The 57,671-nt window shown below is 51.7% G+C and carries 51 protein-coding genes and 3 pseudogenes (2 of these 54 running past the window's edge); 24 read left to right on the forward strand and 30 right to left on the reverse strand.

The features are described from left to right. The 5 genes in view from PAGR_RS12450 to PAGR_RS12470 are tightly spaced (at most 54 nt apart) and all read right to left on the reverse strand, a layout consistent with a single transcriptional unit that may run on beyond the window. Positions 1-97, reverse strand: the beginning of a protein-coding gene (locus PAGR_RS12450) for an ABC transporter permease (protein ID WP_014593577.1). The gene continues 971 nt to the left of window position 1, outside the view; only the first 97 of its 1,068 coding nucleotides appear in the window; it begins with the start codon at positions 95-97; its stop codon lies off the left edge, out of view. Positions 98-114: 17 nt separating this feature from the next. Then, on the reverse strand, positions 115-1,641 hold the full coding sequence (locus PAGR_RS12455) for a sugar ABC transporter ATP-binding protein (protein ID WP_014605982.1): 1,527 nt from the start codon (positions 1,639-1,641) through the stop codon (positions 115-117). A 10-nt stretch (positions 1,642-1,651) separates the two neighbouring features. Then, complete coding sequence (locus PAGR_RS12460; protein ID WP_014605983.1) at positions 1,652-2,263, reverse strand: DUF2291 family protein; 612 nt, start codon at positions 2,261-2,263, stop codon at positions 1,652-1,654. 45 nt (positions 2,264-2,308) lie between these two features. Next, positions 2,309-3,244: a D-ribose ABC transporter substrate-binding protein gene (locus PAGR_RS12465; RefSeq protein ID WP_014593574.1), complete on the reverse strand. Its 936-nt coding sequence runs from the start codon at positions 3,242-3,244 to the stop codon at positions 2,309-2,311. Between the two features lie 54 nt (positions 3,245-3,298). Then, positions 3,299-4,093: a GolD/DthD family dehydrogenase gene (locus PAGR_RS12470; protein WP_013025548.1), complete on the reverse strand. Its 795-nt coding sequence runs from the start codon at positions 4,091-4,093 to the stop codon at positions 3,299-3,301. Between the two features lie 342 nt (positions 4,094-4,435). Between PAGR_RS12470 and PAGR_RS12475 the strand changes: the two genes are divergently transcribed. Further along, complete coding sequence (locus PAGR_RS12475) at positions 4,436-5,248, forward strand: DeoR/GlpR family DNA-binding transcription regulator (RefSeq protein WP_013025547.1); 813 nt, start codon at positions 4,436-4,438, stop codon at positions 5,246-5,248. A 30-nt stretch (positions 5,249-5,278) separates the two neighbouring features. On the opposite strand, the gene cobA is transcribed toward PAGR_RS12475, so the two are convergent. The 7 genes from cobA to PAGR_RS12510 form a co-directional block, all read right to left on the reverse strand. Continuing rightward, the gene (gene cobA / locus PAGR_RS12480; protein WP_014605984.1) at positions 5,279-6,100 is read right to left on the reverse strand and encodes a uroporphyrinogen-III C-methyltransferase; all 822 of its coding nucleotides are present in this window, start codon (positions 6,098-6,100) and stop codon (positions 5,279-5,281) included. Continuing rightward, entirely contained in the window at positions 6,097-8,718 is a 2,622-nt protein-coding gene (locus PAGR_RS12485) for a nitrate reductase (RefSeq protein ID WP_014605985.1), read from the reverse strand. The genes cobA and PAGR_RS12485 overlap by 4 nt, the downstream gene beginning before the upstream one ends. Further along, positions 8,715-12,788, reverse strand: a complete 4,074-nt coding sequence (nirB, locus tag PAGR_RS12490; RefSeq protein WP_014605986.1) for a nitrite reductase large subunit NirB — start codon at positions 12,786-12,788, stop codon at positions 8,715-8,717. Before nirB ends, PAGR_RS12485 begins: the two co-directional genes overlap by 4 nt. 10 nt (positions 12,789-12,798) lie before the next feature. Then, positions 12,799-13,587 carry an ABC transporter ATP-binding protein gene (locus PAGR_RS12495; protein WP_014605987.1) on the reverse strand — a complete coding sequence of 263 codons (789 nt, stop codon included), beginning with the start codon at positions 13,585-13,587 and terminating at the stop codon, positions 12,799-12,801. 10 nt (positions 13,588-13,597) lie between these two features. After that, positions 13,598-14,470, reverse strand: a complete 873-nt coding sequence (gene ntrB, locus PAGR_RS12500; RefSeq protein ID WP_014605988.1) for a nitrate ABC transporter permease — start codon at positions 14,468-14,470, stop codon at positions 13,598-13,600. An 11-nt stretch (positions 14,471-14,481) separates the two neighbouring features. Beyond that, a complete protein-coding gene (locus PAGR_RS12505) occupies positions 14,482-15,732 on the reverse strand; it encodes a CmpA/NrtA family ABC transporter substrate-binding protein (protein ID WP_014593567.1) in 1,251 nt (416 codons plus the stop codon). A 257-nt stretch (positions 15,733-15,989) separates the two neighbouring features. After that, positions 15,990-17,213, reverse strand: a complete 1,224-nt coding sequence (locus tag PAGR_RS12510; protein WP_014605989.1) for a nitrate regulatory protein — start codon at positions 17,211-17,213, stop codon at positions 15,990-15,992. Positions 17,214-17,700: 487 nt separating this feature from the next. Here PAGR_RS12510 and PAGR_RS12515 point away from each other — a divergent pair, with 487 nt between their 5' ends. The 8 genes from PAGR_RS12515 to PAGR_RS12550 all read left to right on the forward strand — a co-directional run bounded on the left by PAGR_RS12515 (position 17,701) and on the right by PAGR_RS12550 (position 26,650). Further along, positions 17,701-18,189, forward strand: coding sequence for an SH3 domain-containing protein (locus tag PAGR_RS12515; RefSeq protein ID WP_014605990.1), 489 nt, complete (start codon positions 17,701-17,703; stop codon positions 18,187-18,189). 70 nt (positions 18,190-18,259) lie between these two features. Further along, complete coding sequence (gene icmH, locus PAGR_RS12520; protein ID WP_014593565.1) at positions 18,260-19,477, forward strand: type IVB secretion system protein IcmH/DotU; 1,218 nt, start codon at positions 18,260-18,262, stop codon at positions 19,475-19,477. Further along, positions 19,477-21,585: a type VI secretion system membrane subunit TssM gene (gene tssM, locus PAGR_RS12525; protein WP_014605991.1), complete on the forward strand. Its 2,109-nt coding sequence runs from the start codon at positions 19,477-19,479 to the stop codon at positions 21,583-21,585. The genes icmH and tssM overlap by 1 nt, the downstream gene beginning before the upstream one ends. Before the next feature lie 13 nt (positions 21,586-21,598). Beyond that, positions 21,599-22,297 carry a type VI secretion system-associated protein TagF gene (gene tagF, locus PAGR_RS12530; protein ID WP_014593563.1) on the forward strand — a complete coding sequence of 233 codons (699 nt, stop codon included), beginning with the start codon at positions 21,599-21,601 and terminating at the stop codon, positions 22,295-22,297. A 34-nt stretch (positions 22,298-22,331) separates the two neighbouring features. Then, a complete protein-coding gene (gene tagH, locus PAGR_RS12535; RefSeq protein WP_013025535.1) occupies positions 22,332-23,459 on the forward strand; it encodes a type VI secretion system-associated FHA domain protein TagH in 1,128 nt (375 codons plus the stop codon). Further along, entirely contained in the window at positions 23,456-24,232 is a 777-nt protein-coding gene (locus PAGR_RS12540; protein WP_014605992.1) for a PP2C family protein-serine/threonine phosphatase, read from the forward strand. The genes tagH and PAGR_RS12540 overlap by 4 nt, the downstream gene beginning before the upstream one ends. Positions 24,233-24,245: 13 nt before the next feature. Then, the gene (locus PAGR_RS12545) at positions 24,246-25,193 is read left to right on the forward strand and encodes a hypothetical protein (RefSeq protein WP_014605993.1); all 948 of its coding nucleotides are present in this window, start codon (positions 24,246-24,248) and stop codon (positions 25,191-25,193) included. A gap of 44 nt (positions 25,194-25,237) precedes the next feature. Continuing rightward, a complete protein-coding gene (locus PAGR_RS12550; RefSeq protein WP_013025532.1) occupies positions 25,238-26,650 on the forward strand; it encodes a serine/threonine protein kinase in 1,413 nt (470 codons plus the stop codon). A 60-nt stretch (positions 26,651-26,710) separates the two neighbouring features. Here the strand turns inward: PAGR_RS12550 and PAGR_RS12555 are convergent, their stop codons facing one another. After that, complete coding sequence (locus PAGR_RS12555; protein ID WP_024472169.1) at positions 26,711-27,385, reverse strand: gamma-glutamylcyclotransferase; 675 nt, start codon at positions 27,383-27,385, stop codon at positions 26,711-26,713. Positions 27,386-27,837: 452 nt separating this feature from the next. Further along, positions 27,838-28,068: a putative cation transport regulator ChaB gene (gene chaB, locus PAGR_RS12560; RefSeq protein WP_014605995.1), complete on the reverse strand. Its 231-nt coding sequence runs from the start codon at positions 28,066-28,068 to the stop codon at positions 27,838-27,840. A 365-nt stretch (positions 28,069-28,433) separates the two neighbouring features. Here chaB and chaA point away from each other — a divergent pair, with 365 nt between their 5' ends. Further along, positions 28,434-29,525, forward strand: coding sequence for a sodium-potassium/proton antiporter ChaA (chaA, locus tag PAGR_RS12565; RefSeq protein WP_013025529.1), 1,092 nt, complete (start codon positions 28,434-28,436; stop codon positions 29,523-29,525). Between the two features lie 65 nt (positions 29,526-29,590). Here the strand turns inward: chaA and kdsA are convergent, their stop codons facing one another. Genes kdsA through hemA form a run of 6 tightly spaced genes read right to left on the reverse strand, consistent with a single transcriptional unit; the run spans position 29,591 to position 34,940 of the window. Then, positions 29,591-30,445: a 3-deoxy-8-phosphooctulonate synthase gene (gene kdsA, locus PAGR_RS12570; RefSeq protein WP_013025528.1), complete on the reverse strand. Its 855-nt coding sequence runs from the start codon at positions 30,443-30,445 to the stop codon at positions 29,591-29,593. Between the two features lie 25 nt (positions 30,446-30,470). Next, on the reverse strand, positions 30,471-31,280 hold the full coding sequence (gene sirB1, locus PAGR_RS12575) for an invasion regulator SirB1 (protein ID WP_014605996.1): 810 nt from the start codon (positions 31,278-31,280) through the stop codon (positions 30,471-30,473). Continuing rightward, entirely contained in the window at positions 31,277-31,675 is a 399-nt protein-coding gene (locus tag PAGR_RS12580) for a SirB2 family protein (protein WP_013025526.1), read from the reverse strand. Before PAGR_RS12580 ends, sirB1 begins: the two co-directional genes overlap by 4 nt. A gap of 41 nt (positions 31,676-31,716) precedes the next feature. After that, entirely contained in the window at positions 31,717-32,559 is an 843-nt protein-coding gene (gene prmC, locus PAGR_RS12585) for a peptide chain release factor N(5)-glutamine methyltransferase (RefSeq protein ID WP_014605997.1), read from the reverse strand. Next, positions 32,559-33,641: a peptide chain release factor 1 gene (gene prfA / locus PAGR_RS12590; RefSeq protein WP_013025524.1), complete on the reverse strand. Its 1,083-nt coding sequence runs from the start codon at positions 33,639-33,641 to the stop codon at positions 32,559-32,561. Before prfA ends, prmC begins: the two co-directional genes overlap by 1 nt. A gap of 42 nt (positions 33,642-33,683) precedes the next feature. Next, complete coding sequence (hemA, locus tag PAGR_RS12595) at positions 33,684-34,940, reverse strand: glutamyl-tRNA reductase (RefSeq protein WP_014605998.1); 1,257 nt, start codon at positions 34,938-34,940, stop codon at positions 33,684-33,686. Positions 34,941-35,157: 217 nt separating this feature from the next. Between hemA and lolB the strand changes: the two genes are divergently transcribed. From lolB to PAGR_RS12615, 4 genes are all read left to right on the forward strand, one after another. Beyond that, complete coding sequence (lolB, locus tag PAGR_RS12600; protein ID WP_014605999.1) at positions 35,158-35,781, forward strand: lipoprotein insertase outer membrane protein LolB; 624 nt, start codon at positions 35,158-35,160, stop codon at positions 35,779-35,781. Next, positions 35,778-36,635 (forward strand): 4-(cytidine 5'-diphospho)-2-C-methyl-D-erythritol kinase, encoded by an 858-nt coding sequence (gene ispE, locus PAGR_RS12605; RefSeq protein WP_013025521.1) that lies wholly within the window; start codon positions 35,778-35,780, stop codon positions 36,633-36,635. Before lolB ends, ispE begins: the two co-directional genes overlap by 4 nt. Positions 36,636-36,771: 136 nt before the next feature. After that, positions 36,772-37,719, forward strand: a complete 948-nt coding sequence (gene prs / locus PAGR_RS12610; RefSeq protein ID WP_006118899.1) for a ribose-phosphate diphosphokinase — start codon at positions 36,772-36,774, stop codon at positions 37,717-37,719. Between the two features lie 220 nt (positions 37,720-37,939). Beyond that, entirely contained in the window at positions 37,940-39,094 is a 1,155-nt protein-coding gene (locus tag PAGR_RS12615; RefSeq protein WP_014606000.1) for a GGDEF domain-containing protein, read from the forward strand. On the opposite strand, the gene ychH is transcribed toward PAGR_RS12615, so the two are convergent. Continuing rightward, positions 39,086-39,364 (reverse strand): stress-induced protein YchH, encoded by a 279-nt coding sequence (gene ychH / locus PAGR_RS12620; protein WP_013025519.1) that lies wholly within the window; start codon positions 39,362-39,364, stop codon positions 39,086-39,088. The genes PAGR_RS12615 and ychH overlap by 9 nt on opposite strands. Positions 39,365-39,624: 260 nt before the next feature. On the opposite strand from ychH, the gene pth reads away from it, so the two are divergent. Both pth and ychF read left to right on the forward strand, forming a co-directional pair. Then, positions 39,625-40,212 (forward strand): aminoacyl-tRNA hydrolase, encoded by a 588-nt coding sequence (gene pth, locus PAGR_RS12625; RefSeq protein ID WP_014606001.1) that lies wholly within the window; start codon positions 39,625-39,627, stop codon positions 40,210-40,212. Between the two features lie 106 nt (positions 40,213-40,318). Further along, the gene (gene ychF, locus PAGR_RS12630) at positions 40,319-41,410 is read left to right on the forward strand and encodes a redox-regulated ATPase YchF (protein WP_013025517.1); all 1,092 of its coding nucleotides are present in this window, start codon (positions 40,319-40,321) and stop codon (positions 41,408-41,410) included. A 270-nt stretch (positions 41,411-41,680) separates the two neighbouring features. Here ychF and PAGR_RS23525 read toward each other — a convergent pair. Next, positions 41,681-42,848, reverse strand: a pseudogene (locus PAGR_RS23525) (IS3 family transposase). A gap of 168 nt (positions 42,849-43,016) precedes the next feature. Here PAGR_RS23525 and PAGR_RS12650 point away from each other — a divergent pair. Both PAGR_RS12650 and PAGR_RS12655 read left to right on the forward strand, forming a co-directional pair. Next, positions 43,017-43,103 (forward strand): annotated as a pseudogene (locus tag PAGR_RS12650). Between the two features lie 22 nt (positions 43,104-43,125). Further along, entirely contained in the window at positions 43,126-43,956 is an 831-nt protein-coding gene (locus PAGR_RS12655; protein WP_014606003.1) for a hypothetical protein, read from the forward strand. Between the two features lie 193 nt (positions 43,957-44,149). Here PAGR_RS12655 and PAGR_RS24135 read toward each other — a convergent pair whose 3' ends face one another. The 3 genes from PAGR_RS24135 to yafN all read right to left on the reverse strand — a co-directional run bounded on the left by PAGR_RS24135 (position 44,150) and on the right by yafN (position 45,887). Beyond that, positions 44,150-44,329, reverse strand: a complete 180-nt coding sequence (locus tag PAGR_RS24135; protein ID WP_014606004.1) for a hypothetical protein — start codon at positions 44,327-44,329, stop codon at positions 44,150-44,152. Positions 44,330-45,192: 863 nt separating this feature from the next. Next, complete coding sequence (locus tag PAGR_RS12665) at positions 45,193-45,597, reverse strand: type II toxin-antitoxin system YafO family toxin (protein ID WP_014606005.1); 405 nt, start codon at positions 45,595-45,597, stop codon at positions 45,193-45,195. Next, positions 45,594-45,887, reverse strand: a complete 294-nt coding sequence (yafN, locus tag PAGR_RS12670) for a type I toxin-antitoxin system antitoxin YafN (protein WP_014606006.1) — start codon at positions 45,885-45,887, stop codon at positions 45,594-45,596. The genes PAGR_RS12665 and yafN overlap by 4 nt, the downstream gene beginning before the upstream one ends. Positions 45,888-46,182: 295 nt before the next feature. On the opposite strand from yafN, the gene PAGR_RS24140 reads away from it, so the two are divergent. After that, on the forward strand, positions 46,183-46,974 hold the full coding sequence (locus PAGR_RS24140) for a DUF6615 family protein (protein WP_014606007.1): 792 nt from the start codon (positions 46,183-46,185) through the stop codon (positions 46,972-46,974). Between the two features lie 304 nt (positions 46,975-47,278). Here PAGR_RS24140 and PAGR_RS12680 read toward each other — a convergent pair whose 3' ends face one another. Beyond that, the gene (locus PAGR_RS12680; RefSeq protein ID WP_014606008.1) at positions 47,279-47,563 is read right to left on the reverse strand and encodes a conjugal transfer protein TraD; all 285 of its coding nucleotides are present in this window, start codon (positions 47,561-47,563) and stop codon (positions 47,279-47,281) included. Beyond that, positions 47,563-47,817: a hypothetical protein gene (locus tag PAGR_RS12685; RefSeq protein ID WP_014606009.1), complete on the reverse strand. Its 255-nt coding sequence runs from the start codon at positions 47,815-47,817 to the stop codon at positions 47,563-47,565. The genes PAGR_RS12680 and PAGR_RS12685 overlap by 1 nt, the downstream gene beginning before the upstream one ends. Before the next feature lie 862 nt (positions 47,818-48,679). Between PAGR_RS12685 and mobQ the strand changes: the two genes are divergently transcribed. Then, a complete protein-coding gene (mobQ, locus tag PAGR_RS12690; RefSeq protein WP_014606010.1) occupies positions 48,680-50,068 on the forward strand; it encodes a MobQ family relaxase in 1,389 nt (462 codons plus the stop codon). Between the two features lie 339 nt (positions 50,069-50,407). Then, on the forward strand, positions 50,408-51,217 hold the full coding sequence (locus tag PAGR_RS12695) for a hypothetical protein (RefSeq protein ID WP_014606011.1): 810 nt from the start codon (positions 50,408-50,410) through the stop codon (positions 51,215-51,217). A 91-nt stretch (positions 51,218-51,308) separates the two neighbouring features. On the opposite strand, the gene PAGR_RS12700 is transcribed toward PAGR_RS12695, so the two are convergent. Together PAGR_RS12700 and PAGR_RS12705 are read right to left on the reverse strand one after the other, a co-directional pair. Beyond that, positions 51,309-51,584 carry a hypothetical protein gene (locus PAGR_RS12700; protein ID WP_014606012.1) on the reverse strand — a complete coding sequence of 92 codons (276 nt, stop codon included), beginning with the start codon at positions 51,582-51,584 and terminating at the stop codon, positions 51,309-51,311. Positions 51,585-51,594: 10 nt separating this feature from the next. Continuing rightward, complete coding sequence (locus PAGR_RS12705; RefSeq protein ID WP_019105350.1) at positions 51,595-52,146, reverse strand: SEN1982 family lipoprotein; 552 nt, start codon at positions 52,144-52,146, stop codon at positions 51,595-51,597. A gap of 638 nt (positions 52,147-52,784) precedes the next feature. Here PAGR_RS12705 and PAGR_RS24310 point away from each other — a divergent pair. The 3 genes and pseudogenes from PAGR_RS24310 to PAGR_RS12720 all read left to right on the forward strand — a co-directional run bounded on the left by PAGR_RS24310 (position 52,785) and on the right by PAGR_RS12720 (position 57,021). Further along, a pseudogene (locus PAGR_RS24310) lies at positions 52,785-53,162 on the forward strand (SEN1984 family lipoprotein). A gap of 388 nt (positions 53,163-53,550) precedes the next feature. After that, positions 53,551-55,269, forward strand: coding sequence for a retron Ec67 family RNA-directed DNA polymerase/endonuclease (locus tag PAGR_RS12715; protein WP_014606014.1), 1,719 nt, complete (start codon positions 53,551-53,553; stop codon positions 55,267-55,269). A gap of 1,017 nt (positions 55,270-56,286) precedes the next feature. Then, positions 56,287-57,021, forward strand: coding sequence for an SEN1990 family winged helix-turn-helix DNA-binding protein (locus PAGR_RS12720; protein ID WP_014606015.1), 735 nt, complete (start codon positions 56,287-56,289; stop codon positions 57,019-57,021). Between the two features lie 184 nt (positions 57,022-57,205). Here PAGR_RS12720 and PAGR_RS12725 read toward each other — a convergent pair whose 3' ends face one another. After that, positions 57,206-57,671, reverse strand: the end of a protein-coding gene (locus tag PAGR_RS12725) for a helix-turn-helix domain-containing protein (protein WP_014606016.1). 647 nt of this gene lie beyond the right edge of the window; 466 of the gene's 1,113 nt are visible here — the last part of the coding sequence; its start codon lies off the right edge, out of view; it ends in the stop codon at positions 57,206-57,208.

Consider the following 57,671-nt stretch of genomic DNA (forward strand, 5'->3'; position numbering starts at 1 on the left):
TAGGCACCATCACGCTAAAAAAGCCGACCACGATCAGCAGCGCAATAAAGGTACGCGCCTTGAGTAAGTACATGTACAGCAGATATTTTTGATTCATCTTATTCTCCGGCAACCTCAGGCTTGCGGGGTGGATGCACTAATCAGTTTTTCGCGCGTGGCAGCGGCACGGGGCAAATCGGCAGTAATACGGCCATCGGCCATGACCAGAATCCGATCGGCGAGCGCCATGACCTCATCCAGTTCGGACGACGAAAACATCACCGCCAGCCCCTGCTGCGCCAGTTTGCCAATCAGGTGATACACATCGGTTTTGGCCCCGACATCAATGCCGCGGGTGGGCTCATCCAGCAACACCACCGCAGGTCCGGTCATCAGCGCTTTTCCCAGCACCACCTTCTGCTGATTGCCGCCGCTTAACGCGCTGATAGGCAACTCGCTGTCGCTGACTTTAATCACCAGGTGCTGAATCATTTCATTGACACGCTGCCGTTCTTTGTCAGGGTGCACGATGCCCAGCGCCCGGCGAAAGCCGCGCAGGCTGAGATTCGACAAGGTCATATTGGCGCTAATCGACATCAGCTCGATCACGCCTTCACCTTTACGATCCTCCGGCACCAGCGTGATGCCGCGCTTCAGTCGCTGCTGGAAACTGCAGTTGTCCAGCCGCTGTCCACCTAACTGAATCTCCCCACGCTGACAAGGCAGTAACCCGGTTAATCCCTTAAACAGCTCTGTTCGTCCGGCGCCCAGCAGGCCATAAATACCAATCACTTCGCCTTTGCGCAGGCTGAAACTCACCGCATTGAGCCGGTAGCCACCGTTCTGATGCAGTGCGGTGAGCCCCGCCACCTGCAGCACCGTCTCCCCCTGCGGCGCGGGTTGATAGTCGAAGTGCTTTTTCTTGTCGCCAACCATTTGTTCAATGATCCAGGGCACGCTGACGTCGCGCACCTCACGCGCGGCGATGAAACGCCCGTCCCGGAAAACCGTAATGTGGTCGCCGATCTCCATTAGCTCTTCCAGCCGATGGGAGATATAGATAATGGTGACGCCGCGTCGCTTGAGCTGTTCAATGACGTTGAACAGCACTTTAACTTCCGACTGACTCAGGGCGCTGGTCGGTTCATCCATAATCAGCACGCGCGTATCCTTCGACAGCGCGCGGGCGATCTCGACCAGCTGTTGATGACCAATGCCCAGCGCATCCAGCGCAGCATAAGGATCGACGTCCAGTTCCAGCCGTTCCAGCAGTGCTTTGGCCAGCTGATACTGATACTTTTCGTTGATGACGCCGCGCTGGAAGAACTCATTGGCGATAAAGATGTTGTCCATCACGTTCATATTCGGGAACAGGTTCAGCTCCTGAAAGATAATGCTGATGCCCAATTTTTCGGCCTGTTGGGTGGAGTGAAGCGTCACAGGTTTGCCATCCAGCAGAATCACGCCTGACGATGGGGTTTCCACCCCGGCCAGCATCTTCATCATGGTGGATTTGCCGGCACCGTTTTCCCCGATGAGCACATTGACCTTGTTGCGATAAACCCGGTAGTTAACCTGATCCAGGGCGGTCACGCCGGGATAAACCCGCGACAGGCCGCGCGTCTCAATAATGACGTCGTCTTGCTGTTCAGTAACATGCATGATCACCTCCTCACTGACGCGTGATCTGGGCGGGCGTAATATCGGGTAGCGCGTGGGAAATGTCCCAGCTGCTAAAAACGCCGACCACGTCAACCCGGTCGCCCGGTTTTACGGCGGCGTTATGTATCATGGTGACCGCCTGCTGATTGATGGCTTTACCAAAGTCGCTAAACATCACCTGATCGTTAAAATCCTGATAGCTGGCCCCTTTGTAAGCATCCCGCAGCGCCGTCCCACGAATGATGGGCCCGATCTGAATAGTGACAGTGTCACCTGATGCCGCTTTAACTTTCATTTTGCCGTTGCGTGAGGTGGTATCCAGCGCCGTGACTTCCCCACTCACGCTGACGCTGAATATGCAGGGATTCTCGCTCTGCGCCCGGTAGCCCAGGGCGCGACAGGCGCTGTCCAGATCCTTCTCTGACTGCAGGCGCTGAGTGAGCTCGCCCAACGGCTTTGCCTGCGCCACGATCTGTGGCACCAGCTTCTGCTGCCAGAGTTGCCCGATATTGGCCATGTGAGGATTCGGGGGATTCTTGAGGTCGGCCAGTTCCTGCTGCGACACAATACGACAGCTACCCAGTGCTATCACGATCGGTATCAGCCAGAGTCGGTTGTACATGACATTCTCCCTGGCGCCCGTCAGTACGGGCGCGACAACAATGGATTACGACTTGTAGTTAAAGTCCTGTACGTTTTTTGCATTGTCCGGTGTGATCAAAATGCCGCGAAACATCACGCGCTGCTTCTCAGGCTTCACGCCTTTCTGAATGTAATTATCAAGATCGGTTACGCCCTGAGCGGCAATGGCCTGCGCCTGGAGCATCACGGTGGCTTTTAACGTTCCGGCCTGCACCGCATCGCGTTCATCGTTACTGCCATCAATGCCGACGACCACGACATCATTGCGTCCGGCTGCTTTCAGGGCGGCAATGGCGCCTAACGCCACCGGGCCGTTACCACAGATAACGCCTTTTACATCCGGGTGAGCCTGCAGAATACTGTCCATGATGCGCTTGCCGTCGATCAACGTGCCTTTGGCATCCTGACGCGCGACGCTTTGCATATCCGGATACTGTTCCAGCACCTGATGGAAGGATTTCGAACGGGTGACGCAGTTATTGTCGGCGAGGTTGCAGGTCAGCTCGGCGTATTTCCCTTTCTCTCCCATTTTCTCAACAAACACGTTGGCCACATCAGAGCCCGCCTGGAAGTTATTGTGGGTAATCTGTTCCAGCGCCACGTCATCTACCGGAATTTCACGGTTGATCAGCACCACCGGAATACCGGCCTGTTTGGCTTTTTGGATGGCCGCCACGCTGGCCGTGGAATCCGCGTTGTCCAGGATAATGCCCTGCACTTTTTTGCCGATAGCCGCATCAATCAACTCGTTCTGCTTCTTAACGTCTTCACCGTGAGAGAGCACCGAGGTTTTGTAGCCCAGCGCCTGAGCTTTCACGTTGGCGCCCTTGGCCTCCGAGGCGTAATAAGGGTTATCCAGTGAGTTAACCAAAATCATAATGGTGCCTTTCTCAACCGCCAGCGCGGTGTGAGAAAACAAACAGGCCGCAAGCGTGGTGCAGAGCAACGTCGTTTTTTTCATGGTGTGTCTCGCTATTAGGGTGTTGGCAGAGGAAAACGAAGCCTGGCGGTGGCCTTACCAGATGGTAAAGCCACCGTCGATCATCAGGTCGGCCCCGGTAATCATGTCGCTGCCGTTGCTGGCAAAAAACAGCACGGCGGCGGCGATCTCGTCGGTGTAGGCAAAGCGGCCTAACGGGATCAGTTTTTTCATTTCGGTGCCCTTCTCACCGCGCCAGGCTTTTTCCCCCATCGGGGTCAGCACCACAGTGGGCGACAGGGTATTCACGTTAATGCGGTGCGGAGCAAACTCTTTCGCCATCACTTTGGTCATGCCCAGTAACCCGGCTTTGGCGGAGGTATAAGCGACGTGGTTGTCGATAGCGATGGACGCCGCCTGAGAGGCGATATTGATGATCTTGCCGCCGTTGCCCGCCTTGACCATCTGCTTGCCCGCAGCCTGTGAGCACAGAAAAGGCCCGGTCAGGTTCACGGCGATCTGCTTTTGCCACTCGGCAAAATCGGTTTCCAGCACGGGCTGAAGCATCACGTAGCCGGCACAGTTCACCAGAATGTCGATATGACCGTAGTGATCAACAATGGCGTCGAACGCCTGCTCAACGTCGGCAGGATCGGTTACATCGCAGCAAATAAACTGCACCTGTCCGGCCAGGGCTGCGCGCGCACTGTCGACCTTATCCGCTTCAAAGGGCGGATAAAGCAGCGCCAGGCTCGCCCCTTTCTCCAGCAGCATCTGATTACTGGCCATGGCGATGCCGCCCAGCCCGCCCGTCACCACGGCCACTTTGCCGCTCAGATTCATTGTGGTGTCTACGCCATAGCGCAGGTTAACGTCATATTCACCGCTCATCCGACTGTCCTCTCTGGTATTTTATTTGCCGCATTCATTTTCGAACAAAAATATAAGCTATCGAATTGATGGTTAATGTGGCTAAGATCAAATTTCACAACACTGCGTGCCTGGCGGCGTGATTCGGTTCAAAGCGCGTGATCCCGGTTGCAAAACGCCTGAGTAATATGGATTGTGTTGCTGTCGCGAAGGTGAAAGGGATAAAGCATGGCGCATATTGACTTTCGAACGAAAATAAACATCTTTTCATGCTGACTCGCAAAGGCGAAATCTGCGGGTTAAACTCTGCGACAACGCGTTATCGCTATAAGCCCGATGCGATTAAAAGAGGGAGCGTTTCGATTGAAAAGCAAGACTGAGCAGCTAGCTGAAATGCAGCAGCGTCGTGACAAGATCCTGGAGATGATTCGGGAGGACGGGACGGTGACGGTGAAAGCGCTGACGAAAACGTTCGGGCTGACCGAGGCCACGCTGCGAACCGACCTGCGGATGTTGCAAAAACAGGGTTTCGTGCAGCGCTACCACGGCGGCGCGACCCTGATGACCGGCAAACAGAATACCGGCCTGCTGCAGCTGGAACGTCAGACCCACATGGAAGAAAAAGACGCGATTGGGCGCCTGGCTGCCCAGCATATCGAAAACGGTGATACGGTGATTTTCGATTCTGGCACCACCACCACGGCTATCGCGGATGCCATCAGCCACATCCGGCGTTTATCGGTAGTGACCACCGCCGTGAATATCGCCCTGAAGTTGGGCGGCGAGCCCGGGATCAATGTGCTGCTGACGGGCGGGACCTTTAAATTTCCGACGCTTTCAACGTCCGGAGACAAGGCCGCCAGCTTCTTTGAAAACGTGCTGTCAGAAAAACTGTTTCTCGCCACCGCCTGTATCTCGCCACGGCTCGGCCTGAGCTTTCCCAGCGAAACCGACATCAAAGTAAAAATGGCGATGATCAAATCCGCCAGCACCGTCTACGTCGTGGCCGACTCCAGCAAGATTGATAAGGTCTCGATGTTTGCGCTGCCCTGCGACTGGAGCCACATCCACTACCTGATTACCGACAGCGGGATCAGCCAGGCGCATATCTCCGCGTTTGAGGCATTGGGCGTTAAGGTGCTGGTTGCGCCCTTACCCGCTCGCCGCGCCCCCTGATGTTAACGCGTGGCCTTGGCAACCTGATTATCACGCCTGGCAAATGGCCGCCTCTGCGCCCAGCCTGACAAGCAGGTCGGCTCGATAGTAGCGAACCACGTCTCCGACGATCAGCAACGACGGCGACACCGGTTTATGCTGCGCGATCGTCTCTGGCAGCCCTGCCAGCGTGGTCACCAACACCCGCTGATCCTGGCGCGTGCCGTTTTCGATAATGGCGACCGGCGTATCCTCCCTGCGGCCATACTCACGCAGACGGCTGCTAATGATGCTGCTCCAGCTCAGCCCCATGTAAAACACCAGCGTCTGATTACTGGCTGCCAGCGCGGCGGCATCCAACTGAGGCTCACCGCTGCGCCCGTGTCCGGTAATAAAGCGCAGGGACTGGGCGCAATCCCGGTGCGTCAGCGGAATCCCGCTTGCGGCGGCACAGCCGACGGCAGCCGTAATGCCGGGCACGACCTCACAGACAATGTCAGCCTGCTGCAGGCACACCATCTCTTCGCCACCGCGACCAAAGATAAAGGGATCGCCGCCTTTCAGGCGCACGACGTTGCGCCCGCTGAGCGCCAGATCCACCAGCAGTTGATTGATCTGCGCCTGTTTCAGGCCGTGGTGACCGGGCCGTTTACCCACGTCGATGCAGAGCGCGCTGTCCGGCACTTCCGCCATGACCGCCTCACTCACCAGGCGATCGTAAACCACCACTTCAGCGCCGTGCAGTAAACGCAGCGCTTTTACCGTCAGCAGGTCGACATCGCCCGGCCCGGCGCCCACTAACCAGACGCGGCCGGGGCGGGACGCGTTTTCGGGCGCCAGCAGTTTATCTAAGGTGTGAATAGCCAGCGTCATAATTCCTCCGGGACAGAGACGGAAAGCAGAAGGTGTTTTAGCTCCGGCAGGCAGGAGCCACAGTTGGTGCCACATTTGAGCGCTTTGCCCAGTGCCTGGGTGCTGTGGCAGCCCTGACGAATAGCATCAAGAATCGTTTGTTCGCCCACGCCATAGCAACTACAGATAATGCGTCCGGTCGCCGGGGCCTGCGCCGCCTGGCCTGCCAGCAGCGCGTGGCGTTCAGCAGCGTCCGCCGGTGCCTGACGAAAGGCCTGAGCGACCCTGTCGTGCTGGATTTCAGGTAAGCGCTGGTCAGCATAAAAGGCCAGCTGCAGTTCACCGTCCCGCCATGCCAGAAGTCGATAGCTGTGGCCGCCATCGCTGGCGGTTTGCAGTTGCAACCCTTCAACGCTGAACTGAGACGCCAGCCAGCGCTGCGGCTGGTCCTCTCCGGCCAGCGCAAAGCGATGCGCGCCCTCATGCGGGGTGCGCGCCCAGTAACGCAGCCCGGCCGGTGGCGCACTGTTTCTCTGCCAGAGCCAGCCCTGCCAGCGGGGTTGTAATAACTGAATTCGCACCGCTGTCTGTTTAAAGGCGGGCTGAGCCGAAACCGGGCAGCGGGTCGCGGCCACTAAACCCCCGACGTTACCCTGCAGGCTGAACTGACGGTTCCAGTGCATCGGCACAAACAGCTCCCCGCGCCGCAGACCGCTGTCCAGCGTCACGCGCACCACCATCCATCCCCATTCAGACTGCACGCGCGCCAGCGCGCCGGCAAACAGGCCATAACGGCGCGCCTCTTCCGGATGCAAGGCGGCAAAAGGTTCGTCACAGTGCTGCATCAGGCGAGGCACCAGGCCGGTGCGCGTCATGGTGTGCCACTGATCGCGTACGCGCCCGCTGTTCATCAGTAAGGGATAACGAGCACTGCGCTCTAAAGGCGGCGGCGTGGCCGGTGGCAGCAGCCGTGCCTTGCCATCCGGATGATAAAAACGCCGGTCGCTGAACAGCCGGGCACAGCCTTGTGGGTGACGGGCATTGACGGGCCACTGAACAGGCGTCAGCGCATCCCACTCGGCATCGCTGAGCTGTGCCAGGCCGCTGATATCAAAAGCGCGTTCGCCCGCGTTCTCAAAGCCGGACAGCGCCGCATGCTCGCGGAAGATCGCCGCCGGATGGGTCCAGTTAAATGCCTGACCGAACCCCAGCCGCTGCGCCACCTGCGCCAGCAGCCACCAGTCGGGTTTGGCTTCCCCGGCGGGTGCAACAAACGCACGCTGACGGGAAATACGGCGTTCAGAATTGGTCACGGTGCCGTTTTTTTCGCCCCAGCCCTGGGCGGGGAGCAGAATATGGGCAAAGACTGTGGTATCCGTGTGCGCCAGCACGTCGGAGACGATCACCAGCGGACAGTTGGCCAGCGCCCGGGCCACGCGATTGCCTTCCGGCATTGACACAGCCGGATTGGTGCCCATGATCCAGACGGCTTTAACCTCTCCCCGATCGATCGCGTCAAACAGCGCCACGGCGGTCAGTCCGGGCTGGCGGGCAATGGTCGGGCTGTGCCAGAAACGCTGTAAACGATCGCAGTCCGCTTCGTTAAAACTCATGTGTGCCGCCAGCTGGTTGGCTAAGCCGCCCACTTCACGTCCGCCCATGGCATTGGGCTGGCCGGTGAGTGAAAACGGCCCACAGCCGGGACGGCCTATTTTTCCGCTGAGAAGATGCGCATTAATTATCGCATTGTTATTGTCACTGCCGCTTTGTGACTGGTTGATGCCCATGCACCACAAGGTCAGGACCCGATCACGCTGGGCAAACAGCTGATAAAAGGCCACCACCTGCGCATCGCTGAGATCGCAGTGTTCCGCAACTTCAGCTATTCCCCACTGGCTGGCTGCCTGCAGGGTGGCTTCAACGCCGTCCAGGTGCGGCAGCATTGTCGCCTCAATGCCCTGATTCTGGGCCAGCCAGTGCAGCAGGCCTGAAAACAGAGCCGGATCGCTGCCCGGCCGCACTGCCAGGTGGAGATCGGCGATATCACAGCTGGCGGTGCGGCGCGGATCGATCACCACCACCTGCATCTCCGGCCGCTGCTGTTTCGCCTGTCTGAGTCGCTGAAAGATGACCGGATGGGCCCAGGCCGCGTTGGAGCCGACCATCACAATCAGATCCGCCTGCTCCAGATCCTCATAGCAGCAGGGTACCGCATCCGCCCCGAGCGCCCGCTTATAGCCCACCACCGCTGAAGCCATGCAGAGGCGCGAGTTGGTATCGATATTGGCGACGCCAAGAAAGCCTTTCATCAGCTTGTTGGCCACGTAGTAATCTTCCGTGAGCAACTGGCCTGAGCCATAAAAGGCCACGGCCTCAGGGCCGTGCTCTGCGATAATCTTCCGGAGCCCGTCAGCGGCGGCATCCAGCGCCGCCGCCATGCTGACCTGCTGTTGATGAATACAGGGATGCAGCAGGCGTCCCGTCCGGGTCAGTGTTTCCCCCAGCGCGGCCCCTTTAACGCACAGTCGCCCGCCGTTGGCCGGATGCAGCGGATCGCCATTCACCTGTGCAGATTCGCTGTGTTGCAGGGTCACCTCGACGCCACAGCCCACGCCGCAATAGGCACAGGTCGTTTTCATGATGCCTGCGCCATCAGGTTAATCGGACGGTTAGCGACCCAGACCTGGCCATCCTCCAGCTTCACCGGCCAGCAGCGCAGCTGATACTGCGGATCATCCAGACTTTGGCCGTCGCGCAGGCGCACGCGCTGTTTGTAGAGCGGTGAAATAACGACGGGTTCACCGGCCACATCGCCGAGGATGCCTCGCGACAGCACGCTGGCGTCGCTGCCCGGCTCGCGATCTTCCAGTGCATAACAGTCGTCGCCGAAACGGAACAGCGCAATGCGCACGCTGCCGAGGCGCGCACCGATCCCCGCTTCGGCCGGAATGGCATCCAGCGAACAGACTTCGCTCCAGGTTTCGGCGGGCAGGTGCATCAGCGGAATACTGCTGGCGGTGTGCGGCTGACGCTGACCGCGTACGCGCGCATAGTGCAGCGTTTCATCCGGCTGATCGCTGTTCACCGTGGCGGTAAACAGCGCACGGCGCGATGGCTCTGCCAGCGTGGTCTGCCATTCACACTGATACGTTTCCACAACCTGCTGCATTTCCTGCTCCAGCACTGCGGCAATACCGAGGCTGTCATTGATCACGACGTCGCGCAGGTAATCCAGGCCGCCTTCCATGTTATCCATCCAGACGCTGGTGCGCTGTAAGCGCTCCGCCGTGCGCACGTAGAACATCAGAATGCGATCGACATAGCGGATCAGGGTTTCATCATCCAGATCGCTGGCAAACAGCTCGGCATGGCGCGGTTTCATGCCGCCATTGCCGCACACGTACAGGTTCCAGCCCTTTTCTGTGGCGATCACCCCAATATCTTTGCTCTGCGCTTCCGCACATTCGCGGGTACAACCCGAGACGGCCATTTTGATTTTGTGCGGCGCGCGCAGGCCTTTGTAGCGATTCTCCAGATCGATGGCGAAGGCGGTGGAATCCTGCACGCCGTAGCGACACCAGGTCGAGCCCACACAGGATTTCACCGTACGCAGCGACTTCCCGTAGGCATGGCCGGTTTCAAAGCCTGCTGCCAGCAGGGTTTCCCAGATCTCAGGCAGTTGATCCAGCCGTGCGCCAAACAGGTCGATGCGCTGACCGCCGGTAATCTTGGTGTAGAGATCGTAACGTGCCGCCACTTCGCCAATGGCGATCAGCCCCTGCGGCGTGATCTCCCCGCCCGGCACGCGCGGCACGACGGAATAGGTGCCGTCTTTCTGGATATTGGCAAAGTAGCGATCGTTGGTATCCTGAAGCGGCAGATGGGCCGGTTTCAGCAAATAGTCATTCCAGCACGAGGCCAGCAGGGACCCGACCAACGGTTTGCAGACCTCGCAGCCGCAGCCGCGCCCGTGGCGCGCCAGCAGGTCATCGAAGGTTTTGATTTCATGGATGCGAATCAGGTGGTAGAGCGCCTGACGTGAATAGGCAAAATGCTCGCAGATATCTTTTTTCACCTCAACGCCAAGGTTTTCCAGCTGGAACTCCATCACCTGTTTTACCAGTGCCGAGCAGCCGCCACAGCCGGTCGCGGCTTTGGTGCAGCTTTTAATGCTGGCCATATCGCCACAGCCACTCTGCACCGCCTGGCAGATATCGCCTTTGCTGACGTTGTGGCAGGAGCAGATCTGGGCGCTGTCGGGCAGCATGGCAACGCCCAGACCTTTGGCTTGCGCACCCTGCAGCGCAGGCAGAATCAGCCCTTCCGGCGCCTCCGGCAGCGGCATCGCGTTTAACATCATCTGCAACAGCGTGGCATAGTCGCTGCTGTCACCGACCAGCACGCCGCCCAGCAACCGCTTACCGTCAGCGCTGACCACAATTTTCTTATAAATGCCTTTCGGACCATCGGCCCAGAAGTAGCTCAGGCTGCCTGCCGTTTTCGCGTGCGCATCACCAAAAGAGGCCACTTCCACGCCCAGCAGCTTCAGTTTGGTGCTCATATCGGCCCCGCTGAACCGGGCTGGCTCGGCGGCCAGATGCCCGGCCAGCACGCGCGCCATCTGATAGCCCGGCGCCACCAGGCCAAAAATTTGTCCGTTCCACAGGGCACATTCGCCGATAGCGTAGATATCGTCATCGCTGGTCTGGCAGACGTCATTGATCGTAATGCCGCCGCGTGGGCCAACGCTGATATCGGCGGTGCGGGCCAGCTCGTCACGCGGCCGGATGCCCGCAGAGAACAGCACCAGATCGGTGGCCAGTTCGCCACCATCGGCAAAGTGCAGCACCAGGCTTCCGTCTGGCTGGGTCGCAATCTGTTCAGTCTGCCTGGAGGTGTGAACCGTCACGCCCAGTGAATCAATTTTCTGCCGCAGCATCAGCGCGCCACCTTCGTCCAGTTGCACGGCCATCAGGCGCGGCGCAAACTCAACGACGTGGGTTTCCAACCCCAACTGCTTCAGCGCATTGGCGGCTTCCAGCCCCAACAGACCACCGCCGATGACCACACCGCGCTGGCTTTTACCGGCACAGGCGGCGATCGCATCCAGATCGTCCAGCGTGCGGTACACAAAGCAGCGTTCGCCCTCATGTCCCGGTACCGGAGGCACAAACGCGCGCGAACCGGTCGCCAGCACCAGTTTATCCCAGCACAGTGCTTTGCCGTCGCTGTCGTGCAGGCTACGCTGCTGACGATCGATCGCCTCCACCCGACAGCCGCTGCGTAGTTCAATGCCGTGTTGGGCAAAAAAGTCCTCGCCAACCAGCGAGAGCTGCGCGGCCTCTTTGCCGGTGAAGTACTCAGACAGGTGCACGCGATCGTAGGCCGGATGGCGCTCTTCGCCGTACACCACGACGTGATACTGCTGATGCAGATAACGCGCTACCAGCTGTTCCAGAAAATGGTGGCTGACCATGCCGTGACCCACGACGGCTAATACAGGTTTAGAGTGATTCATCACGGGGTTTCCTGCAGCCTGCGGCTGCGTTTCAGGTTCATCAAGGCCAAACAGCGTATTGACAGAAACCTGCCTGGCGTTATGCAGTTGGTTCAGCAACGCGGCACCCTGCTGGCAGTCGCCATACAGCAGCACACCGTTGAGCCGCCCCTGTTTGATAAAAAGACGTCGATAGTGACCGGAAAGCGGATCGAAACTGGTGACGGAAGGGGCTTCACGGATATCACCCGCGCTGAACAGCGCGATCCCGCTCACCTTAAGACGCGTGCCGGTAGCTTCACTGTAGAAATCAGCCTGAGGACATCCCGCCAGCTGAGCGGCCAGCACCTCCGCCTGCGCCAGGCAAGGCGCAACCAGGCCAAAGGTTTCTCCGCTAATTTCACAGCATTCGCCGACCGCATAAATCCCGGCATGGGCGGTGCGTAACTGCCGATCCACCAGAACGCCGCGCTGACAGGGAATGCCTGAGGCCTGGGCCAGGGCGATGTCTGGCTGCACGCCCGTTGCGATAACGACCTGCGCCGCCGCCAGCTGTCGGCCATCGTTGAGAGTCAGTGACTGCGGGCCGATTTCTGCGACGCTGCAATTCAGTTCACAGCGGATACCGCGTGCGCTGAGCTGGGCAAGCAGTAATTCCCCTGCCATGGCGTCCAGTTGCCGGTCCAGTAAGCGCGACTGACGATGTACCAGCGTGACATCGCGCCCTTGCGCCTGAAGGGCTGCCGCGGCCTCAATGCCCAGAAAACCGCCGCCGGCGACCACGACCGGCCCGCTACCGGCCAGCAGTAAATCCACATCCTCCAGCGTGCGGAAAGCCGTTACGTGCGGCAGATCGATGCCTGCCACCTGCGGCATGCGCGGTTGCGATCCGGTCGCCAGAATCAGACGATCCCAGTGCAGCAGGCGCTGGCAGGTGCGCAACGTGCGCGCCGCCACGTCGATCTGCTCAGCCGTTTCCCCGGCCAGCAAGGTGATGCCCTGGCGCGCGTACCAGTCACGATCGTGAATCTGGATTTGCTCCACGGTTTTTTCGCCAGCCAGCAGCGGCGACAACAGCACGCGGTTGTAGTTACCGTGTGGTTCACGGCCAATGACCGTAATGTCATAACGCTCCGGCGCCAGCTGCAACAGCGTTTCCACGGTGTGCATGCCCGCCATCCCGTTACCGACCACCAGCAGCCGTTGTCTCATGGTGTTTTCCTTACGCCGCCGAGGTCTGTTTTTCGTAGAGAAAATGCAGCACTTTTTGGCGCAGCTGGTGATAGCGCGCATCCTCAGCCAGCGCCACGCGCGAACGCGGTCGGGGTAAATCGACGGTAAGTATGTCCCCCACCTGGGCGGCGGGGCCGTTGGTCATCATCAGGACCCGATCAGAAAGCAGCACGGCCTCATCCACGTCGTGGGTGATCAGCACAATGGTGGTATTTAACTCCTGCTGAATACGCATCACGCTGTCCTGCAGGTGCGCGCGGGTTAACGCATCCAGCGCGCCGAACGGCTCGTCGAGCAGTAAAACGCGCGGCTTCATTGCCAGGGCGCGGGCGATGCCGACGCGCTGCTTCATCCCACCAGAGATCTCGCCGGGACGCTTTTGCAGGGCATGGCTCATTTGCACCCGGTTGAGGTTGTGCTCGATCCAGTCGTGCATCTCCGCCTTGTTCATCTTGCCTTTAAAAACCTGCTGCACCGCCAGTTCGACATTCTGAAACGCCGTCAGCCACGGCAGCAGAGAGTGGTTTTGAAACACCACCGCCCGCTCAGGGCCGGGACCGGTGACCTCGCGGTTATCGCACAGCAGCACGCCGCTGGTGGGTCGGGTCAGGCCGGCAATCAGGTTAAGCAGCGTGGATTTACCGCAGCCGGAGTGACCGATCAGACTCAGGGTTTCGCCCTGATGAATATCGAAACTGACGTTGTCCAGCGCCAGAAAATCTCCGCCCGAGGTGGTAAAGCGCTGGCTGACCTGTTGTACGCGAATGATAGGTTGCATGATGTTCCCCTTATTTATCCCAGCTAAAACGACGCGCCAGCAGCATCAGTCCCTGCTCAAGCAGCAGGCCGACCACACCAATCAGCAGAATGGCAATCAGGATGTTTTCAACGTTCAGGTTGTTCCATTCGTTCCAGATCCAGAAGCCAATGCCCAGACCGCCCGTCAGCATTTCAGCCGCGACAATCACCAGCCAGGCGATGCCAATCGAGAGGCGCACCCCGGTGAGGACGGCAGGCAGCACGGCGGGAAACAGGATGCGGCGCATAATGGTCCATTCAGAGAGCTGCAGCACGCGCGCCACGTTGAGGTAATCCTGCGGGATGCGCTGCACGCCTTCTGCGGTGTTGATGATCATCGGCCAGATCGAACAGATAAAAATGGTCCAGCTTGAGGCCGGTTCCGCCCGCTGGAACAGCAGCAGACCGATAGGTAACCAGGCCAGCGGACTGACCGGACGCAGCAAGGCGATAATGGGATTGAACATGCGCGCCACAAAGGTGAAACGCCCCAACAGAAAGCCGGCGGGAATACCCACCAGCGCCGCCAGACCGAACCCGATGGCCACGCGCTGCAGCGAGGCCAGAACGTTCCAGCCAATGCCCTGATCGTTAGGGCCGTTGTTATAAAACGGATCGGCAAACAGGACTTTCGCCGCCGCCCAGGTCGCGTAAGGCCCCGGAAAGCCCTGGCTGTACAGCGCCGCGATCTGCCATACCAGAAGCAGGAGCAGGACACCGCACAGCGCCGGAATACAGCGCTGTAGCAGCGGACGCAGGCGCGCAGGCGGGCGCACTTTTTTAGGCGTGACCTGGAGGGAAACCACCGTTGCCTGAGTGGGCGTATTGACCGGCTGCGCCAGTGGACGAGTCTGGGTTTTCATCAGGGCCTCTCTTAACGTTTGATCGCGAAGCTGGCGGCGTAGGCGGCGGGATCGGTGCCATCCCATACTTTGCCGTCCAGTAAAGTGCTGCTGCGCATGTCGCTGCCGGGCAGCGTGACGTTGCCGACCGCGCTGGCAGCCTGTTTGTAGATATCAATACGGTTAATCTGCCTGGCGACTGCCAGATAATCGGGATCGCTGGTGAGCATGCCCCAACGCTTAAGCTGGGTCAGGAACCACATGCCATCGGAGAGATAAGGGAAGCTGACGCTGCCGTCGTGAAAGAAACGCATCGCATGGGGATCCTGCCATTTTTGACCCAGTCCGTTTTCGTACTGGCCCAGCATGCGCCCTTCCAGCGTCTCGGGTTTGGTGTTGATCCAGGCGCGTCCGGACAGTACCTGCGCCGTTTCACGTCGGTTATCGTCTGACGCATCGATCCAGCGCGCGGCTTCCAGCACCGCAGACGTGAGCGCGCGGGCCGTATTCGGGTTCTCTTTGACCCATTCTGCGCGGGTGCCCAGAATTTTTTCCGGATGATCCGGCCAAATCTGCTGGCTGGTGGCGGCGGTGAAACCAATATTGTCGCTGATCGCCCGCTGGTTCCACGGCTCTCCCACGCAGAAGCCGCTCATGTTACCAATCTTCATATTCATCACCATTTGCGGTGGCGGAACCACGACGGTGCGCACGTCCTCAAACGGGTTGATACCAGCGTTAGCCAGCCAGTAATAGAGCCACATGGCATGGGTGCTGGTCGGAAAGGTATGCGCGAAGGTCATGCTGCCCTTCGCCTGGCTGTCGATAGCCTTTTTCAGGCTGGCGCCATCGGTCACCTTCTGCGCCTTGAGCTGGTTTGACAGTGAGATGGCCTGACCGTTGTTGTTTAACGTCATCAGGTTCGCCATATCGTGCTGAGGACCGGCGACGCCCAGTTGAAGGCCATAGATCAGGCTGTAAAGTACGTGTGCTGCATCCAGTTCACCCGAGGTGAGTTTATCGCGTACCGCCGCCCAACTCGCTTCTTTACTGGCCTGCAGCGTCAGGCCGTATTTCTTGTCAAACCCCTTTACCGAGGCCATAACCACCGGCGCGCAGTCGGTCAGTGGAATAAAGCCGACGCGCACGGTCGGTTTTTCTGGCGCGTCGGAACCTGCCGCCCATACCGCGTTGCGCAATCCCGGCAGCAGCCAGAGTCCACCGACGGCGGCGCCGGATAACAGCAGTTGACGACGAGAGAGTGAAACTGGCGATTTGCTCATCTTTACCACCCTGAAGAAATAAAAAAAGGCGTCCTCCCCACTGCTCTCGCAAGGGGACGGACGCCTTTATCCAAAGCACTCGCTCTACCGCCGTTGGCAAAGCAAATACGTACACTCTTTAAGGTAAAGCAAACCGCGTGCCAGAATTATTTGCCGTCGCGTCTGCCCTGCGCGGCGAGAGGTGGCGGATTTTTAATCGTTTTTGCACGTTGGTGACGCAGGTCACGCACAAGCGTTGTGCAGCTAACCCTTTCGGGTTAGCGCTTCACTGTGGCCGCGACCGTCACAATCGCCTGGGCGATTTCCGGTAGCCGTTTGTTTTGATCCATCGCGCTTTTGCGCAGCGTCTGCCAGGCCTTTTCTTCGCTCAGGCCATGCTGCTGCATCAGCCAGTTTTTAGCCTGATCGAGCAGCTTGCGCTCTTCGAGCGTGGCGCGCATGGCGGCCAGCTCATTGGCCTGGCGCTGCAGATGCTGAGACTGCTCACCAATCAACGACAGTAACGATCGCCCCAGTTGTGGGGCGAGGCCTTCGCTGTTAAGCGCGGTGGGCCGGGTAGCCAGCCAGTCTGCGCCAGACACATAGAGCGTGAAGTCACAGCCTGACGGCGCCACGCTCAGGGGCGCGCCAGCCTGATGCTGCGCCAGGGCGATAGCGTCCCGGCAGTGCGCCATCAGCACAGCAGACAGTTGGTCCTCCAGCGACTTCATTTGATCGATGCGCTCAGATAGCAGCGAGAACCAGTGCAGCGCCCCGCTGTCGTCGCGCCTGCCGTCGGTACAGGCGATGCGCCTCAGCCGCTCAATTTCCCGGCTGGGCTGCGCCAGCGGCTGCCAGTTGCGCAGCACGGTCTCATCGGCAAACTGCTGAAAGGTATTAAAGCTCTGTTCCTGCGCCTCAATAAGCGCCACCATCGTGCTGCGCTGTTCGGCCGTAAACTCCCCGGCCGCAAATCCGGCCGCGCCCTGGGCCCGCTCCTGTCCCGTCAGCTCTTTGCCCTGCATAAAGCTGAACAGGGCGATAAGTGCCCGGGTAATTTCCGGATGGCTGGCGGTGTCGGCCGCTTCAAACACCAGATTAAGCAGGCTACGAATAATCGCATTGAACGCCGCCATCGCCTGCGCATGTGTGACGTCCTGACGGGCGATCTTCTGGCGCAGAACCGGCAAGTCTGCCAGTGCCTGTAACGCTGTCGCGATCAGGTTGCAAAAGCGGCTGTATCCGGGTTGAGCCTCCGCTCTGGGTAATGCCCGGCTGAACGCAAGCTGGCTCCGGCTGACATCCTGCTCACTTGCACTGCGCTCCTCGCCATATAGCCGCCCTTGCGAACAGATCCACAGGTTGCTGGCCCCCCGTTCGCGCTGCAGCTGATGAACCAGCTCGCTGACCGTAGTAATTAATTTACCGGTCTGCCGAAGTCGCTCCAGACTGGCAATATCGCTTTGCCGTGAGGCCTGCAACCAGCTCAGTGCGTCATCCATTGCTCAACCCTCTGAATGCAAAAAAGGAGTCAAGCAAAAGCCGTGCCGCTTCCGATCGCAGGGCCATAAGGATGAGGGTGCCTGAACAATGACCGCCAGGATCGCAGTCCAGGCAATGCGTGCTGTTAAATTGTTATTGGCGCTTAGGCTTTTTTTTGCCTGTCATCTGACTGTGCCACTATCCAGCCCGACGTGTCTGGCTGGCCTCGGCATGTCTGCTTTGCCCTGTGCGCGACAAGGTGAAACCGACACGACAACGCGGTGTGATAAGAAGGTGATGAACGCGCTTTACCATGCTATATCATTGGGTGCAATGGTTTGAATTCTCAAAAGTCTTAGGTAGACTGAGCGCTGTACAGGATAAATGTCATTTACCGCATTATCTTAACGGCTTACCTACCCGACTGCGCTTCCTCCCCAGTGAAGGTGAACAGCCGTGTTCTGATAAACAACATGCAGGTATATTGATAATATCGTGAGGAAAAAGGTGAAAAAAAATTTAGCGTTTATCCTGTTAGCGGGACTTTTATTGTCCGGCTGTAAAACGCCACCGCCTGCGGTGAATGATGACACCCTGGTCACCAGTGATGTGAACGGTGTGAAACTGGTACACCGTCATGCCGTGGCGGCACCAACAACCTTTACGCCCATAAATCAAACCTGGCGCGCCCTGTACAAGGCGTCGGTGATGACCCAACCCGATTACGGCGGCAAGGTTGTTCGTTACCTGGAGGCGGGCAAGTCTTTTGAGGTTCTTGGCAGCGTTGAGAACCACTGGCTGGCCATTGCTGATAAGCCGGATGGCATGTTAACCGGTTACGTGCCGCTGAAGGCGGGCGTAGAACGTCATCGTTATGATGACACGTTACGCAATGACCGTCCGCGTCCGCGAAAAACTAAACAAGTGTGCGTTGACGTCGGAGGCGACAGCAAAGCCTGTCGTAATACCGCGACGGCGACCTGGATTCTGAACTAATGAAATTAACTACCTGCCGTGCTGGTCACGTTGCCAGAAACGCTATCTGTCGCGGGAAGAACACACAGTAATGAGCGTGGAATCCTCACCGCGAGAGGTCACGACCTCGGGTACCGAAAATCTTTTGCTTAAAGCGGCCGCGCCACTGCTGAATGCGGTGGTGCAGATTCGTCAGGCCGCCACGCACGACGATCCTGCGGGTTTACGTCAGTCACTGATTGATGAAGTGCGCGTCTTTGAACAGCGCTGCAAGCAGGCGGGTTTGCCGTTTGAAATGATCATTGGCGCACGTTACTGCGTCTGTAGCGCGCTGGATGAGGCGGCCGCGCAAACGCCCTGGGGCACGCGCGGCGTCTGGTCCGGTAACGGCATGCTGGTCACCTTTCACAATGAAAGCTGGGGCGGTGAAAAATTCTTTCAGCTGCTGTCTCGCATCTCGCAAAGCCCTCAGCAACATCTCTGGCTGCTGGAAATCATCCATTACTGTCTGTTACTGGGTTATGAAGGTCGTTATCGGGGCAGTGAAAAAGGCCGGGCGCAGTGCGACAGCCTGCGGGCACGACTCAAGGCCCTGATTGATGAAACCCGCGCTCAGCAAAGTACCGATTCCGCCCCGCTGGTGCAGGTGCATCCGCTGGTCAGCACGCTCGCGCGGCCGATGGTGCCGCTCTGGGCCTGTGCGATGCTCGTCGCCCTGATCGGCTGTCTGATTTACAGCGGGCTGAACTGGCGACTAGGCAATGCGGCCGAACCGCTGCTGCGCAGCCTCTACAACATGCCGCTGCCGCAAATCACGGTAAATCGCCGCCCCTCCTCGCCGCAGGCCCTGCTGGATTTACGCCAGCGGCTCAACGACGTGATCGCCGCCGGTCAGCTGGAGGTCAGTGATGGCGCGTTTGGCAGCAAGGTGATTATTCCTGCTGACAAGCTGTTTGCCGAGCAGGGAACGGTCATCAACCCGGTAGGACGGGCCATCCTGGCGCGGGTTTCCAGCGCGATGAAAGATGTGAAGGGCACGATTCTGGTGTCGGTGTTTACCGACGACAAGCCCGTGGACGGCAGCCGCTTTGCCTCCAGCTACGAATTTTCTTTTGCCCGGGCGCGTTCCGTCAGCCAACTGCTGCAGGTGCAGCTCGCTGACACCCACGTTATCCGCTCTGAAGGACGCGGTGACAGCGATCCCCTGCTGCCGAACGACAGCAGCGAGAACCGAACCCGCAACCGCCGTGTTGAAATTACGCTGTTCGCTGCACCTGAAACACTGAGCACTCACCAAGGAACACACTGATGCGCGCTTCTTTTCGCTTATTTTTAACGCATCGACTGCTGTGGAGCTTTATCGGTGTAACGGCACTGAGTTGCCTGTTGTGGATGCTGGGGCCGCTTATCACCTGGAATGAAACCCGTCCGCTTGAACCCGCCCTGCACCGCGAAATCGCCGTGAGCACGCTTTATCTGCTTTGGATTGTGCTTCAGTTAATCCCTGCGGTTTATCGTGCCTGGTATAACAGTCGTCTGCTGGATCGGCTGCAGGTGGTTGAAAGCGACGATCCCGCCGAGCGTCAGGCGACGGAAGCCCTGCTGAGTCAGCGTTTTAGCGAAGCGGCCATGCGCCTGAAACGCACCCATTTTGGCCGGCGTCAGGGCAGCCTGTGGGCACGCATCAACGCGAATTATCTTTACCAGCTTCCCTGGTACCTGATGATTGGCGCGCCGGGTGCCGGTAAAACCACCGCGTTGCTGAACGCCGGACTGAAGTTTCCCCTTACCGATACTTTTGGTAACGAGGCCGTGCGCGGCGTCGGCGGAACACGCAACTGCGACTGGTGGTTTACCGACAGTGCGGTATTGATCGACACAGCCGGACGTTATGCGTTACAGGAGAGTCAACGCGCCCGTGATGCCAGCGAGTGGCAGAGCTTTATTAATCTGCTGAAGCGCTATCGTGCCCGACAGCCGATCAATGGCGTTATCATGAGCATCAGCGTCGCAGATTTGCTGAGCGACTCGGCCGAGGCGCGTTTTGAGCAGGCTAACGCCCTGCGCGACCGCCTGAACGAACTGCATCAGCACACCGGTATTCACTTTCCCGTGTATATCATGGTGACCAAGACCGACCTACTGAAAGGCTTTATGAGCTATCACGGCTCGCTGGATAAAGCCCGACGCGATGCCATCTGGGGATTCACCTTTCCCTGGGATGCCGGTAAACCCAATAAGCAGGACTGGCATCCGCACTTTGACCTGCAGTTTACCCAGTTAGAGCAGAAGCTGCAGCTACAGCTGGCCGATCAGATGACCCACGAGCGCGATCTCAATGAGCGGGCAGAGTGTTTCCTGTTTCCTCAGGAGTTCTCGTCTCTGCGCCCGCTGCTCAGCGAATACCTGGATATTGTTTTTTCACCCCGCGCTGAAACCGTCGCCTGGAATCCGCGCGGGCTGTTCTTTACCAGTGGCACCCAGGAGGGCTTACCTTTCGACAGGGTGATGGGTGAGCTCAGCCGCAAACTGCAACTGCGCCAGGCCGGTTCCCATTCGATTGCCGCCTGGGACCGCGTGAACCGCAGCAGCCCGATTCCCGGAAATAAAGGCCAGAGCTTTTTTATTCGCGATATGCTGAGCAATCTGGTGTTCAGGGAGAGTGGTCTGGCGGGCAGCAACCGTCGCTGGGAGTACCGCAATCAGCTGCTGCACTGGATTGGCTACGGCATGCTGGCCGGCGCGCTGGTGATCATGAGCGGCTTATGGCTGACGAGTTACTATCAGAACCAACACTATCTGCAGCAGGTTACGGCGCGATTGCCGGTTATCTCACAACAAAGTCAGCAGGTGATACATCAGCCCGCTGATAATATTTTTGATCTGCTACCCTTTCTGAATAACCTGGTGAAGTTACCCGTGTCCGACCAGTTTTCTCTCGATAATCCGCCGCTTACTATGCGAGCCGGTTTATATCGTGGAAACCAGGTCAGCGATGCGGCCTGGGCGCTTTATCAAAATGCGCTTAAGTCTTTATTGCTGCCCCGCGTGGCGCAACAGATCACCAACCTGCTGCGTAATGACCCGGGTGATGATAACGAGTACAGCCGAAATGCGCTGCGTGCTTATCAGATGCTGTATCAGCCGAGAAATTATGATGGGGAATTCCTCCGCGCCTGGCTGCTGCAGAATCTGCAGCATTCGTTACCGGAGAAGGTCAGCGCCCGGGATTTGCAGCAGCTGGACTGGCACCTGAGTCAGCTGCTCGATCAGCAAATTCAGTCGTCACCCTACGCGCGCGACAATGCGCTGATGATGCGCAAGCTGGCTGATAACTTAAATAATGCGGGTCGCGACAGTACCCTGCTGGCCACTGCGCCGCGCAAAGCTCAGCGCCTGACGACGCATAACCCATAATAGCGAGGTGAACATGCCTGTCTCTCTGGCCCCTGGCTGGTACGGTAAATTACCCTCCACGGGGGACTTTTTGCATCATCGGTTAACCGAGCAGCTGATTGCGCCCTGGAACCACTGGTTTCAGCAAGGTCTGGTGCACTGGCATCATCAGGATGATGCGGTGAGCGCCGACTTCCTGCGCGCCCCGGTCTGGAATTTTGTGTTACCGATCACCCCAATACGCAATCAGGTGCAAATGGGTTGCCTGCTGCCCTCCTGCGATCGGGTAGGCCGTGCCTGGCCACTGCTGGCGCTGCTGAGTTTCCCCCTGGCCCAGTGGCATCCGGCACAGTTAACGATTTCGGGCGACTGGTATCGGGATCTGGGCGCGACACTGTTGAACGCCGTGACGCAGCAGCAGAGTCCGGCACAGCTGGAACAGGCGATCCAGACCATGACGCCGCTGATGATCCCGGTACAGCAGCACTCCGATATCATGGATGTAATCGGTTTCCAGGATTTACCTTGCACCCTGAGCTGGCAGGACGTCGCTGAACGTTTCGACCCTCAGCAACATATTAGTTACTGGTGGAGCAATCGCAGTGACGGTTTCGTTCATGCCACGCACAAGCATAGCGGCAACCTCACCCCCGAACTGTTCTCATTACTGTTTAATCCGGCGGCAGGTGCACAGCCGGGTCGCAATGGCCTCTATCCACCGATGTTTGAGTGAGGCGTTGCTACTGTCCTCACTGACGGGATAACTCATGCAATTTACCATCGTTCAATGCACGTCTGATGTTCCGGTGAAAACCGTCACCTTTCATCCCCCGGGCGGCACGATTGGCCGCAGCCAGGATAACGACCTGGTGCTACCGGATGAAGCCCGTTCTATTTCCCGCCTGCAGGCGCTGGTGCACCTGTCAGGCGAAGGCGAATGCCGTCTGACCAATCAGGGCAGCGTCACGCCTGTTGAACATAACGGTGTGGCGCTGAAGCGTGGCGTGCAGGTGCGCCTGAAGCACGGCGACGCCCTGCGCATTGGTGACTACGCCATCGACGTGCGCGATCCGGCAGTTCACGGCGTAAACAGCGATCCCCTGGCGTTTTTTACCGACGCTGCGACGCGAACGAATCCGCTGGATATTCCCGACCATGCCGACGTAGAGGAAGTGGTGGAAGAGCCTGTCGTGAAGCGGCCTGAACGGCGCGGCGACGCGAGGCTGGCCATTGATCCTCAGACCAGCGAAACTTTTCACGTACCCTTCGCCGCTGGAGTGGAGCAGGACAAACTGGTGGCGGCCCTGCTCGACGGCATGGGCCTTAATAACGGCCATAATACGGCTATCAGCGAAGAGCAAATGCGCACCACGGGCAGAATGTTGAGCCTGTTCTCGCAGGGGACGGTTGCCCTGCTGTCATCACGTTCCATTCTGAAACGTGGCGTGAAAGCCGAAATGACGATGATCCTGAACGAGGCAAATAATCCGTTCAAAATCCTGCCTTCAGGCAAAACGGTTCTGATGCAGATGTACCAGAGCCAGATGCCGGGTTTTATGCAGCCCGAGCAGGCCGTGCGCGATGCGCTGGTCGATCTGCAGGCGCACCAGCTGGGCATGATTGCCGGGATCCGCGCGATTATCGCCGCGATGCTGCAGTCGTTTAATCCTCAGGGACTGGAGGAGCAGGCGCGCGCTGACGGTGCCGTATCCAAAACCCCGTTCTCGTCCTTTAAGAAAGCCGCCCTGTGGGACTATTTTACTCGTCGCTACCAGCGCACCGCCGGCGAGATCGAAGACGATTTTCATACGCTCTTTGGGGAAGCCTTCCTGCATGCCTACGACATGGAGGTCAATCAGTATAAAGACTCCCAGACGCGCACGGACGACGCATGAATATTGCCTTTGCCAGTCATTGTCAGCAGGGGCTGCGCGATGAGAATCAGGATCGAACCGGTGTGATACTGGATGCGCGCAAAGCCTGCTTTGTCGTGTGTGACGGCGTGGCTGGCCTGCCCGGCGGCGATCAGGCCGCACAGCTGGTATGCGATGTGCTGATTGAACAATTGCAGGATTGCGAGCAGGTTACCCCCGTCGTGACGCATCAGGCGGTGGAAAAGTGCCGTTCAATACTTGAAATGGCCCAGGGTAATAATCCGAATTTTTCCACCATGTGCACCACGCTTGCGGGCCTGTTTATCGACCGCACCCGACAGCGCGCATGGTGGGCGCACGCAGGTGACAGCAGGGTTTACCACTTTCGTCACGGGGTGCTGAATGAGGTGACCCGCGACCACAGCCTGGCGCAAAAGTTGAGCGATGCGGGCTATGAAAATACCGGAATTAACAGTAATTTACTCTATAATGCGCTCGGCATAGAACCCGCTCATCCCGTGACCTTCGCTGACGAAATTTTGCTGGAAGATGGGGATGCGTTTTTAGTCTGTAGCGACGGTTTCTGGCTGAATCTGACCACCACGGAAATGGAACAGGCTCTGCGCATGGTCAATGACTGTGATGAGTGGCTGACGTTAATGGCGCAGGCGGTGAGCCGCGACGTAAAGAAAGACAACCTCAGCGCCCTGGCGGTGTGGATCGGTGAGCCGCAGGATGCCACCCTGCTCTACACGCTGGCTGACTCAGCACGTTTTCTGCCCTCAGGCTATTGATTAAAGGAACTCTATGAAATTGTGGTTGCCCGCTATAGCCACGTTGTTTATGGCCTTTGCTGCGCAGGCGGAAAATTATCGTGTGGTGTATTCACCCAGTCTTGAACTGGAAGTGTACATTGACAATGTTGCGGGCAAAACGCCTGATGACTGGTGCCAGGAAACGCTACCGATCCGTATCGTATCGGGCAAAGACCAGGATTCAGCGATTTTAAAATCCTTTCTGCCGCGCGTGGGTACGCTATTAGCCAACCAGTGTAACGAACTGGACGTCTTGCCCTGGCAGATGATGAACGGCGAGGGCAAGGTGCTGGCGACAGGCAGCGCCAGCAAGCTGCAGAACTGGCGAATGATCGTGAATACCGATGCAGCCGCCCCGGCACCACGGGCCAGCGCAGCCAGTCCGTCGCGTCCGGCAGACAACACGCCGCTGCAGCATTTCGCTTTACCGAACGGCTGCCGTTTCCGCACCGCGTGGGACGAGCGTGGACTGTCGATATTTGTGCCCGACAAAGGTAAGCAGCAGTGCTCATCTGAGGGCTGGCTGGAAGGCAAAAGTGAAATAACCCTGAGCGGTGGCGCGCAGCCACAGACGGTTGCGGTCAGTTTTTACCAGGGTTATCCCCTTGCCAACCTGACGCTCACCGACCAACGCCTGCAAATTGTGGATGTGAATAAACAGCGTATGATTCTGGCCCGATCCGATGCGCCAGACAGCTGGATTGTATTGCCCTTTGATGAACAGCAGCATCTGTGGCGCTTTGACGGAACCTTATTGATCAAAGCCGATCAGGCGACGACACAGCAGGATACTACCGCGCTGGCCTCGCGCATCAGCACCCTGCGCAGCCGCTGGGCAACCGGTTTTACGTCGTCGCAAAAAGTGAATGTGTTACTTGTCGATGCCTTGCGCGCAGATCGGGTCGATCCTGGCGCAGGTGCATGGCGTAACATCAATTAATTACCGCGTAGCCTGACAAGCAGGCCCCGTTCAGAGAGTCTATTATGTCGGCTAATGACAGTCAGAAAACAATACCGAATGCCTTACCTGACGGATATCGTTTTAACGAGTTCGAAATTAAAGAGGTGATTGGCGGCGGCGGTTTCGGCATTGTCTATCGCGCATGGGATCATCAACTTGAACGCACCATTGCGATCAAAGAGTACATGCCTGTGTCGCTGGCGGTCAGAACACAAGACTTATCGCTGGAGCTGCGCGGTGAACGCTTTCAAAAGCTGTTTAACGCCGGTCTGAACAGTTTTATTCAGGAAGCCCGACTGCTGGCGCGCTTTAACCATCCCGGCCTGCTGCACGTTCTGCGTTTCTGGGAACAGAACGGCACCGCCTATATGGGAACGCTCTACTACAACGGCATGACGTTGAAAGAGTGGCAGATCACCAGCCATGAGGCGATTTCAGAAGCCTGGATTCGCCGCCTGCTGCCGCCGCTGTTAGGGGCGATTAACACCATTCATCAGGCTGGCTATCTGCATCGCGATATCTCGCTGGACAACATCCAGATTCAGGAAAATCAGCTGCCGGTCCTGCTCGACTTTGGCTCCGCCCGTAAAGAAATTGGCAACCTGTCCGACGAAACCGAAATCATGCTCAAGCCGGGGTTTGCACCGATTGAGCAGTACAGCGAAGAAGGTGAAAGCGAACAAGGGCCGTGGACGGATATTTATGCCCTGGGCGCCGTATTACATACGCTGATTACAGGTGCCCCGCCGCCGGTCAGCGTGGTGCGCTGCATTGAAGATAACTACCTGCCGCTGGTCACGCGCAAACCGGCAGGTTACTCGCTGCCGCTGCTGCACGCGATTGACTGCGCGCTGATGATGAAGCCCCACGATCGCCCGCAGAATATCGATGAGTTTGCCGCGTTAATTGATTTGCCGGTTAGCGACGTTGAGGCGGTGGTGAACAGCCTGCAACAGCGTAACGACGAGCAGAATAACAGCGAGGCCGCCTCAGCCGATACCGCGCCACCGGTCGTGTTAGCAATGAATCATGGTGCCACGGCGGCAGAACCCGTGACCGGACGTAACGTCCGTCGTCTGTCTCCAGGATTAGTGGCACTGGCCGCTGTGGCGCTGATTGCGGTTGCGGTGGTGGTCTGGATTGAGAATTCGCGCGCGCCAGCGGCGTCCCTCGTCAATAAGGGCCCGTCATCATCGGGCGCCGTAACGGGCACGGTGCCTGCCGGGCTGGCGATGGTTTACCTTAAGCTCACCAACGACGAGCAGGTGGTACTGAACGGCCAGCCCGTTGCAGTACGTGCCAGCAGCAACGGTTTTGCGGTGCTCAACCTGGCCGCCGGGCAGTACCGCATTGACGTACGCGCCGGTAACAGGCTGCGCAGTCAGTCACTGGTGATCGATAAACCCGGCACCTGGCTGATTAATCCCACCAATTAGTGCGCGGCAATACAGGATAAGGGCAGCCTGGCTGCCCGTTTTGCTCAAGGATTTACTGTCTCAGGCCTGTTTCAGCCAGTCTTGTTGCAACGCACGTACCTGGTGCGCCAGACGGATCAGGTCTTCCTCCTCCATCCCGCGCCGGGTCAGCTCGGCTTCCAGCGAGAACAAATACTGGGCATTCGACCCCAACGGCCCGGTAGCCGCGGCAATCAATGGCGCAACGGCCTGCGGACAGGTGTCATCCTCATACAGCGGGTGACGCGGATCCATAATAAACACCAGCGCGGTCACGCGGCGGCCGTCTTCCAGTGAAAGTTCACACCAGGTCGGCAGGTAGCAGCCGGTAATCATTTCTCGCTTCCACAGCAGCGCCAGCTCGTCGTGCAGGCGCGCTTCCGGCAGACGAAAGGCCAGCCCTTGGGTCATTCCGCCCTCTTTCAGCGCCAGCATGCGGCCCGGATGTGCAGCCGTGCCGCGTCCTGCGGTGAGGCGTAAACAGAATGCCCGATGCCAGCCGTCCAGTGACGCCGATGCCACCTCGTCTGCCTCAAATACCGGGTTCCACATCAGCGAACCGTAGCCGAAGATCCATACCGGGCTGTGATCGGGCCGACACGCCAGGGTTGCTGCCAGCGATGCTGCACGCTGTTCACAACTCCACAGGAGTGTTTCCTCGATATCACCAAATGACGTTTTACAATCTGCTTTTAATAAGAATTCCCGGGTTAGCAATGCGACCTCCTCAACGTTCACCACATCCTATGCAAGTGGCTCCTCTGCTCTGTGACGTTCAACATTCACTGGTTCACGCTCTGTTCATTTAACTGACATTAATTATTAACACAATGAGTTGCAAGCAAGAGTCGGAGTAGAAAGTAAAAATCTACTTATATTGCGGTATTAAAAGAAAGGTTAATTACATACCAAAATCTTATTTTAAAAAAATGCTGAGATGTAACAGCTCGTTATCGCGGATTATGGACACGATAATAACGGCTTTTTATTAATAACAAATACGAAACAACTGCGACAGGTCGTTAATATCGGATTGGGCGCATGAGGGACAACGGCGGAGGCTGCCGCGCCCGCGTTGGCAGGCGACATCATTATTGGGGCAGGCGTTGAAGCAGAAACACAGCATCCCGTTCGGGGCGGGATGGGTGAGCGCGTCGGCTGAGCGGATGTTATTTTTTAGGATGCCATTTATCATCATCCCCTTTTTGATATTCATGCTTTACCGCTGCCCAGGCCACCTTATGTGCAACCTCTTCACGGGATTCATCCCCACGGCGATCGTCAGGGTCTTTGTACTCTGTCCATGCGTGGTTAAAAGCCTGCTGGTAGATGTCCTGCGCGTGGGCAGGCAGAACACGTTTAACAGGCTCCGGAAGATCGCTTCGCTTATCGTAGGGCATAGCCACTCCTCAGTTAACAGGGGAATGAATAAGCCTGGCGCAGATGGCCATAAATGCAAACCGGGTTTTATTGTGCCTTCCGCGATTTTTCTCTTCAATGGCAGGTTAATGCCCCCCTTTCACTACCTTTTATGGGGCTAAATGCCAGGATAACCCTGGTAATTGCATCTTCTTCCGCCTGATTTCACAGAGGAAACGTGCGATAAGCGAAAGTTATTCGCCCTTCAAACAAAAAAAGCCTGAAAGTAAAAAGCGGTAAATTTTCACATTCATTGTGATTGAAAAGTTAAACTGCGTAACCTATAAGTTTCAATGTAATGATGGGTAAATGAATTACCCCTTTTATTCAGCAGAGAGGATGGTGAATGCCTTCACATGAAAAAACACGTCACAAAGAGTTTTCACTAATACTTCCCCTTATTGCCCTGGGCATACTCTATTTTTTTAGCGCACAAACCTCACTGCCTGTTGTGGTCGGTATTAACTTACTGGCGCTGTTGGCGATCCTCAGCAGCGCCTTCAGCGTCGTGCGCCATGCGGACGTTCTGGCTCACCGTCTGGGTGAACCCTATGGCTCGCTGATTCTCAGTCTTTCTGTGGTGATCCTCGAGGTCAGCCTGATTTCGGCGCTGATGGCCACCGGCGATGCGGCACCGGCGCTGATGCGCGATACGCTTTATTCCATCATCATGATTGTGACCGGCGGTCTGGTGGGCTTCGCGCTGTTGCTGGGTGGAAATAAATTTGCCACTCAGTATGTGAATCTGGCTGGGGTAAAACAGTATCTGATTGCCATTTTCCCGTTGGCGATTCTGGTTCTGGTGTTTCCGAATGCTCTGCCGGGTGGAAACTTCACTACGGCGCAGGCGCTGCTGATCGCTGCGATTTCTGCCGCAATGTATGGCGTTTTCTTGTTGATTCAGACTAAAACGCACCAGAGCCTGTTTATCTACGAGCACGAAGATGAAAGCGATGATGGCGATCCCCATCACGGTAAGCCTTCTGCCCACAGCAGCGTCTGGCACGCTATCTGGCTGATTATCCATCTGATTGCGGTCATTGCCGTAACCAAGATGAATGCCAACCCGCTGGAGCATTTGCTGAGCGAGATGAACGCACCTAAGCAGTTCACCGGTTTCCTGGTAGCCTTATTGATTCTTTCGCCGGAAGGGCTGGGCGCGATAAGGGCTGTATTGATGAATCAGGTTCAGCGCGCCATGAACCTGTTCTTTGGCTCGGTGCTGGCGACCATTTCACTGACGGTGCCCGCCGTCTCCATCATCGCCACCCTGACCGGACAGGAACTGATCTTTGGCCTGGAGCCGCCGCAGATGGTGATTATGATTGCGTCACTGATTCTGTGCCAGATCAGCTTCTCAACCGGCAGGACCAACGTACTGAATGGCGCGGCCCATCTGGCACTGTTTATTGGTTACCTGATGACGATAATGCTGTAATCCGCTGATCCAAGACAAAAAAAAGAGCGACTATTCGCTCTTTTTTCTTATCGGCAGCCGCTGGCTTAGTTGCTGGTATCCAGCGCCGGGAAGCTTTTGACCAAATCATCAATCGCTTTCATCTGCACCAGGAAAGGCTCCAGCTTGTCCAGTGGCAACGCCGACGGGCCATCGCACTTAGCACTGTTGGGTTCCGGATGCGCTTCGATAAACAGACCCGCAATGCCCACGGCCATACCGGCACGGGCCAGCTCTGCCACCTGAGCACGGCGCCCGCCCGAGGCGGCACCAAAAGGATCGCGGGTTTGCAGCGCGTGCGTCACGTCGAAAATGACCGGAGAATTATTGGTCACCTTCTTCATCACGTTGAAACCCAGCATATCCACAACCAGGTTGTCATAGCCGAAGTTACTGCCGCGATCGCAGAGAATGACTTTGTCATTGCCGCCTTCGGCAAACTTATCCACGATATTGCCCATCTGGCCGGGGCTGACAAACTGCGGCTTCTTGACGTTAATCACCGCGCCGGTTTTTGCCATTGCTTCGACCAGATCGGTCTGACGCGCCAGGAAAGCCGGCAGCTGAATCACATCCACGACGTCGGCAACCGGCTGGGCCTGGGATGCTTCGTGAACGTCGGTAATGATTTTCACGCCAAACGCCTGCTTCAGCGCCTGAAAAATCTTCATGCCCTCTTCCAGGCCGGGACCACGGTAAGAGTGAATTGAGGAACGGTTGGCTTTGTCAAAAGACGCTTTGAACACGTAAGGAATGCCGAGTTTGTCGGTCACTTTTACATAGTGCTCGCAGATGCGCATGGCGAGATCGTAAGATTCCAGCACGTTCATGCCGCCGAAGAGAACAAATGGCAGATCGTTTGCGACCTTGATATCACCGATACTGACGACTTTCTGTGTCATGCCCTTTCCTTATCTGGGGTGACGCTTAATGCAGCGTCACGCGTTTTTGTTCGATTGCGTGAATCTGAACTTTGATCATCTCGCTGACCGGGTCTTCAGGACACTGTTCAACGAAGTAGGTTAAGTCATTTAACGCGATATGTCCGCACTCAAGCTGAGCGTAAATTAAACCACGATCGCGAATTTCATAGGGATCGTCCGGATCAATTCGCAGAAGTACCTGACTGACGTTCAGGGCCAGCTCCATCTGCTTCTCTTCCATCAGGGCCGCTTTCAGCGTATCCAGCATCTTGCGCATGACGCTCTCGGTTTTGGCTTCGTCCAGATCGTCATCATACAGACGCGCCAGCGGACTGATATTGCCCTTCAGCCACACTTCCAGCGTGTGCGTGTCCAGGGTTTCCCCGTTAAAGGGATTTATCAGCCACTTGTCGCCGTCGAGCCAGTCGGCGCGCAGAATCAGCTGCGTCGGAAAAATCACCGGCATCAGGGGTAATTCCAGTTCAGCCGCGATATGCAGCAGGATCACGCCCAGCGATACCGCCGTGCCCTGACGGGTTTTCAACACTTTATCCAGCCAGAGCGCATCTGACAGGTTATAGACGCCGCTGGCACCGCCAAATTTCCACTGCTTGTAAAACAGCTCCAGCAGCTTTTCGAGCTTTAAATCGGCATCCTGTTCATGACTGACGTAGTCACGGGCTTCAGCCACTAACGCAGCTAACTGTTCTTCAACCGACAACGCCGGGAAATCAGTGCGGATGGCCATCGTGGCACCAATCACTGCCTCACACAGCGGTGTCTCACTGTAATCGAGTTGTTCGGTGGAGCTCATACTATCCCCAGTAACGGCATTTTACTCAGTGCCAGCTTAATGATCGTCACCAGCGCAATCAATGCCACGATAAAGGCGATCCAGCGGGTGCGGTCAGAACGTGGGCGGCGGCTTAACGCAACCGACCCAAGGGCAATATAGATAATAACGCCTAACAGCTTCTCAGTCAGCCAGCTTCCCTGAGGCGAAAACGGATAGAAATGGGTGATCATCACCAGCGATGCACCGCTCAGCAGCAACAGCGTGTCATTGACATGAGGCAGGATGCGTACCCAGCGGCGTTGCAGCATCGCAGAGCCTGTGCGCTGCCAGTAAAATCGCAGCAAAAACAGCAAAATAGTTACTGCCACGGTCAGCAGGTGCAGATTCTTGATTAGCGGATAGTAAGCAAACATCGTTCATCCATGTTGTTCTTGAGTATTCTTCAATAGCGCGCTCAGGCCGGGTGCGGGGCTGCCTGCCCAAACGTGACCCGGGGGTTACCGCCATAATCATTCGCCGTCGCCACCGACAGGTAATGATGCTGCTGCATCAAGTGGCGCACGGCTTCGTCCTGCTGCCAGCCATGCTCCAGCAGCAGCCAGCCGCCTGGCTGTAACCAGTTTATCGCCTGCTCGACCAGCAGCCGTAAATCCGCCAGGCCCGCCTCTTCCGCCACCAGCGCACTGCGTGGCTCAAAACGCACATCGCCCTCGTTAAGGTGGCGATCGTTCGCGTCGATATACGGCGGATTACTGACAATCAGGTCGAATCTGGCTGGCGCAATCTGCGCAAACCAGTGGCTTTGTATGAAGGTGGCGTTAGGTATGGCCAGATGCGCGGCGTTGCGCTGAGCCAGCGCGACCGCGGCTGGAATGCGATCGACACCGATGATGTCGCAATCCGGACGTTCGCTGGCAATCGCCAGGGCTATCGCCCCGCTTCCGGTGCCCATATCCAGGACGCGTGCGGGTGACTCAGGCAGATGCGCCAGCGCCTGCTCCACCAGTATTTCGGTGTCAGGACGGGGGATCAGCGTCGCGTCGTTCACCTGCAGCGGCAGCGACCAGAACTCCCGCTCGCCGATCAGATGCGCAACAGGTTCGCCCCGGGCGCGACGCGCCAGCAGCACGTCTAACTGTTGCAGCTGCGCTTCCGTCAGGAGAGTTTCATCAAACGCCACCAGCCAGCTGCGGGATTTGCCGGTCACAAACCCCAGCAAAATCTCTGCGTCTCGTTTCGGACTGTCGCCCCCACACAAGGTGGCGACTGCCTGTTTAAGCCAGTGACGGATATCCATCAATCCTGACCGGCCAGCGCGGCCAGTTGGTCAGCCTGATATTCCTGCACAATAGGTTCAATCAGACTGTCCAGCTTGCCTTCCATGGTTTCATCCAGACGGTAGATCGTCAGGTTGATACGATGGTCGGTGACGCGGCCCTGCGGGAAGTTATAGGTCCGAATACGGTCAGAACGGTCGCCGCTGCCCAGCAGGTTGCGGCGCGTACTGGCCTCAGCTTCGTGGCGTTTTGCCATTTCGGCCGCATGGATACGCGCGCCAAGTACGGACAGGGCTTTGGCTTTGTTTTTGTGCTGAGAACGTTCGTCCTGGCACTCCACCACAATACCGGTTGGCAGGTGGGTAATACGAATCGCAGAGTCGGTGGTGTTGACGTGCTGGCCACCGGCCCCTGAGGAGCGGAACGTATCAATTTTTAAATCAGACGGGTTGATCTCCGGCAGCTCGGCCTCCGGCAGTTCCGGCATCACCGCCACCGTACAGGCGGAAGTGTGGATGCGTCCCTGGGATTCGGTTTCTGGCACACGCTGAACGCGATGGCCGCCTGATTCGAATTTAAAGCGGCCGTAGGCGCCTTCACCCATCACGCGGGCGATCACTTCTTTGTAGCCGCCATGTTCGCCCTCGTTGGCGCTGACGATTTCAACGCGCCAGCGACGTGACTCGGCGTAACGGCTATACATCCGGAACAGATCGCCGGCAAAAATTGCCGCTTCGTCGCCGCCGGTGCCGGCCCGCACTTCCACAAAGCAGTCGCGCTCATCGTCTGGATCTTTCGGCAGCAGTAACAGCTGCAGCTGTTGCTCCAGAGACTCACTTTTTTCCCGTGCTTCCAGAAGCTCTTCCTGCGCCATATCGCGCATCTCAGGATCGTCGAGCAACATTTTAGCGGTTTCGATATCGTCCTGGTTCTGCTGCCAGTCGCGGAAGCAGCGCGTGACATCGGTCAACTGAGCATATTCACGCGACAAAGCACGAAAGCGGTCCTGATCGGCAATCACGCCGGCATCGCCCAGCATCGCTTCCACTTCTTCGTGGCGCTCCTGCAGCGCTTCCAGTTTAGCAACAATAGAGGTTTTCATTTAACTGTGGGATTCCCGTAACAGATGACGACAGCAGTGTGCCTAATCGAGACCCAGGCTGTCGCGTAAAATCTGCAGGCGTTCGCTATCGCCGTCGCGGGCGGCCTGCTGAAGAGATTTGGTTGGAGCATGAATCAAACGGTTGGTCAGCTTATGGGCCAGTTCCTGCATGACTTTCTGCGGATCTGCCCCCTGCTGCAGCGCCTGGAGCGCACGGCCTTCCAGCTCAGCGCGAATATCGTCTGCCTGCGAGCGGTACTCACGAATGGAGTTAACCGCGCCTTGCGAACGCAGCCAGGCCATAAAATCGCTGCATTCCTGCACCACAATGCTTTCGGCCTGCACCGCAGCGGCTTTACGCTGGGCAAGGTTTTGCTCAATGATGGCCTGCAGATCGTCAACGCTGTAAAGATAGGCGTTGGCTAATTTGCCCACTTCCGGCTCCACATCGCGGGGAACCGCAATATCCACCAGCAGCATCGGCTGATTACGACGCGCTTTTAACGCGCGCTCCATCATGCCTTTACCGATGATCGGCAGCGGGCTGGAGGTGGAGGTAATCACGATGTCGGCATCGGCCAGGCGGGAATCAATATCGGCCAGGCTAATCACTTCCGCACCGACTTCGTTAGCCAGCAGTTCCGCACGTTCACGGGTACGGTTCGCAATGATCAGCTTTTTCACCTGATGCTCGCTGAGATGACGGGCCACCAGTTCGATGGTTTCTCCCGCACCCACCAGCAGCACGTTCACCGTGGACAGCGACTCGAAGATTTGACGAGCCAGCGTACAGGCGGCAAAGGCCACGGAGACAGCATTGGCGCCAATATCGGTTTCGGTACGAACGCGTTTGGCCACCGAGAAGGTTTTCTGGAACATGCGTTCCAGCTCGCTGCTCAGCGCATGACCACGCTGAGAGTCGGCAAAGGCTTTTTTGACCTGCCCCAGAATCTGGGGTTCACCCAACACCAACGAGTCCAGCCCGCTGGCCACGCGCATCAGGTGGCTAACCGCCTCGTTATCCTGATGCCAGTAGAGACTGTTGCGCACGTCCGCTTCATCAAGCTGATGGTATTCACACAGCCAGCGCACCAGACGTTCCTGAAGATCGACCTGTTGCTCTACACTGAGGTACAGCTCGGTTCGGTTACAGGTAGAGAGCACGACGCCGCTCTGCACCATAGGCTGGGATAACAGGCTGTTTAAGGCCTGCTCCAGCGACTCCGGCCCGAACGCAACGCGTTCGCGCAGAGCAATGGGTGCAGTTTTGTGGTTGATTCCGAGTGCGAGCAGCGTCATAGCGTTTTAGGTTGGGTTATCCCAATAAATGTCAGGGTTTTGTGAAGCGCATTCTACAAGATGCAGCAGATCAAGAAAAGCCATACAAAGGCTATGACTGTAATAAGATTAAGCCGATCATAGCGTTTTTGCCGTATAAGAGCATTGACGGTTAAAACGCGGATGGTTAGCGTTACCTGTTATCAATTAAAAATGTGTCCGAGGAGATGACCACTTGATGCTGACTTCTACACGCAACCTGTTGCGCCTTTTACCCCTTGCCAGTGTTTTGCTGGCTGCCTGTAGCATCAATAAACCACAAGGTCCTGGCCCGAGCGTCACCGCGCCACAGTGGCAACAGCATCAGCAAGCCGTCAGCCACGTGACCCAGTATCAGACGCGCGGCGCGTTCGCCTATCTGTCGGATAAACAAAAAGTCTATGCCCGCTTTAACTGGCAGCAGACCGCGGCCGACCGCTATCGCCTGCTGTTAACCAACCCGTTAGGCAGCACCGAGCTTCAGCTGGATGCTCAGGGTTCAGTGGTGCAGATTGTGGACAACAAAGGCAAACGTTATGTCAGCAACGATGCGCAGAAGATGATTTCGCAGCTGACCGGCATGGATATCCCGCTGACCAACCTGCGCCAGTGGATGATGGGCCTGCCGGGCGATGCGACCGATTACCAGCTCAACGATCAGTACCAGCTAAGCAGCCTGACCTACAAGCATGACGGCCAGACCTGGCAGGTGACCATTGCTGACTATGACAACAAGGTCAATCCACCGCTTCCGGCCAGCCTGGAGTTAAAAGAAGGCGATCAGCGTATTAAATTACGTATGGATAACTGGACGCTGAAATGATGACCACCTGGCCTGCTCCGGCAAAACTGAATCTGTTTTTGTACATCACCGGTCGTCGGCCTGATGGTTACCATAATCTGCAAACCCTGTTTCAGTTTCTTGATTATGGCGACAGCCTGACAATCACGCCCGACACGAGCGATGAGATCAGGCTGTTAACGCCGGTGCCTGGCGTGCCGGATGCGCAAAACCTGATTGTCCGGGCGGCAGAGAGCCTCAAGTCGGCGGCGCGTGAAAACGGCAGCCTGCCTGCCAGGGCCGGTGCGCGCATTGCCATTGAAAAGCGTTTGCCCATGGGCGGCGGGCTGGGCGGCGGCTCGTCGAATGCCGCAACCGTGCTGGTTGCGCTAAACCACCTGTGGCAGACCGGCTTTTCCCCTGAGGCGCTGGCGGAGCTGGGCGTGAAACTGGGCGCCGACGTCCCGGTTTTTGTTAAAGGCTATGCCGCCTTTGCCGAAGGCGTCGGTGAGGTGCTTTCTCCAGCATCGCCTGCAGAAAAATGGTATCTTGTTGCCCATCCAGGCGTCAGCGTGGCCACGCCGGTGGTCTTCAACGATCCGGCGCTTACCCGTGACACGCCCGTGCGCAGTTTATCAGCACTTTTACAGGCTCCGTTCGTCAACGATTGCGAATCAGTAGTAAGAAAACGTTTTCGTGAGGTTGATGAGCTTGTTTCATGGCTGCTAGAATACGCGCCGTCGCGCCTGACGGGGACAGGTGCTTGTGTGTTTGCTGAATTTGACACCGAGCATGCTGCTCGCCAGGTGCTGGAACTTGCCCCACCATGGGTGCGCGGTTTTGTAGCTCGAGGCCTTAACGTCTCGCCGTTACAGCGTACTCTGCAAGGCGATTAGCGATAGCGTGACTGTGTCACCCTGTTCCAGACACAGCACGTTTCGCACTCACATACCCGTGTGAACGTTCACGACAGTATTCGCCGGTTACTGTCATGACGTTCATTCTCTGGACGCAAAGCCTGAGGTTCTTCTCGTGCCTGATATGAAGCTTTTTGCTGGTAACGCCACCCCGGAACTAGCACAACGTATTGCCAACCGCCTTTACACCAGCCTGGGAGACGCCGCCGTTGGCCGTTTCAGTGATGGCGAAGTAAGCGTACAGATTAATGAAAATGTACGCGGTGGTGATATTTTCATCATCCAGTCCACCTGTGCTCCCACCAATGATAATTTGATGGAACTGGTCGTGATGGTCGACGCGCTGCGTCGTGCTTCAGCTGGTCGTATTACCGCTGTTATCCCCTACTTTGGTTATGCCCGCCAGGACCGCCGCGTGCGCTCCGCCCGTGTGCCTATTACGGCTAAAGTTGTGGCTGACTTCCTTTCCAGCGTCGGTGTTGACCGTGTTCTGACGGTTGACCTGCACGCCGAGCAGATCCAGGGCTTCTTTGACGTCCCGGTTGATAACGTATTCGGCAGCCCGATTCTGCTGGAAGATATGTTACAAATCGGTCTGGAAAACCCGATTGTTGTGTCTCCGGACATTGGTGGCGTAGTGCGCGCTCGTGCCATTGCCAAACTGCTGAACGACACCGATATGGCAATCATCGATAAACGTCGCCCGCGTGCGAACGTTTCTCAGGTCATGCATATCATTGGTGACGTTGCGGGCCGTGACTGTGTGCTGGTCGACGACATGATCGACACCGGCGGCACACTGTGCAAAGCCGCAGAAGCGTTAAAAGAGCGCGGTGCCAAGCGCGTGTTCGCTTACGCTACGCACCCTATCTTCTCTGGCAATGCGGTGGAAAACCTGCGTAAATCTGTTATCGATCAGGTTATCGTCTGTGACACCATTCCGTTATCAGAAGAGATGAAGTCGCTGCCAAACGTCCGTACCCTGACGCTGTCAGGTATGCTGGCCGAAGCGATTCGCCGCATCAGTAACGAAGAGTCCATTTCGGCAATGTTCGAACATTAATCTTCGCAGGCCGGGCATTATGCCCGGCCTTTTCTTTTGTCTCCTGTTTATTCCCTCCGACAAAGCTGCTTGGTTTTCAGAAATTTTCATTATGAGTGACCTCAGTTATTGTCACGATCACTACGAAAAACTCTTTCGCTGAAATTATGTTATCTGGCCTTTTGCCTTTCTGAGTTGAGTGGTAATTTGCCCGCACTTTTTATTGCGATCGCCGCCCACTATGAACCTCGACGTCTTTACGTTATTTATTTGCGAACTCTACGTACTGGGGTTTATGAGCCTGATTATGATCTTTGCCTGGGTCGGATCTCACTATGACCGCATTTTGGGCTATGTCTGTGTCGCCATCGTGCTCACGCTTGTTGCCTTTTTTCTCAGCAGTTTGCGCAGCAGGGGCGACCAGTTCTTGCCGGTGGCCGTAAGCAACGTATTAGTGATGCTGGCCTACGGGGGGTTATTTAGCGCTTTTCGCACATTCTGTGGTAAATCCCCAGGCATGACCGGCTTAGCAGGGGCGGCACTGTGGTCTCTGCTCTGCCTGTTTCCGACCTTTTATTACAGCTTATCACTGCGTGTTTTGGTGCTCTGCCTGCTTTGCATCGCCTATACCGCCGCACTCATTTATCTGCTCTGGCTGGCACGCCGTGATATGAATACCACCTTTTGGCCCGCACAATTATTGCTCTGGACTCACCTGCTTTTTCACGTCGCCCGATTATTTCTGGATAACACCCGTCCTGTTGGCATACAGGGGGCGATCAGCGGTTCTGACTTTTCGATCTACGTGATTCTGGAATCCATGCTTTTCGTGATTGGCTTCACTGTCACCATATTAGCTATGGTGAATGAACGCACCCGTAATGCCCTCAAGGACGCCTCGCTTCATGACCCGCTAACCAATATCTGGAATCGTCGTGCACTGTTTTCCGGGGCGGACGCTATGATCCGGTTTTGCCTGAAGCAAAACAAAGCGCTGACGGTGGTGTTATTCGACCTTGATCATTTTAAAGGGATCAATGACCGCTACGGGCACCAGCAAGGGGATCGGGTGTTAATTGATTTTTGTAACAGGGTCTCGGGAACGCTGCCACAGGATGGCCGCTTTGCAAGACTGGGCGGTGAGGAGTTTGCAGCACTGCTGCCGCTCCGCTTTGAGCAAGCCCGAGTGTGGTGCGAACAGGTACGCCAGACCGTTCAGCATTCGCGTCCCGGCCAGATCGCCTATTCAGTCAGTATCGGTTTTGCGACTGCAGATAACGGCGAAATAGATTTTGGTCAACTGATGGCTCTGGCGGATAAAGCACTCTATCGCGCCAAAGCCAAGGGCAGAAATCGGACAGAACCTTACCTGGTTATGTCAGAAAATCTAATGTGACGAATGATGGGTGCGGCGACAGCGTTTATCGCCATAATGGCGCACCCAGTAATAGCGATCTTCTACTTTTTCACGACCGCTAATACAGGCGCCTACCAGCCATAACAGTGCGCCAAAGAAAATGCCGAACATCGCGCCCTGAGCCAGCATCTGTGGTAAATCAAGCGAAGGCAGCTGGTTGATAATCGAAAAACCGATGCCGAGAAGCATGGTCACGAGTCCAATTCCCATCAAGGCATTACCTGCCATGCGTGAGTGATGACGTTTCATCTTTCACCTCCTTTATGCGCGGTCGGATGAGCGCACACAATGTTAAACTGATAGTAGTGTAGGCAATGCCCTCAGGCTAATTTGTGCACTAACTCACATAAAGGCCAGATGATTTGTGACCAATACGTTATTCCAGTTTATTGATTTAGATGAAAAATAATTAATCACTGACACTAATAATTTCCCTGGCGCGGTCTTTGTGATCCGCGTCGCGGCACAGTAAACTATCGCCCTTGAGTTATTACAGCAGGATATTCCTTGTGAGCAGCATAAAACTGATTGTGGGCCTGGCGAATCCCGGCGCGGAATATGCCGCCACGCGCCACAATGCGGGTGCCTGGTATCTGGACTTGCTGGCTGAGCGTCACAATCAGTCGTTGAAAGAAGAAGCCAAATTTTATGGCTATACGGCACGACTGGCTTTAGCCGGTGAAGACGTGCGCTTGCTGGTGCCGACCACGTTTATGAATCTCAGCGGCAAAGCCGTGGCAGCCATGGCGACCTTCTATCGCATCGCGCCGGAAGAGATCCTGGTGGCCCATGATGAACTGGACCTTCCCCCTGGCATCGCCAAATTTAAACAAGGCGGCGGACATGGCGGGCATAACGGCCTGAAAGACATTATCAGCAAGCTCGGCAACAACAATAACTTTCACCGCCTGCGGATTGGCATCGGCCATCCCGGCGATCGCAATAAGGTCACCGGCTTTGTTTTGGGCAAGCCCCCAGCCAGCGAGCAAAAACTGATTGATGATGCCATTGACGAGGCGGCGCGCTGCACCGAACTGTGGCTAAAGGAAGACCGCATCAAGGCGATGAACCGCCTGCATGCCTTTAAGCCTGTCTAATCGCCCAGATTGTCGCGAATCTGTGTATAATGCGCGAAAATTATCTTACGTTTCCGGCGGAGCCTGCTAATGGCTCTGCCCATACAGCTATAAAGGGTACTAAACCATGGGATTCAAATGCGGTATCGTGGGCCTGCCAAATGTCGGTAAATCCACTCTTTTTAACGCGCTGACTAAAGCGGGTATTGAAGCGGCTAACTTCCCCTTCTGCACGATTGAACCCAATACTGGCGTCGTCCCTATGCCAGACCTGCGTCTGGATCAGCTGTCTGAGATCGTTAAGCCGCAGCGCGTAGTGCCCACCACCATGGAATTCGTTGATATCGCCGGCCTGGTAAAAGGCGCCTCCAAAGGTGAAGGCCTGGGCAACCAGTTCCTGACCAACATCCGTGAGACCGAAGCGATTGGTCACGTGGTGCGCTGCTTCGAGAACGACAATATCATTCACGTGAATAACAAAGTCGATCCGGCTGATGATATTGAAACCATCAACACCGAGCTGGCGCTGGCGGATCTGGACACCTGTGAACGTGCTCTGCAGCGCGTACAGAAGAAAGCCAAAGGCGGCGATAAAGACGCTAAAGCAGAACAGGCCGCACTGGAAAAATGCCTGCCGCATTTAGAAAATGCGGGCATGCTGCGCGCGCTGGATCTGACGGAAGAAGACAAGGCCGCCCTGCGTTACCTGAGTTTCCTGACGCTGAAGCCCACCATGTACATCGCCAACGTCAACGAAGACGGTTTTGAGAACAACCCCTATCTGGATAAAGTGCGCGAAATTGCGGCTAAAGAAGGTTCTGTTGTGGTGCCCGTCTGCGCCGCCGTTGAGTCCGACATCGCCGAGCTGGAAGATGAAGATCGTGATGAGTTTATGGCCGAGTTGGGCATTGAAGAGCCAGGCCTGAACCGCGTGATCCGCGCCGGTTACTCCCTGCTGAACCTGCAAACCTATTTCACCGCTGGCGTGAAAGAAGTTCGCGCATGGACTATCCCTGTCGGTGCCACCGCGCCACAGGCCGCCGGTAAAATTCATACCGACTTCGAGAAGGGCTTTATCCGTGCGCAGACCATCGCGTTCGAAGACTTTATTGCCTATAAGGGCGAGCAAGGCGCGAAAGAAGCCGGAAAAATGCGTTCAGAAGGTAAAGAGTACATTGTTAAAGATGGCGATGTGATGAACTTCTTGTTTAACGTCTAAATAAAATCTGCTGTCTCATGAGGTTTCGCTGAATCTCATATCAACGGAGAAACCATATAAAATCCATGCAATTGCGTGGATTTTTCATTTCACAATGTCTCAATTCATCTCATAACAACGCTGTCAAAAATGAGTACATGGATGAGTACAATATTCTTTCATCTTCATTTTAAGTGAGTACAATAACGGTATAATAAATAAACAAGGCCCCGTTATGCTCACTGATACATAATGCTGCACTGATCCTACCCGCGTAATGTGGACACGGCTCTAAGCGAGGTTCTGGTTTTCAAACTGTTCCGGACTGAGACCGCCGCAGGCCCTGTGGCGTCGCCAGCGATTGTAATCACACTCGATATAACTAAACACCGCCGTCCGCATCGTTTCCCGGCTGGCAAAGCGCTCGCCATGGATACATTCCACATTCAGGGAGTGGAAGAAGCTTTCCGCGCAGGCATTGTCATAACAGTTCCCCTTTGCACTCATGCTACCACGCAGGTTGTACCGCTTTAGCAGAGTCTGATAATCCACTGAACAGTATTGCCCGCCACGATCTGTTTGTACGATGACATTTTCCGGGCGTTTACGCCGCCACAGTGCAGTGCCATTTGCAGCGCATCACAGGCCAGTTGCGCTGTCATCCGTGATGACATCGACCAGCCGATAACTGCCCGCGACCACAGGTCGATGACCACCGTTAGATATAACCAGCCCTCGTCGGTACGTAACTATGTGATGTCTCCTGACCACTTCTGGTTCGGGCCGCTGGCGCTGAAATCCTGCTTCAGCAGATTCTCCGACACCGGCAGGCCATGCTCACGGTAGCTGACCGGGCTGAACTTCCTGGCAGCTTTTGCTCTGGGCCCCTGACGGCGCAGGCTCGCAGCCACGGTTTTCACGTTAAACTTCCGCCCCTGCTCACGAAGTTCATCCGCCAGCCGGGGAGCACCGTAACGCTGCTTTGCGCGGGTGAATGCTTCCCGGACGGCGCTGTCGCAGCCACGCCGGAACTGCTGATGGGCGCTGACGACCGTGCGCCGTTTACGCCAGGCATACCAGCTGCTGCGGGCAACCCGCAGTACCCGTCACATCGCCTTAATGCTGAATTCAGCCTGATGCTGTTGGATAAAGACATACTTCATTTCAGGCGCTTCGCGAAGTATGTCGCGGCCTTTTGGAGAATGGCCAGCTCCTCATCACGCTGCGCCAGTTGCCGCTTGAGGCGGGCAATCTCAGCAGCCTGTTCGCTCTCTCGTTCAGAAGACGTTGCCTGGCTCTGCTGTTTGCTGCGCCAGTTACAGAGCTGCGGCTCATACAGGCTGAGTTCGCGTGCGGCAGCGGCAACGCCGATGTGTTCAGCGAGTTTAAGGGCTTCATCGCGAAATTCCGGCGTGTATTGTTTGCGGGGCTTTTTACAGACTGGTACGGATTTTGTCATGTGAGCTAACTCTGGTTGAGAGTTTACTCACTTAGTCGCGTGTCCACTATAGCTGGGTAAGATTTTATTCGGTCTTATGAACAATGTAGACATTGCCCGTTGAAAAAAAACTGTTAAATTCGCTGCGTAACAGTTGACATATTAATTTTTAAAATATATTTTTTCATTGGTACTGTAGTCGAGTTGGTTAAGACGCCTGCTTATTATCTTAGATTTTATCGCAGGAGATCTTGGGTTCGAGCCCCAACGGTACCATCACATTTTTTGAGGTTTATTTGTGGAAAGCGAAGGCTTAAAACAATTTTTAAAGTCAGTTGGTAATTCAGTATTCCTTCTTAATACAATTTGCGTTGGGCTTGATGGTGTTGCTAATGGCGTGGTGACAAAATCCGACGAACTTACAATCTCCTGGAATCCTAGAGACCCTAAAGCTACTGCTCTTAGTGCCAGGGCACATGCAATAAAATCTTCACTTGTCTTCGTTGAAGAGTCTCTTCTAAATTACATATCATTTATTGGCAATTGCGCGAATCAAAGTAGTTCTATTCAAACTGCTTGTGCTGCTGATGGTGCAGTTGAAAAAATTACAAAATTATCTAAGCAAGTTCATAATATTTTGCCTTATTGGGAGCCCATGGTTGTTCTTCTCATACGCTGGAGGAACAAGATAGTGCACGATAGTAACACTGATTTATCTGCCCACTATCGGAAAGTTTTGATTAACCATGAGGCGGACATCAGAGAAAATCATGCAGCAATATCGATTAGTGAAACATTAAATAATTTTGACTCTGGTCGAATTACGCTAAAAGATTTTTCTACACTAATAGCCATTACTATCAGATTTATTCGTCATATTGACGATGAATTAACTCCAACTATTTCAAGTATTGAGTCTTTCGCCGCGATTATTAATGAAAAAAAACTTGAGGTTATCTATAAAAACATTCTTGGCGTTAATGGAAAAGACAATCAAGAACGTAAGTTTTATAAGTTTATTAATAACAACTTTCCCAGCATTTCGCAGGTAGATAAAGAGTTTCTCTTCATAAACAGATTCAAAGTAAAAGAAAAAATTGAACAGTTGTATGTACAAGGAATCGTTTGATGCCTGTATAAAGTATAATACGGCGGTTTATTGATTGTGAGTAATGATATGAATAATAATGTGAAGTTGATGTATTTATTGACAGTGCAATAAAAATAGTTATAACTCTCAGTACTTATGCTATGAGTCTCAAGCCAAGTCAATGTTTGGCGTGAGTAGATTACATGCTTTTTTATAAGCCTGATACGTTTATTTAGAACTGACCTTTACCTTCATCATTTTTCTGAATTCGGTAGGTGATTGGTAGAGAATTTTTCAGGTCTGGTTTTGTGAATGTTAAATCAGCCGCACACTGATAGACATCAAGGCCTGATTCGTGGCTTATTGTTCTGACATTTTCAACAGAAATATGCACATCCTTATCCAGTGTCATACCTTTCTGGATTGTCTTTCTGGCGATATCCACGACCAGATTTTTTGCGTCATCACAACTACACTTTGGCGTTTTCTCGCCACAACCAGCCAGTTAACCAACGGTTATTAGTATCAGAATTATTGTTCTTTTCATCTATAGTTGCTTAGTTAATTAAAGCTACTTTTATTTCTTATTAAATAGACTGTAAGTAACCCTGAAATCCGCGCCATTCTCTTTTAGAGAGTGGTTACGCTACCTTGGAAGCGAGCATAGAGATCTATGGGCCTGCGCCCATTCCTGATGATTCAGGATTTAGTGAACTTCCGCTTCTCGCTCAAAGACGCCTGTCAATTTAGCTGGATATTGGATGCATTATTTTGTCAGAGATGACAGTAGTAAAATGTAAGTGGGTAGTCAAGTGAATGCAAATATCCAAATGGTCTACTAAACGTGTTTAAATGTATTTTTTTGTAGTAACATCCTTTCGACCCATCCGTGCAATCAGTGAACTGGACTGAAAATATCTGTAACCAGAAGCCATCATAGTAGCAATACTGCCCAAAAGACAAGACAGGCGGGGCTACAAGGTTACACATGCTATTAGCATACCTTTGCATTGAGCCACAAACAATTTAACTGTATATGCCACAATTTTGCCACACACACAACGCGCAAAAATGCACATTCGTGTTAAAAAAAGCAAAAAAATGCAACGGTAACCAGATGATTTTATTATAAAAGATGGTGCGATAATAGGAACAAAACCTGATTTATATAACATTGATAATATTAACTAATATCCTGTTTCAACTATCTACATGCCCCCAATGATGCCCCCATATATTTTTCTGCCCTAAATGACAGAGTGTTTTTTGACCAACTTAATACTTCATCTTGAACGCTTCGGCTATCATCCCGATCTTATGCATATAGTTATTGTTGCGCGCCATTTTATGCGCTTCAGGTTTCAGGATGATAATCAGCAGATAGGCATCGGGATCCATCGCACCTTGGCAGTATACCAAATGCGCCTGATCGCTGGTTCGTTTGAACTGACGTAAAAACTTCGGGAAAGGGGCATCCGCATCGGCAAGATGAATGTGGGCCACCTGCTCTTCTTTTACCAAGGGATAGGTGCGGTCATCATCATAAGGCGCATCACGCCCAAAGGTATCTGGCAACACGCCATCCTTTTTATAGGACAGAAAATCCGCTGCTAAATCATCAAGCTCTTGTTGGCTTAATTGTTGACGGATCAGTGCTGACTTGAAAATCCTGATACTCATTCCGTGAACTCGGTCAGATCCTTGTCAGAGGGGTTTTGCAGCAGTTTGTGTCCACTATCCGCAATATCACTTAAACGTTCAGCCGTTGGCCTGAAACGCGCAGCAGCATGCACCCGACCCTGCTTTTCTTCCAACAGATCGAGCAGCTCTTCAAAAACCTTGGCACTGACCATGTAACCAGCGGGACGGTTGTTGGAAAGAACGGCAACCGGTTCATCAATAAAATATTTCGCCGGGTTCTTTCTTAACTCGGTGATGTTGATAGATTTTTCTGCGAGAATGCGTTCCATAGATCACCTTAAAACGTGTTTTATTACATACATTATAATGCACAACAAATTGTGCATCAATTTTTTGTTTATAAAATATACGGAGGGAATTGAAGCCTGCCAATGATCACAAGATGAGCTAAAAAAGCGTGGTAGTGTTTACGTTGCCAAAACAAGACCAGCTGTAAGGCTTAGTGTAAAACCAACCCTTCGGCTAATAAAAATTTTTAAGTGCAGTTATTTTTATTTATAATAGCCAGTTAGCAGCCGTTAAATTTAGGCTTCTATCGCGGCAATAAATTAACAAGGAGTGTCTATGCTTAAGCATCACTTGAACACTGTTTGCGACGATGTCTGGGATAAAATTGGAAATGGAAAGAAATACGGAATTTCCCAAGGAGAGGAAACTCTTACTGATAATATTTTACTATATCTTGCATCGCAAAATCTTTCTGAAATAAAAATCATTCAAACACCTAAAGATGTGGAAAGTGTAAAAGGAACAGATTGGGAGTGGTGGATTGGCAATCGCAACCAAGGCTATTTACGATACGCTGTCCAAGCGAAAAAACTTGATGCTAAATCTAATCGTTACACCTCTTTGAATCACAAAGTTGGTGTAGGGACAAGTGCATTGTTTCAGCATGATATCCTTGAACAATATGCACAGGCCAATCAGGCAATTCCTTTATATGTTTTTTACAATCATTTAGATCCTAGTAATTGTCCAAATGAATGGAATTGCCCACATGATTTTGATTTAACAAAGCTTGGTTGTACCGTCACTCCCTTAAAAAATATTAAAACGGCTCTTAAAAATAGAGGCTGGAGAACGTTCGAAAAGATACACCAGTTCCCTGAAACAGTGCCGCTACGATGTCTTGCCGAGTGTCCAAACATAGCTTTTGCACCTGAGCAGAATGGAACGATAAATATTCAGCGTTTCGAGATAGAAGCAAAGGTCTATAAGAATCCTTGGGGGTGGATTAGTGAAATGGGCCACCTAAGTTCTTTCAAACAAATGCCCAGTGAGTATTACGATCACGAGTTGGGATTTTATCCAAGGCGAATTTTACTTATAGATACCGATGAAAAATTAAACGAGTAAATACAGCGGGCTTTAACGCCCGCTTCTCATTCAGATATACCTTGGTTCAGCTTTTTAATCTGTATAGTTGAGTGATGATAGCTCAAAAAAGACAGAATACCCAAAAAACTGGTACAAATTCAGATAATAAACAGTCTTGTTTTTTCATTTATTATTTTTACTGATACTCATTAAAAACAGATTAGCCATCATTTAATTTATAAAGATGTCAGAACAAGCGTATTGTTGTTTCCACCATTTCTGCAGGCTTCAGTCATTGAAGCAAGTTTTAGGCCGGTTCACCGTTCGGACGTGAAAAACATGATTAGGACTTAGATTTATTTAAAACACTTTCGATATAGGCTTGGCCTTGTGCTCTGTAGGCATCAACATCATTTTCATGAAGATTCGGGATATCAAGCAGAATCCCAAAGACCAGTTCCTTATCTACATAACCAATATCACATCCTAAAACTTTGGCAACCTCTGCACCGAAAATAATTTTCTGACGGGTATTTTCTTTTTTCGTTTGTTGTTTCTTTTTAGCTTCCAAGAAGTATAGGCGTTCCTGTGCTGAAGCTATTTGTTGTTTAATCGTCTTTGTTGTCATTATTCATCTCCCCAATATTTTTTCTTGTTGAAATAAGGGATGTCAGCATAGTCATAACTATTACCAATCTGTTTCTTGATTGATTTTATTTTCATCTTGAACTGTTGCTTTATCTGGCGCTGCCTTGCTTTATCCCTTATGTTAACTACTATTTTTTCTGCTTCTAAATAGGCTTGTTCTGTATCGGTATAGATGCCATCATCAAGAAGTCGCTTGGCTTCCCAATCAATGGCTTCATCATTATTTTTATACATTAAACCTCCTTGCGTTTGTTATAAATTATCCTTTACCATATTTTGAATAATTATCAACACAGGAAACTAATTATATTTTATAAAACAAAAAATCATAAGACTGGTATTTAAAGCTCATGCCGCAGCATTAATGCCAATTAAAATTAATGCTGTCTCATCCAACTCATCTAACTTCATATCATACTCCTTTTCACGTTTTATTTTATTTAACCTATATCACTTACGTTGGCAAGCTCAGTTATTAGCCACTATATAATTAACTTAATCGATTATATATGAGCGATTAAGTAGATTAAGCATTTATATGTGAGAGCTTAAGAGTATCAGAATATTCATACTATAAGGATGTGACGGTCTGACCAGTTGAATGAAATGCAAAAATCATGGCGGAAAATTAAATTAAGCAACACTACACAATAGTAACTACTAACTATTTCGTCTAATGCTCACCACGTTACTTAATTTTTTTCGTTAGTGTTTTTAATTTTACCTGTTAGTTTTTCACTCTAATTTTCCATCTTAAGCTGTGAATTGTGCAACAGGGAAAACTACATATAAAACCATCCAAAACCCCTCTGTTTAATATAGCGGAATACTTCGCCCTTTCATCCATATAGCGCCGCTTAATTTGGCGTTTTGTTCTGTTCTGGTTTTACAGACATTCATATATTTCGTATTAATTAAGTAAGCGGTTTTTACATTGCTAGAAAAAACAATGCCCACTTATACACTCACTTCGTGAGCGTGTGGGCCCTACCGGGGGTTGCCTGCCGCAAGCTAAAAGCAAAACCAAGATCAAGACATAGAGTTTTTCTTGCAAAAAACTAATAGCAGCATGGTTATATTTGAGGTTAATTAGTATATGGCGATATTTCATCTGGAGTTTAAAATTGTGAAACGTTCTGAGGGCATGTCTTCCTGTAGGAAGGCTGCCTACCATGCGCGTTGCAAAATAACAGATGATCGCACAGGCAACACATATGATTTCAGCCACAGATCAGATTTATTCTATCATCAGATATTAGCACCTGCTCCCGCACCCGCCCATATTATTGAAAGCTCTACCGCCCTATGGAATGAAGTAGAAAAGGTTGAGCGTCAGAAAGATGGTCAAACAGCCCGTTATTTTGATGTTGCTATTCCCTGTGAGCTTAACAATGAAGATAAAATAAAATTGGTTGTTGAATACTGCCAGAAAATTTTCGTTGATAAGGGCATGATTGCAGATATCGCCTTTCACGATCTCGATGGCACTAATCCTCATGCACATGTGATGTTGACATTAAAATCGATCACCGCCGATGGCTTCGGTAAAAAAGAAAGAAGCTGGAACGACAAGAAAAACGTGATCCTTTGGCGCGAATCATGGTCAGTGATTGCCAATCGCTATCTTACTGCTGCTGGCAGTAATGAACGTATTGATCATCGCTCTATTGATGCTCAACACGCTGAAACACTCGAAAACGCTGCTATTACATTGGATGTTGAAGAAAAAGCGTTATGGCTTGCCAAGGCAACATTGACCAGCCGTCCACCAATGCAGCGTGTTCATCGTGCCAAATGGAACAGTAAGCACGTTCAGGAGAATCGTGCTGCTGAACAGGCTGTTCGTGATGAGATGAAACAAGAAGCTCAGGCCACATACAACACCTTCAAAGATTTAGATCTGCAGATCGTTGTTGACCTTAAAAGCTTTACCGTATCAGAAATGCCTGAGCCTGTTGAAATCGTATTGCCTGAAACAGGTTCGCAGTCGTCATCATCCGAAGAGCAACAGCCTGTTCTGGTTGCCCCTACACCTCATACACGCACTACACTGAAAACCCCGTCCTCTACAACGGCCAGAGCGGTTAAACGCGCTCCTGTTAAAAGTAAGAGAAAGCAGGTTAAACCTCGTCAAGATGGTTTGTTCAAGCGTTTCACCCTACTGGTGGTTGAATATATAAGGGAGAAATTCGTCTGGGCCAAGAAGAAGCCCGTTGCCTCTGATGTTGAGCACGATAAACGTATTGCCGAAAACTACGTGTTTGATGAGGTACTGGGGATCTATGTTCCACGCGCTGAACATGAGAGACGCGCAAGGTTCAACAGTGATGATTATAAGCCAACCAAGGAGGAGATAAGGCGTTTTCCAAGCCGTGCGGTTAAACCAGCCCAACTTGATAGCGATCTCGACTACAGACCTATTCCGGCGACCAGAAAAAAATCATCTGGGCCAAAGTTTGATACGAGTAGAATTCGAGTGAAATAGCATCTAAAATCCTTATAGCTAAATAGCTGCACCTAATACCACTACACCTGCCGTTTACTGATGTTGTGTATGGGCAACACATCTCAAGCCCGATTAAGCACTGTTAGGTAGTGGACACAGCCCTGATGCTTTACTTGCAAGAGACGGTCGAAAGTGGAGCACTATTCCGCGTAGCTATTTAGCTTAATAAACATCAACTGAACAGTTCATGTTATGTGTGAAATTTATATCAAACAGCCAAATAAAAAATCGCAACATAGTATTTTAAATAATTAACAATCGGTATAGAATAATTTTGGTTTTTTTTTAAAAACGCAAAGAAACACAAGGAGTTAAGTGATGTTGAAACATGTAATTATAATAGATGAATCCGGAGCGAAAGGTTATGCAAAAAATACAGAGCATTACATTGGTGATTTCGGAATCATGGCGGGCTTCTTATTAGATGAAAATGATTTATCTAGAATGAGATATATAATCAATGAAAGTTTCAATGACTTTGTTAGTGAAGGGAAACTTCATATGACAGAATTAAATAAAGATGATAAAGAGAGAGCAATACTAAGGGTAAAAAATCTCCTTAAAATTTACAAAATAAAATGGTCATATTCTGCGTTCTACGTTAAAGGATACCATCGATTCAATGGTTCACCTGATAAATACTCTAAAAATAAAGAGCTATTACACAGCACTCTATTTGAGCATTTAATGACAAAATTCCTCATAAATGGAATTAAACTCGCCATATCTAGAAAAATAAATTCCTTTTCTCTTAAATGTATTAGTGATCATATTGAAACCGTCACTATAAATAAATTCAAAAAAGATATAGCATACCCTTTAAGATTTCTTCGTGGCGAAGTTACTGTAATGAAAGAAGATGAGTCTGGGAATAAAGAGCCTGCGTTTGATACATTAGAAGATATAAACATCAGTATAGAAACTGAAAATAGTGCTTTGACATTTGTAAGTGATATAATTTCATATACAACATGGAAATACCTTAAAGATGCTATAAACAAAGACAATAATATTAAACTTCAAAGCACAGAAGTGATGATTGGGCATCCATTTCAAGAATCTTTAACATTAACAAACAGTAATGAAAATAGTTTAATTGATGATATATTTAATCGTAGAGGTAATTAAAAAAGCATTATTAAATTATGAGTTTTCAAATTCAAATTTAAACCACGTCTGTATAACCAGACGTGGTTCAGGTTAACTAATAGTAGTAAAACTACATTCTTCGTCTGAACACAACATTATCAGAGAAAATTGCCTTACCAGCGACAAACCCAATAGCAGCAATTATCGGTAGGCTGATAGTAGCTCCCGCCATGCCTGTAGACATTCCGATCAGAATAGACAGGCCGAATGTAAGTAAGATAACCACAACAGCATACCAGCGGGGGTAGGCTCCATATAAAACAGTCGCCATGCAGCCGGTGCAGACATGAACACCCCGCTGGCTTTCTTTCAGGCAAAACGGACACTGGATTGTATTGTTTTCCATGATAGCCCCCTTAAATCGCTTTCCAGCCATTGCTGGTTTTAACAAGATTAATTATTCTCTCTTCAGGTTCATTCATACCTTTGACGCTGGAGAAAGCATTTTTATCAACCCAGCCCGGAACGCCATCCAGCTTCCATGTATAGGACACTCGAACAACTTTCTGATTACCGTTTCCCGGTTCGGTCCAGTCCTTTATCTCAGAAACTTCTTGATGACCGACACAGGCACCTTCCTCACGGTCCCAAAACTCAACCTCTTGGCCTTTGTCTGTTACTTCCAGAACATCAACACTGCTAAAACCATTCGCCTGTTGTGAAACAGTGAGCAGCCCCTGCTCAACAAGCCCTTTCAGGATATCATCACCCGCATTGTATCCGGCAGAACGGTAGCCATGATTAACCTTTACTGGAAAACCTTTGTTAAATGCAAAATCATTGTTTTGCAGTGAGTAGCACACCTTTGATTTTGAAATTTTCGCGTTGATAGCCTTTTCAAAGTCTCCTTTCTCTCCACATCCTGCCAAAACGAGAGCAGCACCAGCAACGAGCAAAATATTCTTCATCTTCCTTTCCATCCTGATAATCAACAATGCTGTTATGTAGAGGTAGTCTGCTGCGCACCTGTAGTCGTTAAAGCTTGTTCTTACAGGCATAACGCAACAAAACCACCTGATTAACCAATTGATAGGATTCAATTATTTTTGTGGGCCGTCATATCGTTTGTAACGATCAAAATCAAAATAACGATAACTATTGACTATCATATTTAATTATTCGATCGATTAAATCAATTAAAGCACCGATCGATATAGCATCATCAATCGCTATAAACTATCAATGATAGCAAATTGATCTGTAATACCGATCATTTTCTTGCTAGATGAATCGTTACTGGATAAAGTGAACAGACAGAAGGATCACTGGACCGTTTGTGGGTAGGTTTATGGGTATAGAACGTCAAATCTAATGACTAACAACCAGCACTGCCCTATGGCCCTTCCTTGGCCTTTATTAATGCAACATCAGGGAAAACAACAATGAAGGATGCCGGTAGCTGATTAGATAAAAAAAACTCACAGGCTTCTGATAAGCGGCTTTCTTCACTATTAATTAACACAAACTTTAATAGCTAGATGCGGCACAACACTGGCCCCGGATTCTTTGCGCCTATTTTTACGTTTACTATTTATATGGAGTTAACATGAGAAAACTGTTTATTGCTGCGTTGGTGATCCTACCTCTTGCCGCTTGCACCACCTATGGCAACAAATCCCTGAAAGACGAATCGCAACAAACCGTAAAAACCAAAATAGTTAAAGAGAAAACTACCCAGCAAGATGTTATTAACGCATTCGGAGAACCACAAACACGAGCTACCAATGACGGTCAGGAAATGTGATCTTACTCCAGCATGTCAGGCGAAAGCCAGATCTCGAACTACATCCCCGGTCTGGCCCTGCTGAAAAACAGCAACACAACGCATATGAACTCCCTTGAGATCTGGTTCAAGGGGAATGTTGTTGACCGATATAATTTCAGCCAGACAGCAAGTAAGGTTTCGCGCGGAATGTTGGATTAATCTTGCCATGACTACTTGTCAACATGACAAATGGTTTCAATTTCGTATAATTCACAACTAAATAGCTTCGCACATTGATGCTTCACTACGCATCGAACGAGGCCAACGCGGACGGAAGGGCGCGCACTTCCAAATGTAGTGCTATTACGTGAAGCTATTTAGAATAGTTGCGACAATAAATTTAGAGCAATTTAATGAAAAAAAATTGCAAAGTGATTTACATCATGGGATATTAATTAGAGGTGCGCAGGCAGATTTTTAGGTTGTGTTTCGCAATCTTTTATTTTCAATGTTACAAGTTCTCGCCTGCTATGATTCTCATAGCGTATCTTGCGGTCAACGGTTAAATGCATAGGAGTGCCCGCGCACCGCTATTCAAGGAGAGACGATGACAACTCAGCTTGCACGCTTGAAGCTTTGCTTCAGTAAACCAGACTTCGCTCGGTTATTAGAATTAGATCCGGTATTTCTAACTAGAGTTGTCTATATGAGAGACACCGAAAAACTCTATACCGACTTTACCATATTAAAAAAAAATAAAACCCAAAGAGTTATTTCGGCTCCTGACGAAGAGTTGAAAGAGATTCAAAGAAAAATTTCTGATTTGCTTTTAGATTGTCTTACCACTATACGAAATGAGAACAAATCCAATAATAAATTATCTCATGGTTTTGAACTTGGTAAAAATATAATAACTAATGCTGAGAGACATAAATCAAAAAAATGGGTTCTGAATATTGATCTTTTAAATTTCTTTGATCAATTTAATTATGGGAGAGTAAGTGGCTATTTCATCAAAAACAAGTTTTTTGAACTCCATAGTAATATTGCCAATCTTATAGCTAAGATAGCTTGTTATAAAAACAAACTCCCTCAGGGAAGCCCTTGCTCACCAGTAATTTCAAATTTAATTTTACAATCACTTGATCAGCGACTTAACAATATCTGTAAGAAAAATGGATGTACTTATAGTCGATACGCTGATGATATAACCATATCAACAAACAAGAAGAAATTTCCAAAGGCCATTGTATCAAACCACAGTGACAAAGAGATTAATCTAAATAATGGATTTATTAAAGAAATACTAAGGGCTGGGTTTAGTATAAACAATGATAAGACTCGCCTACGCTTTAATACACTAAGACAAGAGGTTACTGGGTTAACTGTAAATTCTAAGATTTCAGTTGATGATAAATATTCACGTAGAGTTAGATCTATGGTTCATAAACTATTTCTTAGCGGAGAATACACTCTTATAGACAAAAAGACAAGAGAACCCCGATTTGGAACAATAAATGAAATTCAAGGCATGCTTGGATTTGTTGATTCAATCGATAAGTATAATAACAACCTTCCCAATAATTCAAAACATACGCCTAATAAGCGAGAAAGATTACTTGCTGATTTCATTTATTTTACTAGATTTCATTTCAATACAAAACCAACGATTATTACAGAAGGTAAGACTGATATAACCTACTTAAGAGTGGCATTAAACGCACTGTGCAAAAAATATCCTTCTCTTATTGAAAAAAAGAAATCATATAAAGGCGAGATTAATGATTATAAATTTTCATTTTTTATTAAAAATGCAAAAACAAAATTTTTGCTGAAATTGGAAGATGGCAGTTCACATATCAAAAATTTCATAAAAGATTATGACCGGAATATAGAGAAGTATAAGGCAGATGGTGGTGTTAACCCCGTTATAATTATATTGGATAATGATAGCGGTTCCACTGGAAGCGGGGGTATTTTTTCATTGCTCTTGTCGAATGTTTTTCCTAATATAAAGTTAAGTCGTGAGGATATAAGAAAGGTAGATTGGTTATGGGTTACAAAAAACCTTTATGTTATATTCACACCTTTAAAAGATGGTCAAGACTCTTCGCTGGAAGATTTATTTGATACTAAAACACTAGCCACTACATTGAATGGTAAAGTATTTAACAATACCAATAAAGACTGTAAGCCAAATGAATATGGTAAAGAATATTTTGCCAAACACGTTGTTCTAAAAAACAAAGACACTATTGACTTTAAAAATTTCATCAAAATTTTTGATTCAATTGAGGAAATAATCAAGCATCATTCGAAGAAATAAATTTTATCGTTGCGATGTGCCTTTTAATTATTTCTTTATTCCGTTAACATATTTAAGGACACAAGCCATAAATAGTAAGAGCTTATTGGCATAATAATATACCTCTTGATTTTAATGTTATTCATCAATTCCAGCAAAAAAAATTAACTTTTTCGTGATAACATTTTCCTTTTTTTATTTCCATCTTCTTTTGAAAATATATTTATATTATGAGCTAACGCTCATGTTCCATCGAAAACGATGAACCTGTTTTCATGAGCACGGCTACGCCTTAACTCTGAAATATGTGTTTTTATCTCGATGAAGTTACTTTTCAATATTGATAGTATATGGAGGGACGATCTTTTTCAGATTATTTCATCATAAAATAACAAAATTGATCCTATATCTGCACACAGCATTACCGCGATAACATATAGCATTTGCTCTTAAACGTATAGGAAAACTATATTCAAAGAAGCAGCACTTAGTGATTGTCCAAAACAATCACATTGCTGGAACAGGGCTTGCCCTGTTAGTGATGGATTTATCCAGAAAAGATAGCGGCGACAGCCGCTAATAAAGTTAAAAGGAAATTTAATTCTTAATGACAATACTATGATTATTAATTTAGCAACAGAAAGCAGCGCTTCGTGATTGTACGAAACAATCACATCGCTGAATATAATCATCATGAAAACCACATATTTCTACCTAAACTCTCTGTAAATAAGAAAAAAGGAAAGCTAGACTCTCTTAACTTCTTACTAATTATTTAATTATAAGCACGGTCCCAGCCCAATAAAATCAAGGTTTCACACCTCTTTTTGCTATGTTCAAACATAGTAAATACCTATGTGCGCACATAGATCCGTCCTATGTTCGGACATAGCAAGATCTATGTTTGAACATAGGTTTTTTAACATATAGCAATAGCATAATAATAAAAGTTCTATTTTATTTATAGTTTAACTATTGACTTTTATTTTTCTGCATAGTATTAAAAATAACATAATAAAAACTATAAGAGAGAATAATATGAATACTAATGACACTGAACTACTTCGTTTATTTGAAACATTAAACACTGAACAAAAGATTGATATCGCAAGACACTTACTGCAAAACAAAGATATAAAATCAACTACCGTTATTGCAACAGAAGAAGATAAAGCAATCTCATTTGCACAGCCTTATGTTTTTGCTTTCACTTCCAACTTTCGTATTCTTTCTGATTTAGATATATCTAAGAATGAATTCCGCGTATTAACTTATATTTTAGAATACATGGAGTTCGGAAATCTTATCAACCTTTCACAGTCTTCACTCTGTAAAGCGTTGAATATCGCGTCAGGTAATATGTCAAACATCTTTAAAAAGCTAAAACAGAAAGGAATACTCGTTGAGCATCATGGACATCTGTATATCAACTCAAATATTTTCGCTAAGGGTATGAGTCATCAACTTGATGAGAAACGTAAAGAGCATTTAAGTAATGCCAGAAGTCTTAATGCTGAGATTGAACAATATCCAGAAAACTATACTGATTACTCAAAGCAAGAAAGACGAAGCTTAGCGTTGGAAACAGAAACGAAAGAGATCTACACGGATGCTTTTGTTTTTAGTAAGAAGAAAAAGAATAACGCCGTTCCCAATGCTAAAAATAGTATTAACATCGATAAACCCAGAAAGGTATACAAACGAACGAAGGAAAATGAAGCGGCAAGAAAAGACTTAGTTAACTTAAACATTCACTTAAAAACTGCTTCCTGAAGAAGTGAATATTCAGTGAGGAACTAACATCGTAGTTTAAGAATAAATGATACAACAGCCTAAATTACACACGAAAATTGAGTATAGAAAATGTATTAAAATTTATTTGGAAGGAACAGTATACAGGGCTTGTGGAGATAACTATAAATACGGCGGAATCAACCGCCGTTCGTAACAGATAATCCTATTTGACAAGGCTTAACTGGGGAGGTTGCTTACGCTCAATATTCGATTGAGAACCGTCGCCTGTAATAGCTTCCATGAAGAAGCGGTTGTTAAACGTCAGGGCACTTACTTCATCAGCAGGGAACCTAAGTTGCCCGAGGATCTCGGTGCGCTTTATCCCTTGAGTGCGCAATGCTGAAAAGACCTTTTCCAAAATCAATGACTTCTCACGTTCCGGCATACCTTGAGGTTCTCCCGTACGGTAACCACGACGGTTAAGCTCTATTGAGAGTTGGCGATAATGCCACTCTGTCGATAACCCAACATCAAACGTACGTCGCACTAGTGCAGCTAATGAAACTTTCCAGTTCTTCTTTAGCAAAATGAGCTGTTCCAGTCTTGGCATCCTTGGAACCGAGGCTAAGATACTACGTTCAGGCATCAAGAATGCCGATGCAAAACGATCTGCATCCTGTTCCGCCTGA

It is taken from the genome of Pantoea ananatis PA13, assembly GCF_000233595.1.
Taxonomy (GTDB): Bacteria; Pseudomonadota; Gammaproteobacteria; order Enterobacterales; family Enterobacteriaceae; genus Pantoea; species Pantoea ananatis.

Coding starts and splice junctions, on each gene's coding strand:
- PAGR_RS12455 (WP_014605982.1), bottom strand. CDS start 1,641: ATGCATGTTACTGAACAGCAAGACGACGTCATTATTGAGACGCGCGGC.
- PAGR_RS12460 (WP_014605983.1), bottom strand. CDS start 2,263: ATGTACAACCGACTCTGGCTGATACCGATCGTGATAGCACTGGGTAGC.
- PAGR_RS12465 (WP_014593574.1), bottom strand. CDS start 3,244: ATGAAAAAAACGACGTTGCTCTGCACCACGCTTGCGGCCTGTTTGTTT.
- PAGR_RS12470 (WP_013025548.1), bottom strand. CDS start 4,093: ATGAGCGGTGAATATGACGTTAACCTGCGCTATGGCGTAGACACCACA.
- cobA (WP_014605984.1), bottom strand. CDS start 6,100: ATGACGCTGGCTATTCACACCTTAGATAAACTGCTGGCGCCCGAAAAC.
- PAGR_RS12485 (WP_014605985.1), bottom strand. CDS start 8,718: ATGAAAACGACCTGTGCCTATTGCGGCGTGGGCTGTGGCGTCGAGGTG.
- nirB (WP_014605986.1), bottom strand. CDS start 12,788: ATGAGACAACGGCTGCTGGTGGTCGGTAACGGGATGGCGGGCATGCAC.
- PAGR_RS12495 (WP_014605987.1), bottom strand. CDS start 13,587: ATGCAACCTATCATTCGCGTACAACAGGTCAGCCAGCGCTTTACCACC.
- ntrB (WP_014605988.1), bottom strand. CDS start 14,470: ATGAAAACCCAGACTCGTCCACTGGCGCAGCCGGTCAATACGCCCACT.
- PAGR_RS12505 (WP_014593567.1), bottom strand. CDS start 15,732: ATGAGCAAATCGCCAGTTTCACTCTCTCGTCGTCAACTGCTGTTATCC.
- PAGR_RS12510 (WP_014605989.1), bottom strand. CDS start 17,213: ATGGATGACGCACTGAGCTGGTTGCAGGCCTCACGGCAAAGCGATATT.
- icmH (WP_014593565.1), top strand. CDS start 18,260: ATGAGCGTGGAATCCTCACCGCGAGAGGTCACGACCTCGGGTACCGAA.
- tssM (WP_014605991.1), top strand. CDS start 19,477: ATGCGCGCTTCTTTTCGCTTATTTTTAACGCATCGACTGCTGTGGAGC.
- tagF (WP_014593563.1), top strand. CDS start 21,599: ATGCCTGTCTCTCTGGCCCCTGGCTGGTACGGTAAATTACCCTCCACG.
- tagH (WP_013025535.1), top strand. CDS start 22,332: ATGCAATTTACCATCGTTCAATGCACGTCTGATGTTCCGGTGAAAACC.
- PAGR_RS12540 (WP_014605992.1), top strand. CDS start 23,456: ATGAATATTGCCTTTGCCAGTCATTGTCAGCAGGGGCTGCGCGATGAG.
- PAGR_RS12545 (WP_014605993.1), top strand. CDS start 24,246: ATGAAATTGTGGTTGCCCGCTATAGCCACGTTGTTTATGGCCTTTGCT.
- PAGR_RS12550 (WP_013025532.1), top strand. CDS start 25,238: ATGTCGGCTAATGACAGTCAGAAAACAATACCGAATGCCTTACCTGAC.
- chaB (WP_014605995.1), bottom strand. CDS start 28,068: ATGCCCTACGATAAGCGAAGCGATCTTCCGGAGCCTGTTAAACGTGTT.
- chaA (WP_013025529.1), top strand. CDS start 28,434: ATGCCTTCACATGAAAAAACACGTCACAAAGAGTTTTCACTAATACTT.
- kdsA (WP_013025528.1), bottom strand. CDS start 30,445: ATGACACAGAAAGTCGTCAGTATCGGTGATATCAAGGTCGCAAACGAT.
- sirB1 (WP_014605996.1), bottom strand. CDS start 31,280: ATGAGCTCCACCGAACAACTCGATTACAGTGAGACACCGCTGTGTGAG.
- PAGR_RS12580 (WP_013025526.1), bottom strand. CDS start 31,675: ATGTTTGCTTACTATCCGCTAATCAAGAATCTGCACCTGCTGACCGTG.
- prmC (WP_014605997.1), bottom strand. CDS start 32,559: ATGGATATCCGTCACTGGCTTAAACAGGCAGTCGCCACCTTGTGTGGG.
- prfA (WP_013025524.1), bottom strand. CDS start 33,641: ATGAAAACCTCTATTGTTGCTAAACTGGAAGCGCTGCAGGAGCGCCAC.
- hemA (WP_014605998.1), bottom strand. CDS start 34,940: ATGACGCTGCTCGCACTCGGAATCAACCACAAAACTGCACCCATTGCT.
- lolB (WP_014605999.1), top strand. CDS start 35,158: ATGCTGACTTCTACACGCAACCTGTTGCGCCTTTTACCCCTTGCCAGT.
- ispE (WP_013025521.1), top strand. CDS start 35,778: ATGATGACCACCTGGCCTGCTCCGGCAAAACTGAATCTGTTTTTGTAC.
- PAGR_RS12615 (WP_014606000.1), top strand. CDS start 37,940: ATGAACCTCGACGTCTTTACGTTATTTATTTGCGAACTCTACGTACTG.
- ychH (WP_013025519.1), bottom strand. CDS start 39,364: ATGAAACGTCATCACTCACGCATGGCAGGTAATGCCTTGATGGGAATT.
- ychF (WP_013025517.1), top strand. CDS start 40,319: ATGGGATTCAAATGCGGTATCGTGGGCCTGCCAAATGTCGGTAAATCC.
- PAGR_RS24135 (WP_014606004.1), bottom strand. CDS start 44,329: ATGACACTGGATAAGGATGTGCATATTTCTGTTGAAAATGTCAGAACA.
- PAGR_RS12665 (WP_014606005.1), bottom strand. CDS start 45,597: ATGAGTATCAGGATTTTCAAGTCAGCACTGATCCGTCAACAATTAAGC.
- yafN (WP_014606006.1), bottom strand. CDS start 45,887: ATGGAACGCATTCTCGCAGAAAAATCTATCAACATCACCGAGTTAAGA.
- PAGR_RS24140 (WP_014606007.1), top strand. CDS start 46,183: ATGCTTAAGCATCACTTGAACACTGTTTGCGACGATGTCTGGGATAAA.
- PAGR_RS12680 (WP_014606008.1), bottom strand. CDS start 47,563: ATGACAACAAAGACGATTAAACAACAAATAGCTTCAGCACAGGAACGC.
- PAGR_RS12685 (WP_014606009.1), bottom strand. CDS start 47,817: ATGTATAAAAATAATGATGAAGCCATTGATTGGGAAGCCAAGCGACTT.
- mobQ (WP_014606010.1), top strand. CDS start 48,680: ATGGCGATATTTCATCTGGAGTTTAAAATTGTGAAACGTTCTGAGGGC.
- PAGR_RS12695 (WP_014606011.1), top strand. CDS start 50,408: ATGTTGAAACATGTAATTATAATAGATGAATCCGGAGCGAAAGGTTAT.
- PAGR_RS12700 (WP_014606012.1), bottom strand. CDS start 51,584: ATGGAAAACAATACAATCCAGTGTCCGTTTTGCCTGAAAGAAAGCCAG.
- PAGR_RS12705 (WP_019105350.1), bottom strand. CDS start 52,146: ATGAAGAATATTTTGCTCGTTGCTGGTGCTGCTCTCGTTTTGGCAGGA.
- PAGR_RS12715 (WP_014606014.1), top strand. CDS start 53,551: ATGACAACTCAGCTTGCACGCTTGAAGCTTTGCTTCAGTAAACCAGAC.
- PAGR_RS12720 (WP_014606015.1), top strand. CDS start 56,287: ATGAATACTAATGACACTGAACTACTTCGTTTATTTGAAACATTAAAC.